Consider the following 57,503-nt stretch of genomic DNA (forward strand, 5'->3'; position numbering starts at 1 on the left):
AAGACCGTACGGCCCTCCACCGTCCCCCACCCGGTGATCACACCATCGGTGTACGGCTTCTTCGCCTCCAGACCGAAACCCTGCGCACGATGCCGACGCAACTGCTCGACCTCGTTGAAGGAACCAGGGTCGAGCAGCAACTCGATACGCTCACGAGCCGTCAGCTTGCCCTTGGCATGCTGCGCCTCCGTCGCCTGCTGGCTTGGGCCGGCCAGCGCCTGTTCACGCAGAAACCGGAGTTCCGTCATCCGCGCACGCGTGTCAGTCAGTTTCCTTCACCCTTTCCGGCTTTCCGTTTCTCCGCGCTTCTCTGTCCGACGCCGGAAAAGCGCTTCGGGTCACTGTGCGGCTTTCGCCTGACATCACGCTGAGACCACCGTTTCAGCGGTCGCCGCGACTCGCGGAGCCCTCCACGCACCAGCTGAAACCGCTGCTGAGAGGCCCGTCTCAGTGGTTTGCAAGTGGACTGCCAGAGCACTCTGCCACCGTGGATCTTGCCCCGGTACGCACGCCTGGAGAGCCATGGCTCGGAGCCGCGAACAAGGGAGCCGAAGAGAGTTCCCGCGCACCGTGCGGAATGCCGGAGCGCAGCGGAGGAAGTGCGGCCCGTACGCGTTGATTTCATCCGAGTGAAGGGAATGCCCGCCGATGGCGGAAACGACCGACCGGCTCGGGCCGGTCGTGGTGAGCCTGCCGCACGGCCGGGGCCACGGCCGGGACGAGGCGCCTCTGGCTCAGCGCTGGGAGCTGCTGCTGCCTCACCGGGAGCGGCTGTACCGACTGGCCCGCGTACGTCTGACCGGCCATCAGGACGCCGAGGACTGCGTCCAGGAGGCGCTGCTGCGGGCCGCGGGCTACCGCGATCTCGACGCGGACCGCGTCGGCCCCTTCCTCACCTCGATCACGCTGCGGCTGTGCGTGGACGTCTACCGTCACAGGGAGCGCACCCGCAGGTTCCTGCACCAGCACTCCTTCGCCCCGGAGACCGCGTCAGGGCCGGAGGAGGCGGCATGTGCCGCCGCCGAGGGTGCCTGGATGCTCCAGCAGGTGCAGCGGTTGGGGGGCAGGGAGCGCGATGTCGTCCTGGCCCGCATCGAGGGCACCAGCACCCGTGAGGCCGCCGACCACCTGGGTATCTCCATCAAGGCCGCGGAGGGCGCCTTCACCCGCGCCCGCGCGCGCCTCCGCCGCTGGCACGGGGCGAGCCTGGCCGGCGGCTGAGTGGGACGACGCACGAGGAACCGCCCCGTTCCCGGCCGAGCGCCGGGAGTGGGGCGGTTCCTCGTGTCCGTACGCGGGAGGGAAGGGTCACGCGCCGATCGCGTGGACACCGCCGTCGACGTGGACGATCTCGCCTGTGGTCTTGGGGAACCAGTCCGACAGGAGCGCCACCACGCCACGGCCGGCGGGCTCCGGGTCCGCCACGTCCCACTCCAGCGGGGAGCGGTGCTTCCACATCCCCTCGATGTCCGCGAAGCCGGGGATGGACTTGGCCGCCATCGAGCGCAGCGGGCCGGCGGACACCAGGTTGCAGCGGATGTTCCGCCTGCCCAGGTCCCGCGCCAGGTACCGCGAGGTCGCTTCGAGGGCCGCCTTCGCCGGGCCCATCCAGTCGTACTGCGGCCAGGCGAACTGCGCGTCGAAGGTCAGACCGACCACCGCACCGCCCTCTTCGGGCATCAGCGGCAGGCAGGCCGTGGTCAGCGACTTCAGCGAGTACGCCGACACGTGCATCGCCGTCGCCACCGACTCGAACGGCGTGTTCAGGAAGTTCCCGCCCAGTGCGTCCTGCGGCGCGAAGCCGATCGAGTGGACCACACCGTCGAGCCCGCCCAGCTCGGCGCGCACCACGTCCTCCAGCGCCGCCAGTTGTTCCTCGTTCGCGACGTCGAGCTCGGCCACCTTCACCGGCCTGGGGAGCTGTCGGGCCACGCGCTCGGTCAGGCTGGGGCGGGGGTACGCGGTCAACATGACCTCCGCGCCCTGCTCCTGGGCCAGGCGCGCCGCGTGGAAGGCGATGGAGGACTCCAGGAGGACCCCGGTGACCAGGATGCGCTTGCCGTCGAGGATTCCGCTCATTCAGTGCCCCATGCCCATTCCGCCGTCGACCGGGATGACGGCTCCCGTGATGTACGAGGCCGCGTCGGAGGCGAGGAACGTCACCGCCGCCGCCACTTCCTCGGGGTCCGCGTACCGGCCCAGCGGCACCCGCTCCACGATCCGCGCCCGCTGCTCGTCGCTCAGCACCTGCGTCATCTCGGTGTCGACATAGCCGGGCGCCACGACGTTGAAGGTGATGCCGCGCGAACCCAGCTCGCGGGCGAGCGAGCGCGCGAGGCCCACCAGGCCCGCCTTGGAGGCCGCGTAGTTCGCCTGCCCCGGGGAGCCGAGCAGCCCCACCACCGACGAGATCAGCACCACGCGGCCCTTCTTGGCCCGCAGCATCCCGAAGGTGGCGCGCCGCACCACCCGGAAGGCGCCGGTGAGGTTGGTGTCGAGTACGGAGGTGAAGTCCTCGTCCGACATCCTGAGCATCAACTGGTCCCGTGTCACACCGGCGTTGGCGACCAGTACCTCGACCGCGCCGTGGCTCTCCTCGATCTCCTTGTAGGCCCGCTCGACCTGCTCGGAGTCGGTGATGTCGCACGGAACGGGGAGGAAGCCCTCGGCCCTCAGTTCCTCGGGGTCGGCCGTGCGGTACGTGATCGCGACCTTGTCGCCGGCCGCGGCGAAGGCACGGGCGATGGACAGCCCGATGCCGCGGTTCCCTCCGGTGACGAGGATCGAACGGCCGCCCATCAGTGCGTCACGCCCTGCGGCGCCGGGGCGGTGGACGTGGGGTGGTCGTGCCACCGCGCGGGAAGGCCCGCTCCGAAGTACGTCATCAGATCTGGTCCAGAGGTCGGGGGCGGGTCACGCCCGGGAGAAGGCGAGCACGGCGTTCTGTCCGCCGAAGCCGAAGGAGTTGCTGACGGCGACCTCCACGGCGGCCGTACGCGCCGTCTTGGCGACGACGTCCAGCTCGATCTCGGGGTCCTGGCTGTCGAGGTTGGCGGTGGGCGGGATGACTCCGTGGCTGATGGTGAGCGCGGTGACGGCCGCCTCGATGGCGCCGGCCGCTCCGAGCGAGTGGCCCACGACGCCCTTGATGGAGGTGACGGCCGGCCCGCCGCCCAGGACCCTGCCGATCAGCTGCGCCTCGGCCTTGTCGTTGAGCGGCGTCGACGTGCCGTGCGCGTTGACGTGGTCCACGGCGTCCGGGGCGAGTCCGGCGTCGGCGAGGGCCGCGCGCAGGGCGAGTTCGGCTCCCGCGCCCGTGGGCTCGGGGGCGGTGGCGTGGTGGGCGTCGGCGGAGGCGCCGTAACCGGAGACGTTCGCGTACACGCGGGCGCCCCGGGCCTTCGCGTCGGCCGCGCGCTCCAGGACGAGGACGGCCGCGCCCTCGGCGGGGACGAAGCCGTCGCGGTCGACGTCGAAGGGGCGCGAGGCGGTGCGCGGGGCGTCCTGACGGCCGCTGACCGCGCCCATCTGGCTGAAGCCGCTGATGATCGAGGGGATCAGGCACGCCTCCGTACCTCCGGTGATCACCACGTCGCACACGCCCTGGCGCAGCAGTTCGCGGGCCATGCCGATGGCCGTCGTGCCGGAGGCGCAGGCCGTCGCGGTGACGAAGTTGGGGCCGCGGGCGCCGTGCTCCATCGCCACGTATCCGGCCGACATGTTGACCGCCAGCATGGGGATCAGCAGCGGGGAGACCTTCAGCGGCCCCTCGTCCAGGAGGACGTGGTGCTGCTTCTCCCAGCTGGCGGCGCCACCGATGCCGCTGCCGAGGACGACGGCGACGCGGGTGCCGTCCCAGTCCCCCGGGTCGAGCCCGCTGTCGGCGACCGCCTCGGCGGCGGCGGTGAGGGCGAACTGGCTGCTGCGGTCGTAGCGCCACGCCTTGCGTCGCCCGATGGCCTTGTTGGCGTCGTAGTCGGGGATCCAGCATCCGATGTGGGCGGGGGTGCCCTGGAGGGCCGGGACCCCCGAGGCGGCGGTGCCCTCGGGGGCCCGGATGACGTCCCAGGACGCCTGGGTCCCGATCCCCGCCGCGGTCACCATGCCGATCCCGGTGACCGCGGCGTCGAACGAGCGGGCGGAGTCGGGCATCAGGCCGCCACCAGCTTGCGCTCGATGACCTCCACGGCCTGGCCGAGGGTGTCCTCCGAGCCGAGGTCGTCGTCGGAGAGCTTGACGCCGAACTCCTGCTGGACGGTCAGCGTCAGCTCCACCAGGGCCAGCGAGTCGAGTTCGAGCTTGCTGAAGGTGTCCTCGGGGGTGACCTCGTCGGTCTCGAAGCCGAAGTTCTTGACCAGCAGCTGGACCAGACGCGGGTAGGTGTCGCTCATGACGGTTCTCCTTACGAGGTGGTGGTCTGCAGAAGCTCGAGGGCGTCAGACAGGGGTGATGTCGGGCCAGGTCAGGGTGGCCGCGCCCCAGGTCAGCCCGCCCCCGAAGGCGGCGAGTGCGGTGCGGTGCCCCGGTCGCAGGGTGCCGGCGGTGACGGCGTCGGCGAGGGCCAGGGGGATGGACGCGGCGGCCGTGTTGCCCACCCGGTCCAGATGGACCGGGAAGCGGGAGCGAGGCAGCCGCATCTGGTCGGCGACCGCGTTCATGATGCGGACGTTGGCCTGGTGGGAGACGAACACGTCGATGTCCTCGGGTGCCCATCCGGCCCGTGCCACGGCCTCCAGGGAGGCGTCGGCCATCCGCTCCACCGCGTTGCGGAAGACGCGGGCGCCCGCCATGCGGAAGTACGGGTCGGCCCGATCGGCGTGCTCGGCGCGGATCGGGTCGCGCGAGCCGCCCGAGGGGATCCGGATCAGCTCGCTGCCGGTGCCGTCGCTGCCGAGGATCAGCGGCCCGAGCGCGCCGGGTTCGTCCGGTTCGCCCGCGCGCAGGACGACGGCGCCGGCGCCGTCCCCGAAGATCGCCCGGGTGGACCGGTCCTCGGGATCGAGAATGCTGGAGTACGTCTCGGCTCCGATGACCAGGACGCTGTCCGCCGTGCCGGCGGCGATGAAGCCGGCGGCCACCGCCAGGCCGTACACGAAGCCGGTGCACATCGCCGCCACGTCGAAGGCGGGCACGGTGCCGAGCCCCAGCCGGGCCGCCACCGCCGGCGCGGTCGCCGGGCAGATGTGGTCGGGGGTGCTGGTCGCCACGACGACGGCGTCCACCGCGTCCGCCGAGGCGGACTTGAGCGCCCGCCGGCCCGCCTCGACGGCGAGGTCGGAGGTGGCCGTGCCGTCCTCGGCGATGTGCCGCTGCCCGATACCGGTGCGGCTGCGGATCCACTCGTCGGAGGTGTCGAGCTCCTGCGCCAGGTCCGCGTTGGTGACCACCCCGGACGGCAGATGGGTGCCCAGGCCGCACACCACCGCCGCGCGCGTCCCCGCCATCACGCGCCTCCGGACCGGGATCGCGCGGTCCGCTTCGGCGCGTTGATCACGCCTCCGCGGGTGCGGAGGTTTCGCCGGGCCGCCGGGCCCCCGGTGCCGCGCGCGGCATCGGGCCCGCTGGCCGACGTCATATCGCCTCCTCGAGCCCCATGTAGGCGAGCCGGGTGTGCTGCATCTTGTCGGCCCACGCCTTGCCGGTCTCCATCCGCTCCTCGGGGGTGGTGTCGACCAGACGCCGCCCCGGCCAGGCCTCGTAGTCGCCGAGCAGGTGGCCGTGGTCGGCGATGCCCTTCTGGAACAGCGTCTCCCGGCGCATCAGCTGGTCGGTGGTGGGCAGCCGACCCCACAGCTCGTACCCCTCCGCCATCAGCTCCAGGAGCCGCGGCTTGTCCTCGGGGTGCCGCAGCAGGTGCTCGCGCAGGATGTGGCTGCCGACGGTCAGGTGGCGGATCTCGTCGATGCCCGCGCCGCGCTCGATGTCGGCGGCCGCCGGGTCGAAGACCCGCCACTTGCGCTCGCTGAGCTCGGCGGCGGGGGCGAGAACGCCCTCGACCAGGACGGTCAGGACGAGGACGCCGCCGATGAAGTCCTGCTCGTCGCGGAGCACCCTGAGGCCGAAGTTCTCCAGGGGCACGAGGATGGAGTCGCGGTCCTCGGCGGCGAGCCGGTCCACCTCGGCGGTCAGCTCGTGCGGCGCGGTGCCCAGCTGGAGCAGGTGGCTGCGGAACACCATGGAGTGCCGCGCCTCGTCGATGAGCTGCGTGGAGTAGAACTCCATGGTGTCCTGGTCGGGCGCGAGCGCGACCATGTGGCCGATGGCCCGGGTCGCCTTCTCCTCGGCGATGGAGCGGAAGGCGAGCTCCTGCTTGATCGCCGCGTTGAGCGGTCCTTCCTGCCGTACGACGTCCAGCGGCCGCACGTCGTCGGCGTGTCCGAGGATCTGGCCGCGCAGGGTGCCCTGCGGGACGGACGTCAGCCAGTACGCCAGGTTGCAGGTCGCCGCCGAAAGCTCCAGGTTCAGTGCCCCGTCCATGAGCGAGGGGGCCTGATCCCAGTCCGCCTCGGAGGGGATGTTCGGGGAGGTCATCACTGCTTCCTTTCGGGATGCGTCGAAGGGAGGGGGGTCGCGGTGTGCGGGGCGGACGACGGGCCCGCGTGCAGCGCGCCGGCGAAGTTGACCAGGGGGGCGGCGGCGGTGACGGCGCCGCTCAGCACGCGCGCCATCACCAGTTCGTGATCGCCCGCGGTCACCGTCCGTTCCAGCCGGCATTCGAGCCAGGACACGGCGCCTCGCAGCCGTGGCGCGCCGTGCGGCGACGGCTCCGCCCACGCGCGGGGCGGCAGCTGGGCGAGCCCCCTGGGCCGACGGCGGCTGGCGAAGTGCTGGGCGAGCCACTCGTGGTCGGCGGCCAGGCCGTTGGCCACGAACGCCTCGGCGGCGAGGAGGGCGGCCAGCCCCCTGCTGTCCTGGCGCAGCGCGACGCAGACCATCGGCGGGTCTCCGGGGATGGTGGTCAGGGTGGAGACCGTGACCCCTTCGGCCTCGGCGGGGCCGCCGCAGGTGAGGACCGTCACGCCGGTGACGAAGTGCCGCATCGTGGTGGTCAGGGCGTCCCGGGCGGCGGCCGGGACCGTGCCGGAGCTCGTCATACGACCGTGCGCAGCGCGTCGTCGCCGCTCGCCGAGGCGGCGGCGGTGAACTCGCCGCGGAATCTGCGGTACGCCGGGTGGGCCTCGGGTTCGAAGCGCAGCGCGAACGGCTTCAGGAAGTTGCCGAACAGCGCACGGTCGCCGAAGAGGTGGATGGGCAGGGCGAGCAGCGCCCACTCGGCGCCCCACAGCCAGATCCATGCCAGTGCCACGAGGCCCTGGGTGACCAGACTGTGCATGACGTTGTAGGCGAGGTAGTACCCCTTGGGGATGTCGCCGTGCCCGTGGCGCCGGAAGGCGATGGCTCCGGGGATGTAGCCGATGAGGTCGATGTAGAGGAACAACCCGATGGCGGCCCACCAGCGGATCTCGTCGAGGTGGGCGAAGAAGAGCACCACGCACACCACGAGTCCGAGGGCGTACTCGGCGCGCACGAGGCGGGCCGTGGTGGGCGTCATGAACAAGTTCTGGGTGTCCATGGCTCAGGCCACCTGTGTGCCGGCGAGGTCGATCCCGGCCGGCGGGAGGGCCACGGCCTGGGCCAGGGCCTCGTCGCCGACGACGGTTCCCTCGCCGCCGAAGAGCCCGATGACGACGCGGGCGATGGTCTCCTTGATGACCCGTTCGGCGACGGGGTCGAGGATGCCGGCCAGGCTGGGGATGCCGAAGTCGAAGTCGGCGCGGAAGTCGACCACACAGCCGTTCTCGGTGGCGGTGATCCGCCAGGTCCCTTCGAAGGAGTCGAAGTCGCCGTCGAGTTGGGTGAAGGTGATCGTCAGGTTGTCCGGGTCGAAGTGGTCGGACTCGGTCCAGCGCAGGATGCCGTTGCGGAAGTAGACCTCCCAGTCGCTGGTCTCCTCGTCGGCGCTGATCTCGTGGACGGTCACGGCGCGGACCACCGGGACGAGGTCGGGGTAGCGGGCGAACTGCTTCACCTGGTCGTACCCCCCGGCCGGGGTGGTCCCAGACAGCTCGACGGCCACGTGAACACTACGCATGGGCGGAGTCACCTTCGAAAGTCGGTACGTAACGGGACGCCTGCGCTCGGCAGGCACGGTCGAATGCCTCGTACAGGAAGCGCGCTTCCGCGGCGTCGAGGACGGCGGGCGGCGTGAGCCTGAGCACCAGGTGCGAGTTGAGCGAGTGGTTGGCCACCACCCCGTGCGAGATCAGCTCGATGAGCAGGTCGCCCGCGGGGCCGGGGATCGCGAACTCGATCCCGATGAGCAGGCCCCGGCCGCGCACCTCGCGCACCACGGGACCGAAGTGGCGGTGGGCGATGTCGCGGACGGTGGTGAGCATCTCGGCGCCGAGGTCACGGGCCCGGTCGACCAGGCCGTCCTCCTCGATGGCGGCGAGGGCGCCGCGTACGGCGGCCATGGCCAGCGGCGTTCCGGAGAACGTCGAGGTGTGCAGGTAGGGGTCCTTGTCGAAGGCCGCGAAGGCCTTCGGGGTCGCGACGACCGCGGAGACCGGCAGGATGCCGCCGCCGAGCGCCTTGCCCGCGAGCAGCACGTCGGGCGTGACGCCCTCGGCGTCCGCGCCCCACCAGGTGCCAAGGCGGCCGAGGCCGGTCTGGATCTCGTCGAGGACGAGGAACGCGTCGTAGGTGCGGCACAGCTCCTGCACGGCGCGCAGGTAGCCGGGCGGCGGCAGGACGACGCCGGCCTCTCCCTGGACGGGTTCGACGACGAAGCAGGCCCGCCCCGGCATGGTCCTGAGCAGTTCCTCCAGCGCGTCCGCGTCCCCGTAGGGCACGTGGTGGACGCCGGGGAGCAGCGGGCGGAACGGGTCCTGGAAGACGTCCTTGCCGGTCAGGCTGAGGGCGCCCATGGTCTTGCCGTGGTATCCGCCGTGGGTGGCGACCAGCTGGTCCTTGCCCCGGGTCCGGGCGATCTTGATGGCGGTCTCCACCGCCTCGGCGCCCGAGCAGGCGAAGTGCACCCGCTCCAGGCCCGCCGGGGCCTTGGCGACCAGGGCTTCGGCGGCCAGGGCGGCCTGGGGTTCGAGGAAGACCCGGCTGGCGACGGGATGGCGCCCCAGTTGCTCGGTGACGTGGCGTACGACGGTGGGGTGGCGGGCGCCGGTGATCAGCACGCCGTAGCTGCCGCAGTTGAGGAAGCGACGGCCGTCGGCGGTGACGATCCAGGACCCTTCCGAGCCGGTCTCGATGTGGCCGCCGAACAGCTCGCCGAGGGTGGCCCGGCCCTTGCTGAGGTTGGCGCGGTACAGCCGCCCGATGTGTTCGCGGTCGTACACCGGTGTGTCCGTGGTGGTCATCTGACGGCTCCTCAGGCCAGCCGCAGGGGCTTGCCGGCGATGTGCTCGACGAAGGGCTCGGCGAAGCTGGAGCGGGACGGCGGGTGGAAGGAGAGCCCGTTGGAGACGGCCGACAGGTAGCCGATGTCGCCGCTGCCGATGAAGGCCATTCCGCCAAGGAGTTCCACGGCCTTGCGCACGGTGTCGCCGATGGCGTCCTGGGCTCCGTAGCGGGCCACCAGGGACTTGCCGAGCGCGGTGTTGTCCGTGTCGCCGTCCTCGATCATCCGGGCCACTCCTTCGAGCAGCAGGGAGGCCGTCTCCAGGCGGGTGACCAGCTGCGCCCGCTCGGAGACCGAGCCGCGCCCGGCGAGGGTGACGCGCTCGGCGAGCGCGCTGGCGACGCCGAGGTACGAGGCGGAGATCAGCATCTCGAACCAGATGAAGCCGACGGTCTGGAGCTTGTCCAGTTCGCCGCTGTCGCCCAGTTCGGTCCGCATGACCTGCTGCTCGTCGACCAGTACGTCGGTGAGGCGGATCTCGTCGCTCTCCGCGCCGGCCAGCGCCCAGCTGGTCCAGAAGGGGTGGACGGTCATGCCCTCCGTCCCGCGGGGCACGAGCAGCACGGCCATCTCGCTGGTGCCGTCCGGGGAGGGCAGCGCGACGCTCGCCGTGAGCAGGTCCATGGAGGAGGACAGGCTGCACGGCTTCTTGGAGCCGTTGATGCGGTAGCCCTTGCCGCCCTCGTCCAGGCGGGCCTCCATGGTCGGTTCCAGGATGCCGCGTCCTGTCCTGCCCTCGGAGAAGCCGGAGGCGACCAGCAGGTTCTGCTCGACGATCCCCTCCAGCAGCGCCCACTCGACACCGCTGGACTGGAGGCTGTCGGCGAGCGAGAAGAGTGTGGCCACCGAGAAGTGGTGCATCGTGGTGGCGACGGCGAGCGAGGGGGACGCTGCGGCGAGCGCCCTGGTCACCTCGACCGCCTCCCGGGGGCCGGCGCCCAGGCCGGAGTACGTCTTGGGGATCACCAGGGCGGGTCCGCCGTGCGAGCGGAACAGCCCGATGGCGGGGCTGTCGGGCCGCTCCAGTTCGTCGAGCGGGTGTTTGGCGAGCGCGTCGAGCAGTCCGGGCAGATAGCGCTCGCAGGTCGCGCGGGCGGCATCCAGTGCACGCATGGGTACTCCTTCGCAGAGGCGGGATGCGGGGGTGGTTACGAGGTCTTCTTCTCGCGCAGAGTCCGCCAGGCTCCGAAGACCGCGTCGCGTGGACGGGAGCCGGTGGAGATGCTCACGCCCTGGACGTGGGAGGTGCGCAGGATCGGGTAGTTGGCCTCGCCGAACACCCCGCCGGTCAGCCCCGTGCCGCCGTGGGTGGGCAGGCAGGGCAGGAAGCCGATGTGGGAGTCGTTGACCTTGAGCAGACCGCCGTTGTTCACCCGGGCGAGGAAGCGGTCCACGACCTGGGAGTCCTCGGCCCAGAGGGAGTTGCGCAGTCCGTAGGCGTTGGAGTTGACGAAGTCGATGAACCGCTCCAGGAGTTCACCGTCGGGAGCGGGGTCGGCGACCACGATGGGCAGCAGCGGGAAGAACGTCTCGTGCACCACGGCTTCGATCTCGCGTGCGTGGTCCATGCCGCGGACGACGATGACGGTCGGCTCCAGGAAGATGCCGTTGGGGTCGCGGCTCTCGTCCATCTGCATGGCGTGCCCGCCGCAGGCCAGTTCGGCGCCCTTGGCCAGCGCGTCCTCCAGGCACGTGAAGAACTTCTCGTTGCGCAGTACGGGCGTGAGCAGGACGTCGGGCTCGTTGGGGTAGCCCGGCCGGATGTGGCCGACCTTGCGGACCAGGGCGGCGATCAGCTCGTCGGCGACGTCGGGGTGGACCAGGACCTGGTTGGGGATCATGCACAGCTGTCCGGAGCCGTAGAAGCTCTCGGTCAGCGCCTCGGCCGCCAGGTCGATGTCGGCGTCCGCCCAGACGGTGACGACGTCGTTGCCCGCGAGTTCGAGGATGGGCTTCTTGCCCTCGGCCACGCAGCGCGCCTCGAACTTGGTGCCGTTCTCGCTGGAGCCGAAGTAGATGATGTCGTCGACGTCGGGGCTGGCGAGCCAGGCCGACAGCATCGGGCCGGGGTCTCCGCAGACCACGTTGAGGGTGCCGGGCGGGGCGCCCACTTCGTCGAGTGCGGGGGCGACGATCTCCTGCATCACGTACATGACGCCGAGCGGGCCGCTGCGCGGGGCGCGGACGATCAGCGAGTTGCCGCCCATGATGGCGGTGACGCCGAGCAGCGCGCTCGAGAGCGGCGCGTTCTGCGGTGGGTTGAGGCACACCACGCCGTCGGGCTGCCGGCGCACCTGGAGCCGCCGCTCGCCGCGGTGGAACTCCTGGAGCATCTGGGAGCGGTAGAAGGCGTTGGATTCGGGGCTGAAGCATTCCAGCATCCCGGAGACCTGCCACTGGGCGAGCATCAGGGGATGCCCCTCCTGGACGAGGATCTCCGCGATCTCCTCGGCGCGTTCGGCGAGCCTGTCGTGCAGGAGCGTGCCGAAGCGTCCGATGCGTTCGTCGAGGGGGAACGCGCCCCAGGCGGGGGCGGCTTCCGCCGCGGCGTCGATCGCCCGCTGCACGGTGGCCCGGTCCGCCTTGGCGACCCGCCCGACGACGACGTCGCGCCGGTCCTCGGCCGAGATCCGCCCCTGTTCCAGTTTCCGCTTGAGCGTCAGACTGGTGAAAACGTCGTCGAGCAAGGTGCTGGAATCGAGCACATATACCCAGTCGGCGCTTTCCAGCGGCTCACCACCCACATAAGAGTGATAGGTGCGCAGAGAATCAGCCTTTGGGGGTGCGGCAGATTCATTCTGCGACACCGGTCGAGACAGCTGTGTACTGCCCACGGACACTCCTCATCATTCGAACGCCTACCAGCGCTAGCCTCGCCGACTATGTTTTCAGAGCCCCCTGAGAGCCCGCTTAGATCTCACTGATACAGGCATTTCAGCACTTCACCGCCGCGTGCTGCTACATTCGCGCACACCCCTAGGCGATTTGACGATGGAGTGGGCTGATGAGCCAGTCGATGGAGTCTTCTCAAGGCACACAGGGAAAACTGGAGTCAGTCCTGAAGTCGATCCGGGATTTCGGTGACAATCCCAGCGCCTTCCTCGCCGTCAACGAAGGGAACGAGTACTTCCAGGGGTCCGGGGAGGGGGTCATCACCTATCGCCGGGCCGGCCGGTACTTCATTCAGTTCGGCGGCGCGTTCGCCGAGGAGGAGCAGCAGCGCCGGCTGTTGGAGGAGTTCCAGGAGTACGCGCGCGCACAGCGGCGCAAGATCGTCGGAATCCAGCTCCAGCAGACGGACGTCGGGCTGTTCGCGGCCGCGGGCTTCACCGTGAACCAAGTGGGGTCCTCGTACTCGGTGCATCTGCCCGAATTCACGCTGCGCGGTTCGAAGTTCGTGAAGCTGCGCAACAAGATATCGAGGGCGAAACGCAGCGGTGTCGAGGTGCGCGAGCTGCCGTACGACGGGGAGATCAGGAATCAGGTCGATTCGATCGACCGGGACTGGTTGCGCTCGAAGGGCAGGCACGTCAAGGAGATCGAATTCCTGGTGGGGCAGGTGGGCGGGCCGGCGCAGGAGCACCGCCGGCTGTTCGTGGGGCTCGTCGAGGAAAGGCCGGTCGCCTACATCTCGTACTCCCCGGCCTATGGCAGCCGTCCGGGCTGGCTGCACGATCTGAGCCGGCGGCTTCCCGACGTGATGCCGGGCGTCATGGAGGCCATCAACGCCGCGGCGATCGAGCGGTTCGTCGAGGAGGGCGCCGAGTGGCTGCACTTCGGCTTCACTCCGTTCACCGGCCTCGACCCGGCGTGCGAGATCCCCGGCAACAGCCCGCTGACGGGGAAGTTCATGCGGCTGCTCGCCGACAAGGGCGGCTCGGTCTATCCGGCCGCGACGCAGCTGGCCTACAAGGAGAAGTGGGCACCGCACCTGGTGCTGCCCGAGTATCTGGCCTTCCAGGGCGGCGCCAGTTTCGGGGCGATCTGGCAGATCCTGCGCGTGACCAAGTCGATCTGACGGCCGGGCCGGCCGCACGGGTTCGGCCCGTGCGACCGGCCCGCCCCGCCCCTCAGCCGACCTTGTGCAGGAGGCTCGGCCCCTGGCGCAGGATCTCGGCCATGGTGTTCTGCAGGCCCGGCCCCGGCTCCAGGCCGAGCTCCGCCGAGAGCCGCTGGCGCACCCGGTGGAAGGTGCCGATCGCGTCAGCCTGGCGGCCGGACCGGTACAGGGCGATCATCAGCTGCTCGCACAGTCGCTCCCGGAGGGGGTGGCGCGCGAGCAGCTGCTCCAGCTCCGACACCACCTCGTAGTGGCCGCCAAGCGCCAGCTTGGCCTCGATGAGGAGTTCCCTGGCCATGAGCCGGGTGTCCTCCAGCCGGGCGGCGGCGGTGCGGCAAATCATGCCGTGCCCCGTGTCGAGGAGCGCCGGCCCGCGCCACGTGTCGAGGGCCCTGGTCAGGAGGGCGATGGCCTTCTCCGGGTCCCGGGCCTTCAGACGGCCCGCCAGTTCGACGTCCGCGATGAAGCGCGAGGCGTCGATGTTCTCCGGGGGAAGCGCGAGCATGTATCCCGACCCCGAGGTCCGGATCACCTTCCGCATCTCTTCCCTTCCGCTGTGCTGCACCAGCGACCGGCGCAGCCGGGCGATGTGGCCCTGAAGGGAGTTCGCCGCGCTGCGCGGCGGCTGCTCGCCCCAGAGCTCGTCAAGAAGGGCGAAAGACGAAACCGTCGTCCCGGCGGTCAGAGCCAGGGTCGCGATAATGGCTCTGAGCTTCTCTCCCGGAATGTCGATCGGAATGCATTGATCGGTTACGGTCAATGGTCCGAGCAGTCCAATATGCACCTTGATCCCCCGCGCTTCGGAACTGACATGAGAACGTGTTACATTGAACTCGCCCACACGCATGGAAACGTCAGAAAAAGACTCAACCAAACCTTTCCGGACTGAAAGGCGCGCGACACCACCCCCCGGCGAGCGACACATCGAACCTTCTGTCGATTCGAGAACATACACACGCGCCGGTTTTGAGCACAAGCCCCTTTCCCTTGGATCTGCGATGGGTTCTTTTTGGCCGACAAGACGAGAATCGGCCAAAATCCGGCCGATCGAACGTCGAATTCAAGCCTCCCCGGCTTGACGGAACTCGTCCACAAATCGACAGGAGGGTGTATGCCGAAACAGGAACGGGCGTCCAGGACCCGCCGGCTCATCCTGGAGGCCGGAGCGGAGGAGTTCGCCAGGCGCGGCTACATGGCCGCCACGGCCGTCGGCATCGCCGCGCGAGCGGGTGTCACCAGGGGGGCGTTCTACTTCCACTTCCCCTCCAAGCGCGACGTGGCACGCGCTGTCCTGGACGAGTGGATGACCCGCTCGGCCACCGTGGAACCCCTGCCGTTCAAGCTCGAGGAGCTCAAGGAACAGGCGCTGACCACGGCACGCCGGTGGGAGGACGACCCCATCGCGCGGGGCAGCTTTCGCCTCTGTCTGGAACAAGGGCTTGACACGGTGGAACGCCAGCGTCCGTATTTCGCCTGGACCGAGCGCTGCCGCCACCTCCTCGACGAGGCCGGCGGACAGGGGGCGCTGCGCCCCGACGCCGCCACCGCCGAGACCGCGGAACTCCTGGTCGGCGCCTTCGCCGGCGCCTGCCTCGCGTCTCAGATCCTGCCCGAACGGGCCGACCTGGGGCAGCGGGTGATCGCGGCCCTGCGCCACCTGCTGCCGTACGTGGCGACACCCGAGGCCCTCGACCGCGTCGAACTCGCCAGGGGGGCCGACACGGCCGCCGAGACCCGGACGGCCACGGCGCGGGAGTGGTGAAAAGGCGGCGGAGTCGTCGCCGGGAATCTCACAGGGGCCCGTCCGCCACTGCGGGCGTCGGCCCGTTGTAGATTCATGCTATCGGTACGTAACCTAGACCAACGCGGCAACGCCGGTCAGCTGCGACGTGACGGTACAAGCCAGTCGTAGGGAGGAGCCCAGGACCATGACTCAGCAGACGGTGGCGAGAAGAACCGGACGCCGCACTCAGCAGGAGCGCTCCTCCGCGACCACGCACCAGCTGCTCGTTTCCGCGCGGAATCTTTTCGCCCGGGACGGGTACAGCAACACGTCGCTCGACGCCATCTGCGAAGCCTCCGATGTCACCAAGGGCGCGTTCTACCACCACTTCAAGAACAAGGAACAGCTCTTCCGGGCGGTGTACGAACGGGAGCAGCACGACCTCTCCAGCGCGATCGCCCAGAAGTACTCGCACTACAACGACCCCTGGGAAGCGCTGTTCCAGGGAATTCGGGAATTCCTGGTGGGCTCCATGGAGCCCACCACGCAGCGCATCACCCTCATCGACGCTCCGGGTGCGCTGGGTTGGGAGGCGATGCGCGAAATTCGGGCCGACTGCCGGCGCATGATGTCCTACGGCCTTTCCCGGGCCCTGGGCAAGGAGCGATTTCAGCGGCACGAAATCGAGTCGCTGGCCTCGATGATCTACGGAGCCCAGTGCGAGGCCGCCATGGCCATGGCGCACGCGGACGATCCCGACGAGCTCCTCGAATCCACCCTGAGCCAGCTCCGGCTGCTCTTCGAGTCCGTCAAGCGCATGTCCCCGGCCCTGAAGGCGTAGACCGACCCGGCCGCCGCTGCGGGAGGCCTCCTGGGCGCGCCAAGAGGCCCGGGGCCTCAGTGCAGGGACGTGGGGCCGTGCACGCCGAGGTGGACGCCCAGACGGCGGATCGTCGCCGCGGCGGCGATGGCGTGGCCCCGCGCGTTGACGCGCCATCCGTCCGCGCCGAAGATGCCGGGGTCGGCGTCGGCGGGGTGGGCGCTCAGGTCGACGTGAATCGCGCCGTTGCGCAACGCCAGGTCGTAGGTGCGCTCCGCCAGCAGTCGCAGTCGCCGGCGCAGGACGTCCTTGGGCGTGGTCGTGCTGCCTCTGCCGAACGGCGCGAGGATGACCACGTCGACGCCCGCGTCCCTCAACGGTGCGATGATCCGCGCCAGTTCGGCCTCCGTCGCGTCGGCGTCGAAGGAGTCGCGCAGCACGTCGCTGCCGCCCGCCGCCACGGCCGCGAGGTCGGGCTGGAAGGTCAGTGCCTTGGCGAGCTGCCTGGCCCGCACCTCGGCGGCGATCGGGTCCCGCTGGGCCAGGTTGAGATAGGCCAGGTCCGGATGGGCCGAGCGCAGCGCGGCCGCCACGATGTGCGCCCAGGGAGCGTCGGCGTACCCCTCGCACGGCTCCCCCGGTCCTTCCGCGAAGGCGTCGCCCAGGACGACGAAGCGTCGCCAGGGCGCCGGCTTCAGCAGCTCTGTGGCCATGTCCGGGGCGATGCAGTAGGGGTCACGCTGCTCGTCGGCAGAGATGGCGTCCACGGTGTCCCACTTCCTTTCTGCGTCCTGCACATGGGTTCCTCCGGACATGCCGAAGGCCGAGCTCCTCCGGAGGAGGAGCTCGGCGGCCCCGGCGGGGCGGACCACTGCGGGGGACAGAGGGGCGCGCGCCCGCCGGGACCGGCTCTCGGGACGGCGGATCAGGCCCGCTCGGCGGCGAGGTGCGCGCCGAGCACCCGGATCACCTCGGTCGCGACGATCGCCTGCCCGCGCGCGTTGAGGTGGAGGCCGTCGGGGGCGAAGATCATCTCCTTGCCGGCCGGGTGGCTGGGAAGGTCGACGTGCAGACCGCCCAGCCGCTCCGTCACCGCCTGGGTGAGGTCGGAGAACTGCCGGATCCGCTGCTTCATGGCCGCCCGGTACTTGTCGGCGACGTACGGCGTCCAGGTGTTGTCGAACAGGCCCATCGTCACGACCGTGCAGCCGCGGCTGCGCAGTGCCGAGACCATGTGGTCCTGTTCCGTCTCCACGGCCGCCGTGTCGAAGTGCTTGCCCAGCATGTCGTTTCCGCCCGCCACCACGATGGCGAGGTCCGGCTTGAAGTCCAGCGCCGCGTCGAGCTGAGTGGCCCTGATCTTCGCGGCCGGGAGGTCCCGCACACCGAAGTTGCGGTATTCCAGCTGCGGGTTGATCCGTCGCAGCCCGTCCGCGACGCGGTCGGCGAAGCCGAGGTCGGCGTACCCCTCGACGGGTTCGCGGACGCCCTCGACGATGCTGTCACCGATGGCCGCGTACCGGATCCAGGGGGCGCCCTGGAGCTGGGCGGTGATCTCCTCCACGGTCAGTACGTGGGGGTCCTCCAGCTCCCTCGTGTGGTCCGCGGGCGACTCCGTGCTCGTCATGGCTGGCATCTCCTTGTGATGAGAAGGCGGTTGTGCCGTTCTAGTTCGCGGAGTCGGTGGCCGGGGTCTTCTGCTCGCCGGAGGCCTGCGCGGGAGGCGTGGCGGCGGGCGGGGTCGGCGGCAGCTTGATGGTGAGGCCGAGCCCGAGGAGGGCGACCACGACGGAGGCGCACGCGGCGATCAGGTAGATGCGCTCGAAGTCGGCGACGTCCTTGAGGGTGCCGGAGACCACGGTGGCGAGGACGGCGATGCCGAGGGCGCCACCGATCTGCCGGACCGTCTGGTTCAGGCCCGTCGCCCCGGCGAACCGCAGCGGCGAGACGGTGAGCGCGGCGGCCGTGGCCGTGCCGGTGGTGATGGCGCCCATGCCGACACCCGCGAGGATGCCGAGGGGGAGCCAGTAGGCGAGGAACATCGAGTGGTCGGGCAGGGTGAAGGCCAGCAGGAAGCCGGTGCCGGCCAGGACGACCGCGCCGCCGGTGGTGGCGAGCTTCGGACCGTACGTGGGCGGAAGCTTGCCGACCCGCATGGCGACGACCGTCGCCGCGAACGCGCCGGGCGTCATGGCGAGTCCGGCCTTCAGCTCGGAGTAGCCCCACACCTGGGTGACGTACAGGACGCCGACCAGGAGCCACGAGAAGAGCGCGATGCCGTAGAAGAAGGCAGCGGCGTTGGCCAGCGCGAAGGTGCGGTTGCTCCACAGGGAGATTTCGAGGGCGGGGGCCGGGTGCTTGGCGGAGCGCAGCAGGCACAGGGCGATCAGGACCGGGCCGGCGATGACGCAGACCAGGCTGGAGGCCTCGGTCCAGCCCCACTCGTTGCCCTTGCTGATGCCGAGGCAGAGCAGGCCGACACCGCCGCCGAGCAGGATGGTGCCCAGGGCGTCCGGGAGCTTGCGCTCGGTGCCGAGACCCGCCGTGCGCGGAAGCGCGGTGGCGCCGTAGAGGAAGTACAGCCCGAAGGGGATGTTGATCAGGAAGAGCGAGCGCCAGCCGAAGGTGTCGACCATGACGCCACCGAGGGCGGGACCGACGGCCGCCGCCAGGGCCGCCGACGCGCTCCACTGTCCGATGGCCGCACGGCGGCGCTCGGGCGGGGCGTCCATGAGCACGATGGCGAGGGAGGCGGGGATCATCGCCGCCGCGCCGAGGCCCTGGACCGCGCGGGCCGCGAGGAGGACGGTGAGGTTGGGCGACACGGCGCACGCGATCGACGCCACGGTGAAGATGCTGATGCCGGCCAGGAAGAGGGAGCGCCTGCCCAGTGCGTCGGCGAGGCGTCCCGCGGGGGCGAGGAGGGCCGCGAAGATGATCGCGTAGATGGTGATGACCCATGACAGGTCCTTGAACGCGGCGCTGGTGAAGTCCTCGCGCAGGTCGGGCATCGCGAGGTTCACGACGGTGACGTCGAGCACCGCCAGGAACGAGGCTCCGGACGCAAGGAGGAGTAACGACGCCGCTGACCGCCGCCTCGGAGCGCCGACATCGGTGGTAGCCACGGGACACACACCCTTTCTTAGATACCGTTGGTAGGAATGTATTGATCGCCGCAGACGGGTGTCAACGCAACCTCCACGCTGTGACCCACGTCACATACCAACAGTAGGTATTAATCCCCGGACCGCGACTCCTGGCGCTCCGGGGCGAGGACGTGAACGGCGGCGGGCAGCACGTCGACGGTGTGGCGCGAGGCGTCGCCCGCGCACAGTTCGCCGTCGTGCTCGAAGGTGAGTCCCTGGCCGTCCGTGCGCTCGATGACGAAGTGGGAGCCACGCTCGTACGCCACGCCCGGACGCCCGAGGTGGCTGCCGTCCTGGGTCAGCCCCGCCAGCTCGTACACGTCCATCTGCCCGCCCACCACACAGACGTCGAGCAGGCCGTCGTCGATGACCGACTGCGGCATGAGCTTGAACCGGCCCGCCCGGTAGCGGCCGCCGCCGATGTTGACCAGGACGACAGGGCCCTCGTGGACGACCCTTCCGTCCACGCTCACCCGGCCCTCGTACGGCGTGTACGCGCTCATGACCTGGGCGACGGCCCGCTGGTAGCGGTCACGGCCGGGGACGTCGAGCATCCCGGCGGCCGCCGCGGTCGTGTCGGCGACCAGGCCCGCCCCCGCGCCGAGCAGCGCCAGGACGTCGATCTCCCGGATGTGCGCCATGTCCACCCGGCGCAGGTGGGGGCGCTCGACGGACAGGGCCTGGTCGAGGGCCTGATCCCAGGGGACGTCGGCCCAGATCTCCCGGAAGAACGAATTCCCCGTGCCGAAGGGGACGTTGACCATCGCGGGCCGCTTTCCCCCGGGCTGTTCCAGGCCCGCGCGGGCCAGGCCCGACGCGACCTCCCGGGTGGTGCCGTCACCACCGATCACGATCACCACGTCGTTCCCCGCGGCGGCGGCCTTCGCGGCGCACTCCTCGGCGTGGCCGCGGTACTCGGTGTGCACGACGTCCAGGTGCGCCACGAGGCCCTCGCAGTGCGCGACGACCTCGTCGATGCGCCGGCGATCGCCGAGCCCGGCCACGGGGTTGGCGATCAACAGGGCGCGGGCCGCCCAGCCACGGTCACTCACCACGGCCGCCCGGCTCACGCTCCGTACGGCGCGCAGTGATCAGCCCCATGAAGTCGTCGTCGCTGCAGTACGGGTCGGAGCCTCCGTAGCGGCGGACCAGATCGGTCACGCGCAGCTGCTCCACGGGTTCGAAGCCCGCGGCACGGGCGGTCTCGGCGGCCGTCAGCGGAGTCAGACCGTTGATGTACGGCTCGCCCTGCTCGGCCACCTGACGCGCCATCTGCAGGGCCCCCTCATAGGGGCTCGTGCCGTTCACGACGGCCTCGTCCATGTAGTCGAACAGCACCAGGCTGCCGGGCGCGACGGTGTCCGCCAGATCGGCGAGGGTGGCACGGCACGCCTCGGGCGGCAGGAAGAACGTCACCCCCAGCCACCCCACGACGCACGGCTCGTCCACGTCGAAGCCGTGCGCGACGAGCTCCGCGCGGAGCGAGGAGCCCGCCGTGAAGTCGAGGGGCACCGAGACGACCGGCGACGCGAGGTCCGCCGCGGCCAGGGTCTCCAGCTTGGCCTTCTGCGTCGCGGGGTGGTCCACCTCGAAGAACCGAACCGGGGCGGAGCCGGTGTAGCGCAGCGCCGTGGTGTCGTATCCGGCGCCGAGCAGCACCACCTGGCGCACCCCCGCGTCCACCGCGAGCGCGACCAGGTCCTCGAAGTAGCGCTGGCGCAGCAGGATCTCGGCGATGAAACCGCCGTGGGCGTGGTCCAGGCGCTGCAGCCGCTCCAGGGCCTCCTGCGAGGTGGTGGGCGGGGGAACGGTGACGAACAGGTGCGCGTAGGTGTCGCCGAGCAGTCGCCTGTCCGGCTCGATGACGGCGTCGGCGGCGCGGGCGCGAGCGGTCAGATGGGCCGTCTCGCTCGAAGTCCCGGACTGCAGTCGGGTGGGCGGAAGTGCGGCTGTCACGGCAGTTGCCTCACTCAGATGTAGAAGCGGGTGGAGGGACAAGCACTCCAGTTACGCCGGCGAAGGGCGCACCCCTCAAAAACAGTTCACGGCCTCGCCGGAACCCGCCTCCAGAGGAATTGAGGGGTGGGGCCGTCTCGGGCGTAAGACACACGTAGGCAACGGAACACGGCGGCGAGAGCACCCGAGGCACCGAGGGAGACCCAGTGACGACACTCACGGAAGAGCTGGCGGGATGGGCGAGTGCGCTGCGCCTCGACGACGTACCGGACGACGTCGTCACCACCGCAAAACACCAGATCCTGTCCCAGCTGGCCGCCATACGCGCCGGCCTCGACCACCCGTTGGGCCGGCGGTTCGTCCAGGGCTTCGGCGCGCCCTTCCAGGAGGACCCGGCCCGGTCCGCGTTCGTCCTCGCCAGTCTCGGATCCTGGCTCCACTTCGACGACACGGCCTACGCCGGACATCTGTCCAACTCGACCGTGACCGTCCCCCTCGCCTACGCCACGAGCCAGGGGCTCACCGGAGAGCGGCTGCTCACCTCGATCATCGTCGCGAACGAGACGGCGGCCCGGATCACCGCCGCCACGACGCTGGGGCCCTTCCGGGGCCAGAGCGCCGCGTTCACGCACATCACCGGGGCCATAGCCGGGCGGCTGCGCGGCGAGAACGCCCCCGCGCAGCGCTGGGTGGACACGCTCGGCCTCGGCTTCGGGCTGCCGCCGCGCACCGTGCCGGTGGGCTTCCTCGACGGCGACGCGAAGCTCTTCGGCGCGTCGACCCCCGTGCGCGTGGGGCTCGACGCCTGCGACGCGTCGGCCGCGGGGCTCGCGGGCAGCCCGGTGATCTTCGAGCACCCGGAGGGGTTCCTCTCCCGGTTCGCCACGGTCCCGCTCCCCCAGGCCATCGTGGCCGGGCTCGGCACGCGCTGGCACACCCGCACGACGTCCTTCAAGGTGCACCCCGGCGGTCCGGGCATGGACTCCGCCATCGACGTGGGTCTGGAGCTGCACCGGGAACTGTCGTCACCGGACCGTCCGCTGCGCGCCGACGACATCGCCGAGATCAGCGTCGACACCTCCCTGTACACGGCGGTGGTGGAGCGCCGGGCCGCCGAGTACCTGCGGGGACCCGTCTCCCCGGTCAGCGCGCTGGTGTTCTCGCTGCGGTACACGCTGGCCACGGCCCTGCTCACGGGGCAGCTGAGCACCGACGACTTCACCGAGAAGGGGCTCGCGGACACCGAGCGGTGGTCGCTCGCCGACCGTATCGACGTGCGCCTGGACCAGGACATGACGCGGGAGCTGTTCCACTGCGAGGTGCCCTTCGGCGAGGCGCTGCGGCAGGCCGGCGCACCGGGCAAGGAGTGGCTGCGGCAGTTCGGTGCCGGCTGGGAGGGCGACGGGCAGTGGCTCGTCGACCTGGTGGGTGAACTGCCCGCCCCGAGCGTGGACTTCAGCGACGCCCGCAAGGTGACCGGTGCGCGCGTGAACGTCCGTCTGAAGGACGGCCGGGACATCAGCCGCGAGCTGCACGTGCCCATGGGGGCCATCGGCGGCGAGGGCCGGCCGCCGATCGCGGGCGTGGTGCGGGACAAGTGGCTCGGTACGGGAGGCGGCGAGGAGTTCGCCGACGGGGTCGACCGCCTGGAGGAGGCCTCGGCGGACGAGGTGGCCCGGCTGCTGACACTGGTCTTCGACCGCACGGCCTGAGCCCCACGGCCGGCCACGGCAAGCGACAAAAGGGAGGAGCCCGGTGGTCACACCGGGCTCCTCCCCCTTTCATGCGCGGGCTCGGGATCAGCCGGCTCCACCGGACGTGCTGAGCGCGCCTTCCGCGATGGCCTGGTGGACCTCGGCGCGCCTCGCCTCCATCTCACGGCGTTCCGCGTCCAGCGCCTCGGCCTGGAGTTCGTCGGACTCCATCAGCTTGACCAGGTCCGCTCCCGCGAGGTCGAGGACGCCCATGTCCTCGTACGCCTGCCGGATCTTGGGGCTCCACAGGCCGATGTCCTTGACGCACGGCACGATGCGGGTGAAGAGCAGGGAGCGGAAGGCCCGCATGCGCGGCCCGTTGTTCATGTACTCCATGCACTCCTTCATGTCGAAGCCGAGGTTCTCCCAGACCTCCTGCATCCGCAGGCGGTCACGCATCAGGTAGCAGCCCTCGACGATGAAGTCCTCGCGCTCCGCCAGCTCCTTGCTGCTCAGGTTCTTGTAGTAGTCCCGCAGCGCCAGCCTTCCGAAGGCGACGTGCCGGGCCTCGTCCTGCATGATGTAGGAGAGGATCTGCTTGGGCAGCGGCTTGTTCGTCTTGTCCCGCAGGATCCCGAAGGCGGCGAGAGCGAGCCCTTCGATGAGGACCTGCATGCCGAGGTACGGCATGTCCCAGCGGGAGTCCCCCAGTGCCTGGCCGAGCAGCTCCTTGAGGTGGGGGCTGATCGGGTAGGTCATCTCGATCTTCTCCTTCACGAACTTGGAGAAGAGCTCCATGTGCCGGGCCTCGTCCATGACCTGGGTGGAGGCGTAGAACTTCGAGTCGATGTCGGGGACTGATTCCACGATGCGCGCGGAGCAGATCATCGCTCCTTGCTCGCCGTGCAGGAACTGGCTGAATTCCCAGGCGGCCATGTGCTGCCGCAGTTCCTGCTTTTCCCGTACGCCGAGCTTGGAGTACTGCTTCGAGCCGTAGAGGCCGAGCGTGTGCTCAGGGGTTCCGAGGACGTCGTAGGGGTCGACTTCGAGGGACCAGTCGATGCGCTTCGCGCTGTCCCACTGCTTGTCCTTGCCCTTTTGATAGAGGTTCAGCAGGGTTTCGCGCTCGGAATCGTATTCCCATGTGAAATGGCTCGTGCCCTGCATGGGGATGTTCCAGGCGAGTTCCATAAGAATGTCTCCTGCGGTCGCGATGAGCGCTGCACGGCGACGTGTCCGGCGAGATGTTCACATCGCCGGACACGTCGCCGTCCACGTCTTGCAAACGCAGCGGAGAGAGCAGGATTCGAACCTGCGAGGGGCGATAGCCCCGGCCCGGACGAGTCCGGACCCCGTTAGGCCGCTACGGGGATCTCTCCCTTTCTTCACCGGTGGCCTCCGGCGACGAGAACAACAGTGCCAGAGGCCCCTGACATGCCGCTGAGACGGGAGTCTCAGCAGCTCGGAGAGGCTCCTACAGCTCCAGGAGCCGGATTCCCCGGTCCTGGCCGATGTCCAGTTCCGCGTAGACCTCCGGCGTCGCGATGTCGGACAGGACGTGGCGCAGCAGCCGCGCGATTCGCCGTTCCATTCCCGTGCCGGCGTCGTCGATGACGGTCTGGGACATGAGCTGAAGCCCCATGGAGGTGCTGACCAGGCACTCCGCCGTCTCCCGCACGGACACCCGGGCGGAGAGCTCACCTTCGTCACGCGCCGCCGTCAGCAACTCCTCGTCGAACAGGACGCGTTCGAGGTACCAGCTCCTACGGAATTCCTCGTCGAGCCCCTGCTCCAGACAGAGCCGGAAACATCCGCGCTCCCGAACGCCGTGGCGCAGCCTGCTGGTCAGGACGAGATGTCCGTCCACGAGTTCCTGGAGCCGGAACTTCTGCGGTGCCACCGGATCCAGGCGCGGGCTCTGTTCCCTGAACAGAGCCCGGGCGACATCCTCCTTGGAGGAGAAGTGGAAGTAGAACGCCCCCTTGGTCACTCCGGAGTGCGCGAGAAGGTCGACGACGGTCGCCGTCTCGTATCCCAGAGTGGCGAACAGTACGCCGGCCGCGTCCAGGATCTTCCCTCTCGTCCTCACCGCGCGCTCTTGCCGCACCATTGCGCTCCCTTCCCCTGAGAATGACAGCGGAGGGGTGGTTACGCTGCGGGGTCAGAGCCGATCGTGGCAAGGTCCGCGTCTTGAGCGGAGTGACGGAAGGAATCGGCGCGGGCTGTCTCGTGGGGCTCCCGGACGGCTGTGCCGATCTCCGCTTCGAGCAGTCCAACAACCCTTTGACTGCGGCGCTGTCGCAACATGCCCCCCATGTGCGCCCCGCACTCTACCTCAGGCTCACCCCCGAGGCGGATACCGAATTCCCCGCCCGCACAATTCGAAGCGCGACGGCGGTGTGACGGCCTTGGAGGCGGAGCGTGGCCTCGCCGCCCGGGTTTCCCCGGGCGGCGCGTGATTGCGGCCGGAGGCGCACCGGCCTCTCCTCACCTCACGGGTGGCTCACCAGGTTGGCCACGTTGGTGGACGAGTTGGAGGGGCCGCCCCGGTCGTTGATGACATGCCGGATCGTGCCGGTCCCACCGAGCGAAACGGTCACCATGCTCTGGAAGCGCACGTTCGGGTTGTTGGGGGCCTCGAAGGCACGCTCGGCGGTGACGCTCGGGTTGGCGTTGAAGAAGCAGTAGCTGCCGAGGCCGTACGCCTGATGGCTGGTCACCGAGTTCGCGACCTTGTACGCCGAGTAGCCCTGGGTGGAGCCGTTCATCCAGGCGGCCTGGTTCGGCGGGTCGTACGGCATCTCGTTCTGGTAGAAGTACGTCCGCCCGCCGTTGCCGTTCCAGACGGTCTGGTGCTTCTGGTAGTGCTCGACGAACAGGCCGTACATGGTCACGTCGTCGCCGTTGACGACGAGTCCCGTGTCCGCAGTGTTGGTGTTCCAGCCGATGCCGTTGCCGTGGTCGCCGCGCCAGATCCACATGTGGTCGCCGATGACGTGGTCGCTGTTGACGACCAGGCTCGTCGTCGCCTTGCCGACGGCGGCTCCGCCGACGCGGAAGTACACGTCGTGCAGGGAGGTGGGGTTCGCCGAGTGGTTCGCGGCGGCGCCGGCCGGACCGACCTCCATCAGCGTCTGCGAGTTGGTGGTCCCGGCGTCGAAGAGGACGCCTGCGACCTTCACACCGTCGACGTCGGCGACCGTCATGGCCGTGACACCGTTGTCGGGAATGAACGTGGCGAGACCGAGGCCGAGGACGACCGTGTCGGGCCGGGTCACCTTCAACGTCTGGTTCAGGTGGTAGACACCGGGTGTGACCAGGAGGTTCTTGCCCTCTGCGAGGGCCGCGTTGATCTGCGCGGCGTTCGCGCCGGGCTTGACGACGAAGAACTGGTCGATGCCGAGCGAGCTGCCCGCCGCGTTCCCGTCCGCCCAACTGGTGGCGGAGGAGTTGGCCCGCAGGGAGGGTACGAACACCTTGTAGGCGCCCGCACCGTCCACGTACAGGAAGGGCTTCTCGCGGACCGTCGGGGTCTGGTGCACCGTGGTGTACGGCGGGTTGGGGAAGGTGGTGCCCGGCACGCCCTGGCTGCCGACGAAGACCATGTTCCAGTTGGAACCGGTCCAGCTGCCGAGCTGGGAGTTGCGGGTCAGCCACTGCTGCTGGGTGCCGGACCGCACCTGACCGTCGATCTTGCTGTCGGCCATGAACCCGCCGCTGGACCAGCCGCCGTCGCTCAGCTCCAGGTTGCCGCGGACATGCATCCGCCGGTACCCGGACGCCTGCGACACCGCCCAGCGGTCGGTGCCGCCCGCCGGGTTCACCGACATGTTCTCGGCGCCGCGCCAGAAGTTGTGGGTGGCGTTCTGCGGCGGGAACCAGTCCGCCTCGACGTGCACGGCGCCGTTGATCGTGACCGAGTCGGGCGACTGGCCGAGGCCGAGGACCTGGGTGTAGAAGCCGACGTTGACGTCGTTGTTGTAGGTGCCCGGCTTGAACATCACCGCGTAGCGCTGGGAGCCGAACTGGTTGGTCTCCTGCTGCTGGAAGATGGTGTTCAGTCGGCTCTGGATGGTGGACGACGGCATCGACGGATCGAAGACGACCACGTTCGGGCCGAGGTCGACGTCTCCCGGCGCGGTGTTCACGGGAGCGACCTGGAAGCGCTGGGCCGCCGTGCCGTTGCAGGTGTACTGCACGAGCTGGACGCTGTCGGCCGTCGAGGCGGACGGCACGTCGAGGCACTTGCCGCTGTGGCGGTTGACGAAGTGGTACGCGCCTCCGCCCTCGTCGACGGCCCGCCACTGCTGGTTGTTGCCACCGCCGTACGTCCACAGGTGCACGGCGGCGTTGTCGGCCGTGGACACGTCGCTCACATCGACGACCTGCGTGCTCGCGTTGCGGTTGCCGATCCGCACGAAACCGTCGCTGGTCGCGGTGAAGCTCCACTGCTGTGCGGTGCTGTTGTTGCAGGCGTACTGCTGCACCGCCGTGCCGTTCGCGGTCGCGGCCGCCCGGGCGTCCAGGCACTTGCCGCTGCCGGAGTTCACGACCGTGGACCAGCCGGTGGGCAAGGCGGCGGCCGCCTGCGCGGAAGCCTTCGGGGCGACGGCCTGGCTGGGCTGGACGGCACTGAGCACCGAGGCGGCCGAGGCGGCGACCACGAAGGCAGCGACCCAGGGCCGGGTGACGCGGGCCGCGCCTGCGCTGTGGCGAACAGCTCGGGGCGTTCGTGGGTAGGTGAGCACGTTGTCTCCTGTGCCGGTTGTACGGCGTGGGTGGGGGGTGGGCAGGGAGGGTGTCTGGCCAGGGACGGGTCCGGGTCAACCGCCGTACCGGGCGACGACGCGGGCGAAGTCCCTCGGCCTCCTGGACGGTGAGCCGGCCCAAGTCCTGGCCGCCGCCGCCGAAGTCGAACGGCGGTCTTCAGCGCGGCGAGCGTGCGCTGCTGCACTGCCGGGCTGTCGTACGCCGCCGCCTCGATGTCGATCGCCCCGCGGCGTACCAGAAAGTCATCAACGCCTACTCCCTCAAGGTGGGCCTGCGCAGAAGTCCCCTGATCATCGGGTCACCGTCCACTTCTGGTTGGCGGCTCCGGTGCAGGTCCATATCTGCAAGCGGGTGCCGTTGGCCGAGCTGTTGCCCGTCGCGTCCAGGCACTTGTCGGCCTGCGGGTTGACGATGTCCCGAGCTGCCGGGGTGGCCCACCGCTGCGCGCCGGAGCCGTTGCAATCCCACAACTGGACCGACGTACCGTCAGCGACACCTCCCGATGCCACGTCCAGACACTTACCGAGCGCACGAATCGTCCCGTCGCCACCGACACTCCACTGCTGAGCGGCGGTCCCGTTGCAGTCGTAGAGCTGCACGGCGGTGCCGTTGGCGCTGTTGGCACCGGCAACGTCCACACACTTACCGCCCAGGCCGGTGAGGGGGCCGCCGCCCCCCGGTTCACCGTTGTCGGTGCTGACGCGGACGTAGTCGACCAGGAGCTGCTGCGGGAAGACGGTGCTGCCGTTGGGATCTCCGGGCCAGTAGCCGCCGACCGCGAGGTTGAGGATCAGGAAGAAGGGCTTGTTGAAGACCCACTGCTTTCCGCCGAGGTCGGCGGGGGTGCGGCGCTGGTAGACGGTGCCGTCGACGGACCACGTGATCGCGTTCGGGCTCCAGTCGACGGCGAAGGTGTGGAAGGCGTCGGCGAACGCCTGACCGCCGGGCAGGGTGTACCCGGCGCCGATGCCGCCCGAGCCGGAGTACCCGGGGCCGTGGAGCGTGCCGTGGACCGTGGAGGGTTCGAAGCCGACGTTCTCCATGACGTCGATCTCACCGGAGTTGGGCCAGCCCACCTGGCCGATGTCGTCGCCCAGCATCCAGAAGGCGGGCCACATGCCCTGTCCGCGCGGCACCTTCATCCGGGCCTCGACACGGCCGTACGTCGTGGTGAACTTGCCGGCCGTGTTGAGCCGCGCGGAGGTGTACTCACATCTTCCGTACCAGCACTGGTAGTTGCCCGGGTTCTCGCGGCGGGCGGTGATGGCCAGGTGGCCCTGGCCGTCGAGGGCGGCGTTGCGGTTGCCCGCCGTGTAGTACTGCCGCTCGTGGTTGTTGACGTTGTCGCCGGTCTCGATCTGCCACTTCCCGCCGTCGACGGCGGAGCCCGCGGGCCCGTCGAAGTCGTCGAAGAAGGTGATCGCGGCCGCCGCTGCGGCCGCTGGCGCGGGCGGCTGCGCGGCCGGCGCGGGAGCGCTCTGGGCGAGTCCGGTGGACAGCGACACGAGCGCGAGGACCGAGACGAAGGACAGGAGCAGGCGTCGGGACAAGCGTGGGGGGTGCATGGCTCTCCCTTCCAGGGAGGAACTGAGCCACCTGTCATGCACATGACAGGTGGAAGCATGCGCGACTCCGGATGGGCTGCCGCGCCGACAGAGGCGGTGGGGCGAGAAGACGAGCCGAAGGAGGCTTACTTCACTACGCGATTTAAGGAGTGAACGAAAACCCTGTCAAGGACTTGGTATGGACCACATTCACGAACCCAGCCATATCAACCCGGCGAGGGGACGACGCCCGGGCGGTGCTCGCGCACCGGGCATACCCTGAAATTGTCCTGGGCCGCCTGGAACGCGGGAGGCGTGATGACGTTCGTACAGGTCATCGACTGCAAGACCAGCAGAGCCGATGAGTTGAACAGTTTGATGGACGCTTGGGTGGAGGCCACGCAAGGTAAGCGGACGGCCACCCACTCAATCATGGGGCGTGACCGCGCCGACTCCACCCACGTCGTGGAGATCGTGGAGTTCCCCTCGTACGAGGAGGCGATGAAGAACTCGAACCTGCCCGAAACCGACCGGATCTTCCAGGAGATGGTCGCGCTGTGTGACGGGGAGCCGTCCTTCACGGACCTGGACGTGATGCGCGACGAGCAGCTCAACAAGATCGTCGTACGGAGCTTCTTCGAGGACGTGATCAACGGAAGGAACGTCGACGCGGCGGACGCGATCTGCACCTCCGACTACCGCGAACACGATCCGTCCCTGTCCTCGTACGACATAGGACTCGAGGAGGCCAAGGCCGAGAACCAGGAGATCATGACGGCCTTCGAGCCGGAGGCGACGGTCGAGAGCATGGTCGCCGAGGGCGACATGGTCTGCGTACGGGCGTCGTTCAAGGGACGCCATGTGGGCACGTACCAGGGCATGCAGGCCACGGGCCGGGATGTCTCCGGGACGGCGCACGCGAGCTTCCGCTGCGTCGGCGGCAAGATCGCGGAAAGCTGGTGGAACTTCGACGACCTCGGGCTGCTGAAGCAACTGGGGATGATGGAGGGCTGACCCTGCGGCTACGCCGCTCCAGTCCCACCTGACGCCGGCCGGTATGCGCTTCCTCATGAGGGGCCCTACACGGACCGGACACCTCACACGGCGTTCACGGAACGTCACTACCGAGAAGCGGATGGGGCTGGGGCAGCCAACAGCCGGCGCCCCAGCCACTCCATCCGAAGAAACCGCAGGTCAGGCGTCCGCGCCCGCAGGGCGGGCCCATCCCACAGACTCTCGCAGCATCGCCGGCGCCTCGGCCGAAGTGTCCGGGCTCGAGGCTCGTTACGAGAACGCGCGCCGGCTGATGTTCAGTCGGACCGGGCGGGGGCCCGTAGTTCGATCTTGTATCCGCCGTCTCGGGTGGGTTCGGTGGTGAGGGTGCCGTCGAGCAGTTCGGCGCGTTCTTTCAGGCCGATGAGGCCGTGGCGGGCGCTGGGCAGGGCGACGGTCGGGCGGGTGGAGGCGGTGTTGGTGACGGTGACGCCGAAGTGGTGTGCGTCGTGCCACAGGTGGACGTCGGCGTGGGCTCCGGGGGCGTGTTTGCGCACGTTGGTGAGGGCTTCCTGGACCGTGCGGTAGATGGTGCGCTGGGCGGTGGTGCTGATGCCGGGAGGAAGATCTCCGGTCAGGGTGGTCTCGATGCCGCTGTTGGCGATGAGCTGCTGGAGGTCGGCGAGGGTGGGCTGGGGGGTGAGTTCGGTTGCCTTGCCGCCGGAGGCGCGGAGCAGGGTGACCATGTGGCGGAGTTCGTCGAGGGTGTTCGCGCTCAGGGTGCGGATGGTGCGGGCGGCCTCGCGGGAGTCGCGGTCCTCCGCGGCGACCTGCAGGGCTCCGGCCTGGACGGCGATCAGACTGACCTGGTGGGAGACGACGTCGTGCATCTCCCGGGCCAGCTGGGCCCGTTCGCGGGCGAGGACGGTCTGGGCGTACAGGGCGCGTTCGTGCTCCCGGGCCTCCTTGACCTCGACGAGCCGGCGGGCGACGTCGTGCCTGGCCTGCACGAGCTGGCCGAACAGGACGGGGGCGAAGGCCGTGGCCAGCGTGTAGACGAACTGGACAAGCGTCCAGGTCCGGTCGCCGTCGAACGCGTCGGACAACGGCCACAAGAGGGTGGCCGCAGTGGCGTTCAGCAGGGCGCAGCCGGCGAGCAGCGGGCGGTTGCGGGTGGACGCGGCGAGTGTGTACAGGGCGGCGATCGGCGCGAGCGCGACGTCCATGAACAGGGTCATGGGCAGGGTGAGCAGGAAGACGGGCAGCGGGAAGCGCCTACGCAGGAGAAGGCCGGCGGAGCCTGCGGCGGCGCAGGCCCACATCACGGGGGTGCCCTCGCCCAGGAGGTTGATCCAGGCGTCGAGTGCGGCCAGCGTGACGAGCCCCGTGTCCACGGCCCAGGGCGGTAGGCGCCGCCACCATGCCCAGCCCGTGCTCATCGTCCGTTGTCCCGTGCCGTGTCGTCGTTGTGGGTGAGCAGTCCGGCGCGCTCGGCGAGGAGTGCGGCCTGGACGCGGCTGGTGACCCGCAGTTTGGTCAGGATCGAGCTGACGTGGTCCTTGACGGTGCCCTGGCTCAGGTGGATGCGGGTGCCGATGTCGGCGTTGGAGAGTCCTTCGGCGATCAGGACGAGGACGTCGCGTTCCCGGTCGCTGAGCAGGCCGACGCGCGAGACGTCCGCGTCCTGGGGTGCTGCCGCCCCCGGGTGGCTGCGGAGCAGGGCGCGTGATGCCTTGGGCGACATGACGACGCCGCCCGCGGCCAGGGTGCGGACCAGCTGGGCGAGCTGTTCGGGCTCGGTGTCCTTGAGGAGGAAGCCGCAGGCTCCCGAGCGCAGCGCGGTCAGGATGTACTCGTCGGTGTCGAAGGTGGTCAGCATGGCGACGTGCGGTGGTGCGGGCAGTTCCTGGATCTGCCGCAGCACGGTCAGGCCGTCCACGTCCGGCATGCGGATGTCGAGGAGGACGACGTCCGGCACCTCGCGCCGGATCACGTCGGTCGCCTGGGCCCCCTCGGCGGTCGCCACGACCTCGATGCCGTCGGACGCGTTGAGGATCATCTGGAAACCGGACCGCACCAGGGCCTCGTCGTCCACCACCACTACCCGGATCACCGGCGTCCCGCCTCACACTCTCGTCTGCGCTGTCCCGCTGCTCGGCGACCCGTGCATTCGGGGGTCCCGCGTGCTCGTACGGGTTCGCCTGGCGTCGACCGTACGCCGGGCAGGGTACGCGGTGACGTGATCGCCCACCGACTGTGGACACCCGGCGGGTCGGCTCCAGCCGTTCGGGGGGTGCGGTCCGGCCGGTCGGCAGGCCGGCGGCCGAGGGTCGGCGGATGGCGCCCGCCGTGCTCGACCTCCTGCCCGCCATCGACCGCCACCTCTGAGCCGTCCGCCCCGGCCCACCGGTCGGCGGGGTGGTCCCGGCCGGACGGCGGGGGTGCCACCGAAACCTGCCGGATGGTCCGCCTCCCCACCTCACCGGGAGATTCCTCGTATGACACGGATACAGCCGCCGCAGGCGACGCCGGTCCCGCGGGAGAACGTCTCTCCCGCGCCCGCAGCCTCCCCCGACTCCGCCGGGAAACCAGCTCGTGGTCCCTCGATGGGACGCCTGGTCGGCGTGGACCTCGCCCGCGCGCTCGCGGTGTTCGGTATGTACATCGTCCACATCGGCCCGGTCCTGTCGTCCACGCACGGCATCGGCGCCTGGGTCCGGTATCTGGCCGACGGGCACTCGTCGGTGCTGTTCGCCACGCTCGCCGGGTTCTCGCTGATGCTGATCGCCGGGCGCCGTGAGCCGAAGACCGGCCTGGCGGGCCGGCAGGCCGGGCGCCGTGAGCCGAAGACCGGCCTGGCGGGCCGGCAGGCGAAGGTCCGGATCGCGATCCGCGCCGTGGTCCTGCTGGCCCTGGGCACGGTGCTGGCAATCGAGTACGGGGGCGTGATCATCCTCGGCTTCTACGGCGTGTACTTCCTCCTCGCCCTGCCCCTGCTACGGCTGTCGGCCAAGGCACTGGCGATCACCGCGGCCGGGCTCGCGCTCGTCACACCCCAGCTGGCGTTCTTCCTGAACTCGCGGTTGAGCGAGTCCGTCCAGCAGACCGTCGACGCCTACGACCCGCTCAAGAAGATCAGCGAGGTCGGCGTCCTCGACCTGCTGCTCACCGGCTTCTACCCGGCGATCAGCTGGATGTCGTTCGTCGTCGCCGGCATGGCGCTGGCCCGCCTGGACCTCTCGGCCGTCTCCGTCCAGCGGCGCCTGGCCGCGCTCGGCGCCACCCTGGCCGCCGGCGCGTACGGCCTCTCCCTGCTCCTGGCGGGCGAGGACGCTCTGCGGAGCACGGCGGAGGGCGGGAAGTCGTCGTCCGCCGGGTTCGAGAAGGCGTCGTCGCTCGGCAGCGGATCCTTCGAGGCCTCCCAGCGGGCGGCCTCGGAACTGCTGTCCGCCGGGCCGCACAGCGGCACCACGTTCGACATCATCGGCAGCGTCGGCGTGGCCATCCTCGTGATCGTCGGTGCGACGGTGCTCATGGACCGCCTGCCGCGCCTGCGCGGTCTGGCGAAGCCGGTCGTCGCCGTGGGCACCATGTCCCTGACGGCTTACGTCGGCCACTTCCTCGCCCAGTCCATGCTCGGTGTATCGGCCGGCGAGAGCACCCAGACGTCCTGGATCCCCGTGCTGACGTTCATCCTCGGGGCGATCGTGTTCGCCGCGGTCTGGTCCCGCTTCTTCCGCCGCGGACCGCTGGAGGCGCTGCTCAACGCCGCCACCACGCCGGCGAAGTACGTGCGATGACACCCCGGCCGGGGCGGGCAGTCCCTCATGGCCCGCCCCGGCCCGGATGGCCCTCACGTACGTGTTGTAGAGCTGCCCCCGCCGTGCGGCGGGGGCAGCTCTCGGGCACTCCTCTCACCCGGCGGGGCGCCCCGCCGGGGTCAGGAGCTGGGTCCTGGCCAGCTGTGCGTACAGCTCGTCCTCGGCCACCAGCTCCTCGTGGGTGCCGATCGCGCGGACCGACCCGGCGTCCATGACGACGATGCGGTCGGCGTCCGTGACCGTGGACAGACGGTGCGCCACCACCAGGACGGTGGTCTCGCGTGCCGTCTCGGCGATGACGTCCCTCAGCGCCAGCTCGTTGACCGCGTCGAGCTGCGAAGTCGCCTCGTCCAGGAGCAGCAACCGGGGCTTGCGCAGCAGGGCGCGGGCGATGGCGACCCGCTGGCGCTCGCCGCCGGACAGCTTCGAGCCGCGGTGCCCCACCAGGGTGTCCAGGCGGTGCGGGAGACGCTCGACGAGGGTGTCGAGCCTGGTCCGGGCGAGGACGGCACGGATCTCGTCGTCCGTCGCGCCGGACGCGCTGAAGACCAGGTTCTCCCGCAGCGTGCCGGCCAGAACCGGCGCGTCCTGCTCGACGTACCCGATGACGGACCGCAGTTCGGACAGCGGCCACTGCCGGATGTCCTGGCCGTCGACCAGGATGCGCCCGCCGGTCGTGTCGTAGAACCGCTCGATGAGCGAGAAGACCGTCGACTTGCCGGCGCCCGAAGGCCCGACGAAGGCCGTCATCCCGGCCCCCGGCACCTCGAAGTCCACCCGCTGGTGGATGTAGGGCAGCCCGGGCCCGTAGCGGAAGGACACGTCCTCGAAGCGGACCGACGCCGGACGCACCTCGATCCGCACCGGCCTGTACGTGGCGGGCGGCTCCGCGTCCAGACGGTCCACCTCCTTGATACGGGCGATCGCGGCCGCGCCCTCCTGGTACGCGGAGGCCGCCTCGACCAGCTTGTACACCGGCTCCATCAGGTAGAACAGGTACAGCAGGAAGGCGATGAGCGTGGAGACGGGGATGTCCCCGGACGCCACCCTCGCCCCGCCGACCGCGAGCACCGCGAGGAACGCCAGCTCGACGGCGAGGTTGTCCGCTGTTCCCAGCAGGGCCTCCCACTTCGCGCCGCGCACGCCGTGGCGCCACGCACGCCGGGCCGACGCCTCGACGCGGGCGGTCTCCCGCTCCTCGGCGCCGGACGCCTTCACCGTACGGAACGCGCCGAAGACCCGCTCCAGGCCGGTGGACATCGCGCCGACCGCGGCCTGGGAGCGCTCGGCGGCCTGTCCGATCTTCGGCATCACCAGGGCGGCACCCGCCCCGACGACCGCGACCACGGCGAGGGTGACACCGAGCAGCACGGCGTCCAGGAAGGCCATCACCACGACCGCCGCGACCAGCGTGAGCGCCCCGGTCGCTGCGTTGACCACCGCCTGGGTGCTCACGGCCCGCAGCAGCGTGGTGTCGGAGGTGACCCGCGACATCAGATCGCCCGGCTGCATCCGGTCCACCGCCGAGAGCCGCAGCCGCAGCAGCCGGCCGATCAGGCTGCGGCGCGCGGCCAGGACCACCGACTCCGCCGTCCGCTCCAGCACATAGGCGCCGAACGCCTCGGCCACCGTGCTCAGCAGCACCAGCACGGTCAGGGCCAGCAGGATGGTGGTGAGCGTGCCGCCGGACGAGAGCCGGTCCACGAGCGCCTTCGTGGCCAGCGGCTGCAGCAGCCCGCCGGCGGCCCCTGCCAGCGCCAACAGCAGACCGAGTGCGACGGTCCACCGGTGCGGGCGGACGTACTCGTACAGCGCCTTGAGCGTCTCGCGGACGCGCAGGGACTCGGCACCCGTCGCCTCCAGGGCGGATGCGGTGTTCACAAGATGCCTTTCCTAGGTGAATTGCCGCGCACCTCGTAGCGGCGTGCGACATCGGCCCTCACAGGGCCCGGGCCTGCGCGCCGTATCGGGCACCCGCTCGTACGCACGCCGTGTCATGCCACCAGCCTGGGAGCCCGGGCGCACCGTCGGCCATCCGGCGATCGTCGGGTGCACCCCCGCCATGTGGCTGGAGCCGCCCGCACACGGTGTGACCGGAGCAACGACAGCCGGCGAAGGATCTGGCGGGGGCAGCGGAGCCGGAGCCAGGCTCCGCTGCTCACCGAACCGAGGGCATGAGGGTCAGGACGAGTCGCCGTACTGGAGACCACGCCCGTTCGTGCCGACGTACACGCGACCGAAGGTGTCGGGGTCGCCCGTGATGACGCCGACGCCGGCGATGCTGCCCCACTGGTGGGCGTCGTCGTTGACGCGGAGCCAGGTGGCGCCCTTGTCGGTGGAACGGAAGACGCCAGTGACGTCCTTGACGGTGCCGATCATGTACAGGGCCTGGTAGGAGGCGCCCGGTGCCGCCTTGCCGAAGCCGAGGGCGGAGGCGGACTTCACCGTGGTGAGCGGGGTGAAGGTGCGTCCGCCGTCGGTGGAGTGCAGCAGCCCCTGACCACCGCCGGCGATCCACAGGTCCCCCGCGACGCCGGGCACGGCCGTGAGCCGGCCATCGGCGGGAAGGCCGGTGGCACGGGCGGTGAAGGTCGCTCCGCCGTCGGTGCTGGCGTGGAGCGTGCCGCCGGACAGGGAGTAGAACGTCCTGGCCGCGGCGCGGTCGGCGACGACCGTGGCGTTCGTGCCCAGGCCCCCGACCCTCGACCAGCTCGTCCCCTTGTCGGTCGAACGGTGCGGGGCCTGGCCGGCCTGGGTCCAGACGATGGTCGAGCCGTCCGCCGAGAGCGCGACGCGCCCGTCCTGGGCGCCGGCCACCGGCTCCGCCTTGAAGCCGTTCCAGCTGATGCCGCCGTCGGTGGAGTAGGCACCGTCCTGCGCGCCGCCACGGCCGACACGGACCATGACCGAGGGGTTGGACTGGGCGAAGTCGATGTCGGTGCTGTTGGTCATCATCGGGTTGCCCAGCCTCCCGGCGGGCACCTTGGTCAGGTCGTCGTGGCGGAAACCGCCTTGGTCGCCCATGGCGGTGATGACGGTGGCACCGCCGGGCGGGGCGATCGCGTCCATCAGCGCGGTCTCCTCCAGGCCACGCGCCCCCACGGCCCAGTGGCTGGTGCCGCCGTTGTCGGTGGCGTCGGCGTCCTTGCTGCGCCAGATGCCGTTGCCGGTGCCGTACAGCACGTGCCGGGAGTCGAAGGGGTCGATGGCCAGGGCGGTCATCCAGTGCCCGGTGTGGGTGCCGATGTACGGAGCGGCCGAGGCGTTCCGCACCGACTTGTCCGCCAGCGCCTTCCAGGTCGTGCCGCCGTCGGTGGTGCGGTAGATCTCGTCCTCGGGCCACCAGCGGTCGAGAGTGGTGACCATCACGGTGGACGGCTTGTTCGGATCGACGGCCAGGCCGGAGAACCCGTAGGCGCCCTGCGAGGGGGAGATGTTCTTCCACGTCCCGCCGTGCGGCGTGTACTTCCACACCGAGCCCGCCGTCACGCCGTTGGGTCCGAGGGCGTTGGTGTACGTCAGGTACAGCGAGCCGTCACCGGAGACCACCCCGTGCTGCGGCATCTGGCCGGTGGGTTGGCCGGGGACGGCCTGCCAGGTGCTGCCGCCGTCGGTGGAGCGGTACAGGGAGGTGGACCTGTCGGCGACGCCGACGTAGATCGTCTTGCTGCCCGCCGGGCCGTACGTCACGAAGGAGATGCCCGCGCCGCTGCTCGCCCCGTCCTTGACGGGAAACGTGGAGACCTGCCGCCACGTCATACCGCTGTCCGTGCTGCGCCACAGGCCGTTCTTACGGGTGCCGAGCAGCAGGGTGCGGTGGTCCGAGGGGTCGATCACGAGCCGCTCGCCCGCCCCGCGGCCGTCCTCGTTGCCGCCCAGCTTGAACGGCAGATCAGTGCGCTGGAAGGTGCGGCCCCGGTCGGTGGAGCGCAGGATCGCGCCGTTGCCGGCCCATTCGTTGGTGTAGGTGCCCGCAGCGAGGTAGAGGCGGTTCGGGTCCACGGGATCGGTGGCCACCGCGTCGATGCCGAGCAGGTTCCAGTCCTTCTCGCCGAGCCAGTCGGTCAGCGGGATCCACTGCTCGGCACCGGTGTCCCACCGGTAGGCGCCACCCATGTCGGTACGCGCGTACAGCAGCCCCTTCTCGCGCGGGTTGAACACCAGCCCCGTGACGTAACCGCCGCCGACCACCTGGGCGTTCCGCCATGTGTACGGGCCGGCCGCCGCCGACGGGGCAGCGGCCGCCTTCACCAGCTTCCACTGCTGGTTGGTGCTGCCATGGCCGCGATACTGGATGACTGCCGCGCCGTCGGCCGTGGATCCTCCGGAGACGTCCAGGACCTGGCCACTCCTGCGGGAGGTGAAGGTGACTGCGTCGGAACCGCTCACGTCGTCGATCCGCCACTCCTGGGATGCGGAGGAGCTGTCGGTCTGCTGCTCGGCGGCAGCCGCCTGTGCGGTCGAATCGCCCGCTATGCCGAGCACCTTGCCGCTGTTGCGGTTCACCAGCTCGTAGTAGCCGTCGCCGGTGGACCTCAGCCTCCACTGCTGGTTGGCGGTGTTCTGGTCGGTCCATTGCTGGATGCGGGTACCGTCGGCGGTGGAGAACGCGTTGACGTCCAGCGCCTTGCCGCTGCGTACGGAGACCAGCCGGTAGTAGGCATCGCCGTCGACCGTCGCGGCCTGCGAGTCGTCCTGCACGAACAGGAGGTACGGCACGACGGTGGCGGGCACTGCGAGCAGCAGGGCGGTGGCGGTGCTGCGACGACGGTGACGTCCGCGACTCCGGCCGTTCGTTGGGTTGTTCATGGGGGGTGTTTCTCCTTGTGCAACCGTGGGTCGGGCGGGTCAGCGCTGCAGGGTCAGGACGCCCGGCCGGTACGGCAGCTGGTCGTAGGGGCCGCCCGCCTGCGGGGACTTGCCCTGGTAGAGGAACTGCAGGTTGCAGGGGTCGATGGTCATGGTCTGGTCGGGGTTGGTGCGGATCAGATCACCGTGGCTGATGTCGTTGGTCCAGGTGGCACCGCTGTTGGCCTTGCCCGCGAAGGGGTTGCTTTCGTCGGCGGCCTGCGGGGTCCAGGAGCCGCTCAGGCTGGTGGCCGTGAAGGAGCGGAAGTAGCGCTGCTCGTGCGCACCCCGGGCTTCGACGATCATGAGGTACTGGTTCCGGCCCTGGACCTTGTAGACCTGCGGCGCCTCGAACAGGTTCTTCGCGGTGTCGCTCATGACCGTCGTGTACGACGAGCCGAAGTTGCCCGGGAAGTTCCCGATCGGCATGCTCGCCCGGTAGACCTTGCCGTTGTCGCCGGCGAAGAAGAGGTACATGTTCCGGTCGTCGGCGATCAGCGTCTGGTCGATCGGGCCGGTGCCGGATTCGGTGCGGGGGATGCTGCCGGTGAACAGCGGCTGCGGCGCGGACCAGCCATGGGGGTTGGTGGGGTCGCTCGACGTGCGGTAGCTGAAGGGCGACGCGCCCCACTGGTATGCCAGCACCCAGATCTTCCTGGGCGCGAAGTAGAACAGGGTGGGCGCCACCGCGTTCTGGCTCATCCTGGTCTGGCCGGCCGCCGCCAAGTCGGGCCAGTTCGTGAAGGGGCTGAAGGCCATCGAGCCGTAAGACGTTCCCGTCGCGCTCGACGCGTAGACGAGGTGCTTGCCGCCCAGCGTCACATGCGTGAAGTCCTTGAGCGCGGCCCACCCGTTCGACGGCTGCGCGAGGGGACCGGTCGAACTCCACCTGTACGTCGATGGAAGAGCACACGTACCGCTGCCCGTCCCGGACGGGGCCGTCCACTTCTGGTTGTCGACGGACGCGCAGGTGTACAGCTGGATCCTGGTGCCGTTCGCGGTGGCCGCGCCGATGGCGTCGAGGCACAGGCCGGACTGGACGCCGGTGATCGTGCCGTCGGTGTTGACGTTCCACTGCTGGTTGGCGCCGCCGTTGCAGTCCCAGACGACCACCGGTGTGCCGTTGGCGGTGCCCTTGCCCTTGGCGTCCAGGCACTTGTTCCCGTGGACCTTCAGCTGTTTGGCGGCGGTGTGGGTCCAGCGCTGATTGGGCTGTCCGCCGCAGTCCCGCAGTTGCGCCTGGGTACCGTTGGCCGTGGCGGAGCCGGGGATGTCGATACAGCGGCCGGAGGCCACGCCCTTGATCTCCCCCGCACGGTCGGCCGGCTTGCCCGGGGAGGTACCTGAGCCGGAGTTGAACGCACGCATGACGGCGGTGTACGCGGGCTTGGGCTTGCCGTTGTCGTCGAACAGCAGGGGATTCTCGCCGCTGCGCCACGAGTCGCTGTCACGGACGCCCCACACCGTGATGCCGGTGCACCGTGCCACGGACAGGCAGGCGCTGACCGTGTTCGCGTAGTGGGTGGGTGACGCCTGGGCGATGTCCAACTCGGTGATCTGGACGTCGACGCCGAGGGCGGCGAAATTGGCCAGGGTGGTCCTGAAGCTCGCCGGCGGGCCGCCCGCCCCGAAGTGACTCTGGAAACCGACGCAGTCGATGGGCACGCCGCGGGACTTGAAGTCCTTGACCATGCGGTAGACGCCCTGGGTCTTGGCGTCCGACCAGTTCTCGATGTTGTAGTCGTTGTAGCAGAGCTTGGAGGAGGAGTCGGCCGCCCGGGCGGTGCGGAACGCCCCCTCGATGAAACCGTCGCCGAGCACCTTCTGGAAGACCGAGTCGCGGAGTTGACCGCTGCCACCGTCGGCGAACGCCTCGTTGACGACGTCCCAGGCGTAGATCTTGCCCTTGTAGTGGGTCATCTGCTTCGTGATGTGATGGTTCATCACGCTGCGCAGCGTGCCCGCGTCGCGGATGGCGCTGACCCAGGTGGGGAGCTGCGAGTGCCAGACCGTGGTGTGGCCGCGCAGGCGCTGGCCGCGCGCCAGTGCGCGGTTGACGATCCGGTCCGCGGGGCCGAACTGAAAGTTGCCGCGGGACGGTTCGATGGCGTCCCACTTCATCTCGTTCTCCGGGGTGACCATGTTGAACTCCCGGTCCGCTATCGCGGTGTACGTCGGGTCGCCGAGCCTGCCGGCGGCTACAGCGGTGCCGAAGTACCTGCCCGACGAGGCAGCCTGGGTACCCAGGCCCGCGGCTCCGGCGGAGCTGGGGAGGAACGTCACGACACCGGCCACCAGCGCCGTGGCCGACAGCCCGATCGTCAGTGTCCGGCGACGCCGGCTGATGCGGTGCAGGCCGTTCATGATTCTCCTCGGGGGCTACGGGTCGTCCCGGGTGCCGCGATCGTGCGCGAGTCGGCCAGGACGGCCTGATCTGCCGCGGAGTGTCGTGTCATGGGAGTGGCTTTCTTCAGGGGACAGGTCAACGGGGGAAGCCGGTAAACCCGCCACGCCGGCACGTCAGGGCGAGCGGCGGGAAGGCACCCCTGAAGTGGAGGCTTGAGGACCCGCGGTCTCGTAACGGAAAACTCGCGCCACCCGGGACGATCGCCCGGTGATGCATCTCGCACGAGGAAAGCGTTATGCCAGGCCGCGCGATCTGGTCGTCCCTGGGGTGAGGCGCTCACCGCACCCGCTCATCAGGGCCGGAATCCGCCCACGGCGAGGCAGCCGTCGACGCCATGGCCTGGAGCCGGTTCGGTTGCGGAACCCGGCTCACCGCCGGGTGGAGAAAGTACGGTGCGGGACCGTACCGCGGGATCACCCGCCGTCACCGAGACGGCCAGGTCCCTGCTGATCGAGGAGCGGTCCTCAGGCCGAGGGCCCGCGCACGATGAAGGAAGCCTGGCCGGAGAAGGCCCGAGTGCCGTCGGAGCCGTCGAGCCAGATGCCGCCGTCGCGGTGGCGGATGACAGAACCGGGATAGTTGTGCGCGTGCAGGGTCACCGACCCGGCGACCGCCCCGGGGCGCGGGCAGAAGGTGGCGTCTTCCCGGAACAGCTCACTGCCGTCGTCGGTGCTCAGCCGTAGCCGCAGGTAATGGTGGCGCAGATACCGGCCGTCCGCGGCGCGGAAGGTGACACACCCTGTGTCGGCCAGTCCCCTGACGACCGTGAAGGTGGCCCGTTGCCGTGCCCGCTCGCCGCTTGAGGCGGAAACCTGGCCGAGCGCCGTGAAGTCGCCGCCGTACGTGACGAACAGGCCGGGCCGGTCCACGGACTCCAGCGACCGCGCGCCCAGCGGAACAGTGCCGGTGACGGCGGTCGGACCCACCGGGGACGGTGTGGCCGGCGGGGTGGTGGGCGACGGGATCGGCGTGGGGGTACCGACGGTGGGAGTACCGCTCGCGGAAGCGGCGACCGTGGGAGCGGCGATGACGCCGGGCACCCGCGGCGCCGGTTCGGGCCAGGCCGCGTAGGTGGCGGTCCCGGCGACGAGTATCGCGCCGGTGGCGAGGCTCGCCACCGGATGGGCGGTCACCGCGTGGAGTTTGCCGAGCAGCGAGCCGTGCAGACCGCCTCCCCCCGTCGCCGCGCCGGCGGCGACGTGTGCCGTGGCCAGCCCGGCGGCGCTCGCGGCCGTACCCGACAACAGACCCTTGGCGGTCAGCGCGGCGACGAGCGCGGCCGGGACGGCCAGCGGCGCGAGGCTGAGGAGCAGCAGCTCTGCCGGGACCCGTTCTGTCGTCGTCACCGTGCAGATTGGGCAGTCGCGGGTGTGCCGCGCGATCCGCTTGCGCCACACGGATGTACGCAGACCGTCCCAGCCGACGACGGTCTCGTTCAGGCCCGGACAGCGCGGGTCCGCCTCCAGCGCGGTGACGATCGTCCGGCTCAGTTCCAGCTGCTCGCGCATGCGCTGCAGGCGTACTCCGGTGTGGGCGACACTGAGCCCCATCGCGTCGGCGATGTCCTGACGGCTCAGCAAGCCGGCGCATTCCTGCCACCACAGCGACAGCAGCACCCGATGATCCGGGTCGAGCCACCGGCCGGCTTCGACCGCGTGACGGCGTTCGTCCGACAGGTGCAGACGCAGGACCGTCACATCCTCGAGCGCGCCGCCGGCGTTGGGTACCTGGAGTGCCTCGTCGATGACCGTGGTTCGATCGGCGAGAGTGCGTTGACGGTGCCAGTGGGTATTGATCTGGCGGAGCGTGATGGACACCAGCCAGGACCGGAAGCTTTCCGGGGCACGCAGGGCGGGCAGGTCGCGCACCACACGCAGCAGGGTCTCCTGTACGACGTCGTCGACGTCGGCATGTCCGCTCAGCGCTCGCCCGACGATGTTGTAGAGCAACGGCAGGTACGCGGCGATCAGCTTCTCGCGCGCCCGATCGTCACCGGCCTGCGCCGCGACGACCAGCTCCGCGTGATCCGCGTCCATGAGCCCCATTGCCACCTCTTCAGTGGAAAGATCCGCCGAGTACGGCGCCACACCTTAGCGTCGGCGAAGGAACGGAACGTCACTGCTGCAAGGCGAACCAGGAGGTCGGCCGCCGACTCACCAACCGGCCTCCTCACCCCTCCGGAGGGCCCACCGCGCCGACCGTGGGCTCCTCCGTCTACAGCAGAACCACGCATGACGATCCATCAGAAACCGTGCCGTTCGTGCGTCACACGTGCGTCACGTGCGTCAGACACGCGTCTGCACATCGCACCTGACGCACGTGACGCCCATCATGCACACTCGGAGAAACGCCAGGTCAGGCGTCCTTCTTCACCGGCTCGAGGATCGCGACGCACTCCACATGATGCGTCACAAGAAACAGGTCTACACAAAACAGGTCAAAGAAACCCGCAGGTCAGCGGCAGGCGAGACGCAAAACGGACGTAAGATCAATGTGCATTACGTGCACGATGGGCGTTACGTGCGATCACTGACGCACGGTCGGACAACATCCGAGGCCATGCGCTGCCGAGGTTCCCGAGGTAGCAGACCTGGTCGAGCGTGCCGACGGCTGTGCCTGGGCCGAATACGCCGCCGCCGACCACCTGAACCGCGCCCGGACCGTCCTCGACGAGCCCTCCACTCGACACCGCTGGCCGCGACGGCTTGCGTCGACCGCGCTCTGGGCCACGGCCGTGCTCCCCGAGCCGGCCGAGAAGCATGACGCCAACGCCCCTGGCTGCCCACCATCGCGTACAACGGACCGGTTACAGGCCGAGGGCCTCGGCGGCGAGTCATGTGCCGCGCACGCGGGCCTCGATCTTGGCGAAGGCGATCTCGCAGGAGGTCGAGGTGTCGTCGGACCAGGGGGAGAAGCCGGCGTCGTCGCAGGTGCCGAGCTGGTCGACGGGGATGTGTTTGGCGGTCTCCAGGACTCGCTCCTTCACCTCCTCGGCAGTCTCGACCCGGGGGGTCGATGGGGTCGATGACGCCGACGAACACACGCATGCCGGGGGACAGGTATGCGGCGATGAGCTTGAGTACGCGGTCGGGCTCCGGCTCACTCGCGAGCTGGAGGTAGAAGTTGCCGGCCCTGAGCCGGAACAGCTTCGGCAGCAGGTCTGCGTAGTCGACGTCGAGGCTGTGCGTGGAGTCCTGGTCCCCTCCCGGGCAGGTGTGTACGCCGAGCCGGGCCCGCTCCTGCTCGCTGAAGCGTCCGAGGACCTCGTTGTTGAGGGCGATGAAGTCGTCGAGGATCTCGCCGGACGGGGACAGCGACAGGCGGGCCTCGGTGAAGTCCAGCCGGACGCAGGCCGGGCCCGCGTCGAGACAGGCGCGGATCTCGGCCTCCGACTCGCCGGCGACATCGCTCAGGAACGCCTCGCGGGAGTATCCGGCGATGCCGTCGGCCGGGTACAACAGGCTGAGGGGGCGGAGGGGGCGACGACGGCCTGCTTGACCGGGCGATCGGCGTGCTCGATGGCGGCGCGGAGGTAGGTGTCGGCGCGGACCTGGTAACGGAAGGGCCCTTCGGTGAGGCGGGGCAGCTGCCGGGTGTGGCCGTCGGCGTAGGGGATGACGACGCCGTCGGGGGCGAGGGTCGTCATGCCCGGGAGGGGGTACGTGATCGAGCTGGACTTGGCCTGGTCGCCGTCGACGACGACCGGGCTGCCCGCCTGCTCCAGCCTGGCCAGGGTTTCGGCAACGGCCTGGTCCTGGACCTTCTTCAGGTCCGCGGCGCTCAGCCGCCCTGCGGCATGCACCCGGCGATCGCGTCCACAAGGGCGCGGGGCCCGGGGATGCTGCCGATCGGCTCGGTGGGGATGCTCATGAGCCGGACCCCAGGAAGGGCCTCGGTCCCGGGCAAGGAACCGAGCCCGGCCCCGCCGTGCGCTCGCCGGTAGGTCACCGGATCGGTCTGCGGTAGGGCCGTCGGGTTGACCGGGGCGGCATACCCCCACCCCTGTCGACCAGCACACGCTTCGCCCGGGACTGTTCTGCCCCCAGCGCGTGGTCGATGACGTTGCCGTTCCTGCAGTTGTCGGCGTGGTTGCCGCCCCAGTCACCGAGGACGGGCACGACGGCCCTTCCTGCAGGCAGACCGCGGCCGCGGTGAAGTTGCAGACAGCCGCGCAGGACACTCGGCTGGGATACCCGGGAGAGCGCTTGTCCCTACTGCTCGATGGCCCCCGCGGGTGCCTCCCGGGCGCAAAGAATAGGAAGCCCCAGAAATCGGAATGCGAAGGAAGCGGTCGAGTCCGATCGTTTTTTCGGCAGTTCGGATGGTTTCCGAAGCCAGCCTGCCGCCCGCGCCGTGGGAGGTGCCATGGTCGGATTGAAAGGGATCTCCGTACGGACGACAGGGGGATCGCGTGTCCTCGCAAGTTTCGGCGGCGCTGCCCAGGCCGCGTCATCTGGCGCTTCTCCCGGACGGGAACCGGCGCTGGGCCAGACAGCACAGACTGGCGCCGTCGCAGGCGCACCGGCACGGGTTCGGACGGATCCCCGACGTTCTGAGGTGGTGTCAGGAGAGCGGGATCCGCGTGGTCTCGTTCTTCATGATCTCGGACGAGAACGTGCGCAAGCGGTCGGAGGAGGAGCGGTTGCACGGCTTCTCGGCGGTCCGGGACCTGCTGGCGGTGCTGCTCGCGGAGCCCGGCTGGCGGATCGGTCACGTCGGTGATCCGGCGCTGTTGCCCGCCTACCTCGTCGAGGCGTTGGCGCGGGCGCAGGAGGCGAGCGCCGACCGGGAGGGTCTGCGGGTGAACCTGGGCGTGGGCTACGGCGGGCGGGCGGAGATCCTGGCGGCGGTCCAGCGTGCCGCCGCCGTCCTTGCCGCCGGGGGCGGCGAGGTGACGGAGGAGTTCTTCTCCCGGCAGCTGTCGACAGCCGGTCAGCCCGATCCGGATCTGGTGGTGCGTACCTCCGGGGAGATGCGCACCTCCGGGTTCATGCCCTGGCAGGCGGCACAGGCGGAGTGGTTCTTCAGCGAGAAGCTGTGGCCGGACTTCGGCCGCGCGGACCTGGAATCGGCGCTGGCCGCCTACGGGTCGCGGCAGCGCCGTCTGGGTGCTTGAACAGCCGGCCCGCACGGTGCGGTGTACGGGTAAGTCGTCGTGTGAAGGGGCGGGGATGAGCGGTTCGGTCGGTGTGTCGGTCAAGGCGCTTTCTTCGCCCGGCAGCGGCGGTACGGCAGGAGTGTGGGCCGGGGCGGTGGACGCCCTGGCGAGGGCAGCGGAGTTCGCCGTCGCCACCCAGGCCGCGGACGGGGGCTGGCATGTGCCGGCCGAGCCACGGATCCTCGAGACCGCCGTGGTCGCCTCCTCCCTGGCCGGCGTCCAGGGCGCGAAGGAGGCGCATACCCGGGCTGTGGAATGGCTGGTGCGAGCCGAGCCGCAGCAGCACGACGCGTTCGTGACGGCCGCCGACCGGTGGCTCGTCACCGTCACCACCGGCGGCCCGGCGGCGCTCGCGCACCCGCCGACGCCGCAGGGGCCGCACGCGAGGCGGGCCATGTACCTGCACGCCGTCGCCTGCGCCGTCCAAGCCCCGGGAGCCGACCCGCACCGGTTGCTGACAGATGCCCGCCGGGCCCTGCAGGCGGGGGCCGCCGCCCGGGTCAAGCCCTGGCAGCGGGCGATGCTGCTGGCCTTCGAGGCCATCGCCCGCCACACGCTCGGACAGCCGGCCAACCCGGCCACGGCGGAGGAGTACGGGCGGGCGCAATCCGCCGACGGCACCTTCTACGCCATGCCGTTCGTCACCGGCATGGTCCACCTGGCACTGAACCTCACCGCCCCAGGCCATCCGGTGACCCGGCACTGCCTTCAGGGCCTGCTGGCCAGCCAGCATCCGGACGGCACCTGGCGGTTCCTGGTCGCCGACATCTGGGACACCGGCCTGATGGTCCGCGCCCTGCGCGGCCAGCCACACTTCGACCGCGCCGCCCTTCCCGGTGCCCTGGCCTACCTGCACGCGGCGCAGAACCAGGACGGCGGCTGGGCGTGCAACGCCGAGATGGAGTCCGACAACGACACCACCGGAAACACCCTCCTCGCCCTCGCCGACAGCCCCTGGACCGACCACGGCCGCGCCGCCGCCGCCGACTATGCCCACCGCCTCCAGACGCCGGAAGGGCTGTGGACGACGTGGCACTCCAGCGACGACACCCCTACGCCAGACGTCACCGCCCACATGGCCGCCGGCACCGCCGCCACCGCCCTGCCCGGCGTCGACCTCGCCCCCGCCCGCCGCTGGCTCACCGCCCAGGCCAAGGGCGGGCACTGGCCCAGCGACTGGTACGTCCCGCCGGCCTACGGCGCCGCCGAGATCGCCGCCCACTTCGCCACCCCACCCCAGCAGCACGAGACCGTCCACGCGCTGCTGCATGCTCAGCGCGAGGACGGCGGATGGCCCCGCCTGCCGGACGAGACCTACTCCAGCCCCACCGCAACCGGTCTCGCCCTCACCGCCCTCACCGCCTTCACCGACGGCGGCCACGACACGAACCTGGCCGCGGTGGAGCGGGCCGTGCACTTTCTCACCAGGACCCAGACCGGCGAGGGAACCTGGCACGACCGGCCGATCATGACCGGCCCCCGCCCCTTCCTCTCCGTCACCCCCGCCCAAGTCCACGCCCTGGCCGCCCGCGGACTGCGCGACGCCCTCACCCACCACACCAGCGAGAGCAGCCGCCGGTGAACCCCGCCACCACCCCGCAACCGCAACTGCGCCACGAGGACTGCGAACTCCTCGCCGCCCTCAACCCGGCAGCAGTGATCTTCGACTTCGACGGCACCCTCGTCGACACCGACGCCCTCAACACCGACGCCATCCGCGCCAGCTTCACCGACCTCCACATCACCGTCCCCGACACCTGGCTCCACACCACCACCCTGGCGGACCTGACGGTACTGCGCACCCGGCTGCGCGACGACCTCGGCATCGACCTGCCGGGCACCGACGCCCAGTTCGTCGACCGGACCCGCGCCCACTGGCTCACCCGCGCCCACCGCATCCGTCCGATGCCGCGCGTCGCGGCCGCCGCCCGGCACCTGGCCGCCGGCCTGCCCGTCGCGATCGCCACCGCCAACGATGGCCGGCTCGTCCGCGCCGCACTCAAGCTCACCGGCCTCGACGACCTGTTCGAGACCCTCGTCGCCCGCGAGCACGTCACCCGCCTCAAGCCCGCCCCCGACGCCTACCACCTCGCCGCCCACGCCCTGGCCCAAGCCCCCGGCCAGTGCCTAGCCTTCGAGAACACCGACGACGGCATCACCTCCGCCCTCACCGCCGGCATCCCCGTCATCGACGTCCGCCACACCACCTGGAACCCGCAGCACCCCTGAGCGGCACAACGACAGCCGCGCGCTCGCACCCATCGGCGCAGCACGCCGGCACCCACGCCACCGGCACGTCCCACCCAGGTCACCAACTGCCACTCCGTCAGGAGCCGCCGAAGGGCCAGCCGTGCCGGCCGGTTACCAGGTACGCACATCCCGCATTGTCCGGTACGAGCCCAGGGGGAGGGGAGGCGGACATGGCGGAGTTGTGCCGCGCCGCGCACGACGTCACAGCCCTGCCTCGGCCGCGCTCTGCCCGCGCGCTTTTCGACTACGCGCGGCCTGGGAGCGTTTGCCTGCCGCGCGGGGTACGGCCACTGAAGCGGTGGAAGCACTCACGGCGTACCTCCGCAGTTGCTTCCTGATCACACCAAGCAGTTCCCCGCTCATGCGGATCACCGTCCGCGACCATGGCTTGCCAGCTAAGCTGCGCCACCCCCAACTACTGAGCGCAATAGTCTCCTGATCACCCGGAATCTGCTCCGACTGTTGCCAACAAGCCTGCGCCACACATTCAGGCGGCGGGAGGACACCCGTGGCGCTCTTCGGAGCAATGGCCGTGACTGATGACCGGACCAGGCATTCTCCGTCTGATCGCTCGGGAATCTTGCCCTTCTCGTGGTAGCGGCGGCGGGCGCGTCCAGCGTCGGCGTCGTGGTCCTGAGAGCGGCCGGCTTACCCAGTCGCAGTGGAGAAAGGGAGACCAGTCGGATGACTGAACGTGACATGGCCAGTTCCGTGCGGGATCGCCGCGGGTTCTTGAGGGGAGTAGCGGCCGCAGCCGCTGCCGTCGGCACCGGAGTGCTGTTCTCGGGCAACGCCCACGCCGTTCGGCCGCACGCGCAGGCCGGGAAGTCGACCCCCGGAGCCCCCACGCCGCCGACCCCGATGACGCCCATTCCCATGCCTCCGGTCGGGGAGGACATCCCGTGCAGCGTGCACGCCGCCAACGCGGCCCTGACGCTGAACATCCGGGGAGCCCTCAGAATCGACTTCAAGGTGCTGATCCGCTTGCCGGTCGTGTGCGGCATGAGTTCCTGCTCCGGCTGCCCCCGGGCGGCAGGATCGCGTTTTACCTTCGACCTCGGTCGAAGGGCTACCGACGGTGGTATGACGGCCCGCCGGTGCGCGGCCAGACTCATGCAAGCCGCGTTACCGCAGCATGCACGAGCCCGGTTTTCCTCAGTCGAAGAGCCCGATCGGCCGGGGGTTATGCGAGTCGGAGGATGCTGGTGAGTGGTCCGAACATGCCGGTGAGGAAGATGTCTTCGCCGTCGGCCTTGTCGGTCTTGGCCGGCTCCTCGTAGGGGGCGATGGTCCACTTCTGGCCGGGGCCGCCCTTGGCCTTGCCGACCAGGAGGCCGTCGTTGTCGGTCCAGTAGGTCCGCTCCGATGGCACGGTCTTGCTGTCCGAGGCGGTGATGTAGGTGCCGTCGTAGTCCCACCGGTAGGTGCTGCCCCCGTACCGCTTGGCGCCGCAGCCGTACATCCCCGTCGGCGAGTCCACACTGCTCACCGGCTTGGCGATCCCCTGTTTGGCTGCCGCGGTGAGGTATCCGCGCATCGCCTCGACGAACTTCTTGTCGAAGGCATTGAGCTTGTCCTCCCCGTGAAACGCCAGGCGCGCGCAGCGGTCGTTCCACCTCGCCACGCCCTTGACAGGGGCCCGTCGCTGCCACGCCCGCACCGGCGCCTCCGCCTTGAGCGCCTCCACCAGGGCCCGCTCGGTGCGCCGCGCCTCCTCCAGCGCCTCCCCGAACAGTGACGGCAACCCGAGACCGGCCAACCGCCTACTCATCAGTTCTGCCCCGGAGCCGCTCATCACGCCGACCTGCATCTCCAGCAGCTCCTGCAGCTCCTGCGGCTCAGCGCGCTCCATCTGCATCTCGATTTCCTGCACCATTTTGGCTCCGCCCTCCAGGGAGCGCTCCCAATGCTGCTGAGTCTCCTTCCTGTTAAATGGTGTTCCATCCGCGTGCTTGATGCTGCTCCTCGTTGAGCTCTGGTACGCCTGCATGATCGCGTCCATGTGCCCGGAAACCGCCTCCACCAGCTTGGCGTGCTGCGGCCGAAGCCGCTCCAGCAGCACCGCCTGCCTGCCGTTGAGCCGCTCCACCACCCCTTCGAAGTGCCAGCCCTCTCGCTTCCAGTCCTCCAGCTCGTCTTCGTAGTCCTGCGCGGCCTGTGCGGTCCACTCCTCGGGGATCAGCGCACGGAGCTGCTTCGCGGCATCCCCGGTCGCGTCGTTGAGCCTGTTGGTGAACCGCTCCTGCAGGAAGACCTTTTCGCGTTCCACAGCGAGCGGGTCGCTGTACATCCACACGCAGTGGTCGCCGATGTTCTGCAAGTCGGTGACCGCAGTGCTGGCGATCTGGTTAAACGGCCGACGCTCCAGCGCATCGTCGTGTGACCGGTAGTACCAGGCGGTGGCCTTGGTGCCGTCGGCCGGCCCCAGCTCAAGGAGCGGAGGGTAGGTCCGGCTCAGCAGGTACTTGGTGCCCTCCTTGTAGTCGCTGAGGTCCACCGTTCTGCCGAGCCGCACCCGCAGGCAGCGACCGGTCTCCTGGTTGACGATGGTGAAGGGTCCACTCGGGAATTTCGACATGATCAAAGTCTGTGGCCGCGCCCCCGCCCAGGCCGACGGCCTTACCCGGGCTACACCCGAAAGGGCGCACTTTCGTGATCATCAACACCAGCGCCCCTGCCCGCGGTAGCACCCACGGGTGCGCGCGGCTGACGAATCCGGCAGACCGTCGCCGGTTCCCTGACAGGGGCGGCGGCCCTGCCACGGGGCCATCAGATCGTGACGAGCCGGGCAGAAATGGCTGACTGGAGTGGAGGCAGACCGGGCAAGCGAACCGCGCACGGACGTCCCTCACGGCGCCGGCGCCCCGATCGAAGCAGACCTCTCTCCTCGGCTATCGCGTGAAGATGTGGCTGAGCGCGGTAATTGGCCCGTACCGCCAACTACGGCGCTCAGTCTGCGGCACCTCGGAGTGGCGCTCGCCTGGCGAAGTTCACCAGCCAGTGCGCTCAGGTTTCATCTGCTTGGGTCAGAGCCCGCCCGTGCCCTGGTCAGCGGCGAGGTTTCCTGCATGCTCGGGCCAGTCGCAGACCTTCAGGACCGGGTTGAAGTGGAGGATGCTCGGGCACTGTTTCAGGTACGCCACGCCGTGCGAGCAGTGAAAGAAGGAACGGGCGTCGTCTGGGTTGGCCAAGAGGTCGCCTTCCTGCTCGCACTGCTCCGCAGCCACAGACGCGCTGAGTGTCTGCGCTGAGGCGCTGTACGCGGGCAAGCACAGAACGCCGAAAGCCAGGAGGGCGGACGCCGCCGTCCGGGAAGCCTTGATCATTATCGGTCCTTCGTCGGAAACAGGCACAGATGCACCTGTGGGTGGCCGGGGCGTATCGCCACCGGCGTCAGGTGCCCTCCTCGTGAACGGCTCCGACGCCTGCTGGTGACGGCCGCCATGGGAAGGGCACACCACCGACTTCTCTGAGCACGCTCTTGGCCCGCCGGTGTCGCTCGTCCTGGCCAACTCGCAATCGAGTGAAGATCACGCCACGCATTGCCCTGTTCACTGTGAGTGAGGGACGATGGACTCATGTCAAAGATTCCCGCTGGCAACTTCACCATCGTCAACAACGAGACCGGCCGCTGCGTCCGGGTACGTCTGGGCCGGACCAAGGACGTCAGCGACTACAAGGAGGGCACCAAGTACCTCCAGTACGTGACCGACAAGCCCACCCTCGAACTGGGCACCCCCGACAACAGCCCCTCGACAGCCTGGTGGTTCAACACCACCCAAGACGGGGTGGAGCGTCAGCCGTTCAACCAGATCGTCAACTTCGCCGTCGACGAGTATCAGAACATCGGCCGCTACGGCGTGTGGATGTACACCGACTACAGCGACGACTTCGACGACCGCAACTACTCGGAGGGGCTGTATGAGAGCAGGCTGAACGACCTGCCTGTCGAGCTCAGGACGAAGCTCGGCGCGCTGATCCCGAAAGAATGGCACGCCTGGCACACGAAGTCCTACAGCGCCAGGCTTGAGGACTGGAAGGAGGCGCACTATGAGACGGAGGAAATGCGCGTGCGGCTGATCGCCGAACTCGAGGCATGGGCGGCGGACGAGGAACCACTGAGCGCCGACAAGTTTGCGCAGCTCAAGGCGATCCGGGAGCGGAAGATCGCGGAAGCAGAGGCGCGGGCGCGGCGCGAGTGGGAGCGGGCCTGGCGCGGGGAGGACGAGGAGACGGATCCGTATGAGCCGTCCGACGAGGCGCGGCCGCAGAAGCCGTCCAAGGAGGAGCTGGCGCTGCTGAAGGAAGTCGAAACGGAACCCCGGGCCGCACGGATCGAATCTCGGACCGAGGAGCTGTTGCCCGCAGCCCAGGAGCGCAGGAATAAGGCGTTGGAGTTGGAGTGGCAGCGCCGGGCCCCGGTGGCGTCGCTGGAGGAATGGCATATGAATTGCGCACTCCTTGCGTTTCATAAGAACGGCGTCATCCGACTCACCAACCACAACTACGAGAGTCCCGAGGACAGGAAGGTCGCCGCAGCGGTCCGCGCCTACACGGACGCGGCAGCCAAGGAAGGCATCAAGCCGTTGGTGATCTCCCAGTCCGCAGCACGGACGGAGCTGTACGGCTGCGGCGCCAGCCGCCACGAGGGCAGCACCTACCGGTGGGTGTACGACGGCACCCACATCTACGGCGCGGACAGCAAGACCGTTCCCGCCGAGCAGACCTACTGGACCGACGAGGACGGCCGCCTGGTCGGCAAGAACAAGGGCGGCCCTGGCCAGACCTGGACTCTCGCCCCCTGGAAGCCCAGCCCCCAGGCCACCGACCCGGTACGTGCCGTTGTCCTCACCGGCTTGTTCGGCCCCCTCGGCGTCATCTTCGGCATGTAGCACAGGACCGCCTATCCCCGGCCGGCCACGATCGGCTCTCAGCGATCGAACCGGACGAAGCTCAGGTGGACGAGGACGACTACCGCTGACCCCAGTTCCCGATTCCGAAGAAGCCTCCCGCTTCAGGCAGGGGTGGGAGGCCTCTTAACAGTTGGCCAACCCGCGCCGGGCCGGCAGGCAGGAACCTGAGGTGATCAACATCGGTTGAGACGAGCTGTGATTCGGGACCAACGCTCCGAAGGCCGCGTCAACGGGCGTGGCATCGGTTGAGGCGGCCCGGTAGCGCTGCTGCCCCCAGAGCGCGTCCGGACACCGGGCCTTACCGGTGCACGTCATATCGTCGCGGACGCGGCAGGTTCTGGCCCCTTACACGGCCAGGCAGGCGCAGCGAAAGGCTGCCGCGGGGTTACGGCTCCAAGTCCTCAGGGATGCCGACCTTGTGACCGCCCGCCTTCGTCTGAGGTGTGGTCTTCTCGTCCTTCGGCTCAGTGTCTTCGGGCTTCGGCTCCTCGGGCTTGTTCTCTTCCGCCACAGCACCGTTCCTTACGCTCACGGACATCACTGACCAGTCCACGTTACCCGTTACCCGTTACCCGTTACCCGTTACCCATTACGACGGGATTGTCTCTGCGCTGGCCGCCGGTGCAGTGGCCACCGGCAGCAGGACAGAGCTGACCAGCGCCGCAGTGAAGGCGAACTCCCGAACCCGGCACGTGGCAGTACGAACCATAGGAATGTTTCTGCCAATCAGCGGCGGCGCACGGTTTGCGGGCCGCCACGGAAGCCGTGCCCCGGCACCGTGACCGTCCGCCCTCGGTGTCGTTGGCCCGTCGACACAACTGCTCGAAAGGGAAGACGGAGCGATGACTGAACGGACGGTGGCGAAGTTCGGCCCGGAGACCCTTCGCAGCCTCATGGAGGAGTTGTTCGGGTTCCCGGCCGACTCCCTCGCCCTCACGACGACTCTCGACGAACTGGGCTTGGACTCCCTTGCCCTGATGGAATTGGGGACGGTCCTCGAGGAACGCACCGGTGTCGAAGTGGGCAGTCGGCTGGTAGACGTCTCCGGGTCCGAGTCGCTGGACCAGCTGGCCCGGACGATCGCGGGGTTCATGGCGCGATGACCGCAGATGGTGATCGGCCGCCGCTCGTCGCCGACCGGGGCCGCAGCTCGTCCGTTCAGGGTCCCCGGCTCCCCAGGGTGACCGATGGGTGAATCGGTGGCCGTCACCGGTCTCGGTCTGCTTACTCCGGCGGGCTGTGACGTCGATATGAACTGGACGAATCTGTGCGCGGGACGCTCACTAGCCGCGAGGAACCGACAGTTCGCGGGCCTCGCGGTCGACATCTCGTGCGACGTACCGGGCTTTGATCCTGTCGTCGAACTCGGTGGACGACTCACGCGCCGCCTGGACCGGTTCGCCCACCTGGGGATCGCGGCCGCCCGCCGTGCCGTGGTGGACGCGGACCTGCAGGTCGCGGCCTGTCCGCCAGAGCGGGTCGGTGTGGTGCTCGGGGTGGGTTCGAACAGCCTGCGGACGTACGGCGCCGAATTCACGCGGCTTGCCCAGGACCGGCCCGTCGCGGTCTCGCCGCTCGCTCTGCCCCGCAGCGTCCCGAGCATGGTTGCCGGGGAGATCGCCCTCGACATCGGAGCTCGGGGTCCGAACTTCACGGTCTCCAGCGCGTGTGCCTCGGGCACCAACGCGCTGGGGGTTGCTCGCAGCCTGCTGCTCGGCGGCATGTGCGACGTGGTCCTCGCCGGCGGCAGTGAGTCGTGGTCGCGGATGACCGCCGTCTGCTTTTCCCAGATGCGGGCGTTGTCTTTGCGCATGGACCGGCCCGAACTCGCCTCGCGCCCCTTTGACCGGGACCGCGACGGCTTCGTGCTGGGCGAGGGGGCCGCCGTACTCGTCCTCGAACGCCTCGGGCACGCGCGGGCCCGTGGGGCCCGCAGCCGCGCGCTGCTGTGCGGGTACGGGTCCTCCGCCGATGCGCACCACGTGACCGCCCCGCACCCTGAGGGCGCGGGTGCGGAGCAGGCCGTACGGCAGGCTCTGACCGACGCCGGATGCACGCCGGGCGACATCGGCCACGTCAATGCGCACGGCACCTCGACCCGGTTGGGCGACACTGCGGAGGCCCTCATGCTCCGGCGGGTCTTCCGCGACCGCGTGCCGCCGGTGACCGCGACCAAGAGCGTCATCGGCCATGCGCTGGGCGCGGCAGGAGCCATCGAGGCCGCGGTCACCGTGCTCGCCCTGGAGCGGCAGCAGGTGCCGCCGACGGCCAACGTCAGCCGCCAGGACCCCGGTTGTGAGCTGGACATCGTCACCGGCAGCCCGCGCAGTGTGAACTTCGGCCGAGCACTGTCGACGTCTTTCGCCTTCGGGGGACAGAACGCCGCGCTGGTGTTCGGCGCCGCCTGAATCCGCCCGGCCCGGCGCGACGGGGCCGGCCGCCGCGCGCGGTCGACGTGCGGCCGTAAGAAGTCATTTCGCCCCTGGTTCCGTGCCCTCGGCGATCGGTGGTCGTTTCCCTTGGAGGCCCGATTTCACGTCGCCCGGGACTGCCCGGGCTGTCGCATGGCAAGGGGAGAGGCCGCGTGCCGAACACCACGCAACGAATCCCGGACAGCACGGAGCACGAGCGGTGGCCGCCCTCGACTCGGTTCGCTCCCGGGCCTGTGCCGGCCGTCGGCTGCGCAGATCGCGGGCGGCGGACCGGGAGCGAGGTACTGGTGTTCAGCCGGTACACCGACGTGATGGTGATCGCCCGCGATCCCGCGTTCGTGGCCAAGGACGCCGCCTGGTTCGACGCACACATCCCCGGCTGGCGGCGGAGTCCGGGGATGCGACTGTTCGGCACCAGCATGGTGTTCCATAACGGGGCGAGCCACCAGCGGCTGCGGAAGGCCGCGTCGCCCGCCTTCAGCCGGGCGCGCCTGCGCTCCTTGCGCGAGACCGTGTCCACCGCCACCGAGCAATGTCTGGATCTGCTCGACGCGCGGCAGCGCGGTGACGTCGTCGATCTGCACGCATGGCTCACCCTCCCGGTTACCTGCCGCACCCAGTGCGCCCTCATCGGCCTCCCCGTGGAGGACGCCCCCTTCCTCCACAAGCTGGTGCAGCCGCTGCTGGCTCTGCTCGACCCCGAGGTCGGCCCGCTCGCACTACGGGAGGCGGACCGCGCTGCCGGCACCCTGCGGCCCTACTTGGACAGGCTGGTGGCTGAACGACGGGCGCGGCCGGGAGAGGACCTGGCGTCGTCGGTCGCCTGTTCCCTCGGCGACGACGAGGCGGCTTCCGCTCTCGCCCTCGCGCTGACCGCCGGCTTCGACACCACGGTGACGCTGCTCGACCACGCGATCACCGCGCTGATGACGTCACCGGCGCGAGCCGCGGTAGCCTCTGGCGATCCGGCCCGTGTCGATGCCGCGATTAGCGAGTCCTTGCGTCTCGCCCCGCCTGTCCGGCTGATCACCCGTGTCGCCCGGCACGAGGTGACTGTCGGCGGTGTTCGGGTCCCGGCCGGCCGGGAAGTCATGGCGCTCATCGCCGAAGCTCACCGAGACCCCGAGCACTTCACCGATCCGGACGCGTTCGATCCCGACCGCCCGGCGAGCCGGCTGCTCTCCTTCGGCGGTGGCGCCCACTACTGCCTGGGAGCCCAGCTGGCACGGCTGGAAGCCTCACTCGTCCTTCCCGCTGTACTACGGCACTTTCCCCGCATGGCGCCCGCCGGCCTGCCGTGTCCCGACCACCGCGTCACCGTGCGCGGGTGGACAGACCTTCCCGTCGTGCTCGACCCCTGACCCTGCCTCGCACCCGGCACGACAGCGCAGGACCTCCAGACCGTGCCGTCTCCATCCGGACCCGGCAATTCCCGCCGGACAGCCCGGAACGCTCCCCCACGAAAGGGCACAGCCATGCATCCCTTCTCCCGCACAGCCCAGTACCCCCGGCGCCTGCGGACTCTTACCGTCCTCGCAGCGGCCCTGTGCTCG

At 69.8% G+C, this 57,503-nt stretch carries 50 protein-coding genes and 1 tRNA gene (1 of these 51 running past the window's edge); 16 read left to right on the forward strand and 35 right to left on the reverse strand.

Annotated elements, in window-relative coordinates; all coding sequences use genetic code 11:
* Positions 1-248: carboxyl transferase domain-containing protein (locus ACWF79_RS23755; RefSeq protein WP_453730147.1), on the reverse strand; the 248-nt coding region annotated here is incomplete at its 3' end.
* Positions 249-648: 400 nt separating this feature from the next.
* Here ACWF79_RS23755 and ACWF79_RS23760 point away from each other — a divergent pair.
* The gene (locus tag ACWF79_RS23760; RefSeq protein ID WP_453730148.1) at positions 649-1,221 is read left to right on the forward strand and encodes an RNA polymerase sigma factor; all 573 of its coding nucleotides are present in this window, start codon (positions 649-651) and stop codon (positions 1,219-1,221) included.
* A gap of 87 nt (positions 1,222-1,308) precedes the next feature.
* Here the strand turns inward: ACWF79_RS23760 and fabI are convergent, their stop codons facing one another.
* The 12 genes from fabI to ACWF79_RS23820 form a co-directional block, all read right to left on the reverse strand.
* Complete coding sequence (fabI, locus tag ACWF79_RS23765; protein ID WP_453730149.1) at positions 1,309-2,079, reverse strand: enoyl-ACP reductase FabI; 771 nt, start codon at positions 2,077-2,079, stop codon at positions 1,309-1,311.
* A complete protein-coding gene (fabG, locus tag ACWF79_RS23770; RefSeq protein ID WP_453730150.1) occupies positions 2,080-2,799 on the reverse strand; it encodes a 3-oxoacyl-[acyl-carrier-protein] reductase in 720 nt (239 codons plus the stop codon).
* Positions 2,800-2,913: 114 nt separating this feature from the next.
* Complete coding sequence (locus ACWF79_RS23775) at positions 2,914-4,152, reverse strand: beta-ketoacyl-[acyl-carrier-protein] synthase family protein (RefSeq protein ID WP_453730151.1); 1,239 nt, start codon at positions 4,150-4,152, stop codon at positions 2,914-2,916.
* Entirely contained in the window at positions 4,152-4,391 is a 240-nt protein-coding gene (locus ACWF79_RS23780) for an acyl carrier protein (protein WP_453730152.1), read from the reverse strand. Before ACWF79_RS23780 ends, ACWF79_RS23775 begins: the two co-directional genes overlap by 1 nt.
* A 45-nt stretch (positions 4,392-4,436) precedes the next feature.
* Complete coding sequence (locus ACWF79_RS23785) at positions 4,437-5,444, reverse strand: beta-ketoacyl-ACP synthase III (RefSeq protein ID WP_453730153.1); 1,008 nt, start codon at positions 5,442-5,444, stop codon at positions 4,437-4,439.
* Between the two features lie 127 nt (positions 5,445-5,571).
* A complete protein-coding gene (locus ACWF79_RS23790) occupies positions 5,572-6,531 on the reverse strand; it encodes a VlmB-like protein (RefSeq protein WP_453730154.1) in 960 nt (319 codons plus the stop codon).
* Entirely contained in the window at positions 6,531-7,094 is a 564-nt protein-coding gene (locus tag ACWF79_RS23795) for a flavin reductase family protein (RefSeq protein WP_453730155.1), read from the reverse strand. Before ACWF79_RS23795 ends, ACWF79_RS23790 begins: the two co-directional genes overlap by 1 nt.
* Positions 7,091-7,573, reverse strand: a complete 483-nt coding sequence (locus ACWF79_RS23800; RefSeq protein ID WP_453730156.1) for a hypothetical protein — start codon at positions 7,571-7,573, stop codon at positions 7,091-7,093. The genes ACWF79_RS23795 and ACWF79_RS23800 overlap by 4 nt, the downstream gene beginning before the upstream one ends.
* A gap of 3 nt (positions 7,574-7,576) precedes the next feature.
* Positions 7,577-8,092, reverse strand: a complete 516-nt coding sequence (locus ACWF79_RS23805) for a type II toxin-antitoxin system RatA family toxin (RefSeq protein WP_453730157.1) — start codon at positions 8,090-8,092, stop codon at positions 7,577-7,579.
* Positions 8,085-9,374, reverse strand: a complete 1,290-nt coding sequence (locus ACWF79_RS23810; protein ID WP_453730158.1) for an aspartate aminotransferase family protein — start codon at positions 9,372-9,374, stop codon at positions 8,085-8,087. Before ACWF79_RS23810 ends, ACWF79_RS23805 begins: the two co-directional genes overlap by 8 nt.
* A gap of 11 nt (positions 9,375-9,385) precedes the next feature.
* Entirely contained in the window at positions 9,386-10,528 is a 1,143-nt protein-coding gene (locus ACWF79_RS23815) for an acyl-CoA dehydrogenase family protein (protein ID WP_453730159.1), read from the reverse strand.
* 35 nt (positions 10,529-10,563) lie between these two features.
* Complete coding sequence (locus ACWF79_RS23820; RefSeq protein ID WP_453730208.1) at positions 10,564-12,234, reverse strand: aldehyde dehydrogenase family protein; 1,671 nt, start codon at positions 12,232-12,234, stop codon at positions 10,564-10,566.
* Between the two features lie 185 nt (positions 12,235-12,419).
* Between ACWF79_RS23820 and ACWF79_RS23825 the strand changes: the two genes are divergently transcribed.
* Entirely contained in the window at positions 12,420-13,433 is a 1,014-nt protein-coding gene (locus ACWF79_RS23825; RefSeq protein ID WP_453730160.1) for a bifunctional lysylphosphatidylglycerol flippase/synthetase MprF, read from the forward strand.
* 52 nt (positions 13,434-13,485) lie between these two features.
* Here ACWF79_RS23825 and ACWF79_RS23830 read toward each other — a convergent pair whose 3' ends face one another.
* A complete protein-coding gene (locus tag ACWF79_RS23830) occupies positions 13,486-14,316 on the reverse strand; it encodes an AfsR/SARP family transcriptional regulator (protein WP_453730161.1) in 831 nt (276 codons plus the stop codon).
* A 270-nt stretch (positions 14,317-14,586) separates the two neighbouring features.
* On the opposite strand from ACWF79_RS23830, the gene ACWF79_RS23835 reads away from it, so the two are divergent.
* Complete coding sequence (locus ACWF79_RS23835; RefSeq protein WP_453730162.1) at positions 14,587-15,237, forward strand: ScbR family autoregulator-binding transcription factor; 651 nt, start codon at positions 14,587-14,589, stop codon at positions 15,235-15,237.
* A gap of 166 nt (positions 15,238-15,403) precedes the next feature.
* Complete coding sequence (locus ACWF79_RS23840) at positions 15,404-16,039, forward strand: TetR/AcrR family transcriptional regulator (protein WP_453730163.1); 636 nt, start codon at positions 15,404-15,406, stop codon at positions 16,037-16,039.
* A 56-nt stretch (positions 16,040-16,095) separates the two neighbouring features.
* Here the strand turns inward: ACWF79_RS23840 and ACWF79_RS23845 are convergent, their stop codons facing one another.
* The 5 genes from ACWF79_RS23845 to ACWF79_RS23865 form a co-directional block, all read right to left on the reverse strand.
* Positions 16,096-16,785: an SGNH/GDSL hydrolase family protein gene (locus tag ACWF79_RS23845; RefSeq protein WP_453730164.1), complete on the reverse strand. Its 690-nt coding sequence runs from the start codon at positions 16,783-16,785 to the stop codon at positions 16,096-16,098.
* Positions 16,786-16,943: 158 nt separating this feature from the next.
* Positions 16,944-17,645 (reverse strand): SGNH/GDSL hydrolase family protein, encoded by a 702-nt coding sequence (locus ACWF79_RS23850; RefSeq protein WP_453730165.1) that lies wholly within the window; start codon positions 17,643-17,645, stop codon positions 16,944-16,946.
* 40 nt (positions 17,646-17,685) lie between these two features.
* Positions 17,686-19,143, reverse strand: a complete 1,458-nt coding sequence (locus ACWF79_RS23855) for an MFS transporter (RefSeq protein WP_453730166.1) — start codon at positions 19,141-19,143, stop codon at positions 17,686-17,688.
* 110 nt (positions 19,144-19,253) lie between these two features.
* Positions 19,254-20,219 (reverse strand): diacylglycerol/lipid kinase family protein, encoded by a 966-nt coding sequence (locus ACWF79_RS23860; protein ID WP_453730167.1) that lies wholly within the window; start codon positions 20,217-20,219, stop codon positions 19,254-19,256.
* On the reverse strand, positions 20,209-21,120 hold the full coding sequence (locus tag ACWF79_RS23865) for a class I SAM-dependent methyltransferase (RefSeq protein ID WP_453730168.1): 912 nt from the start codon (positions 21,118-21,120) through the stop codon (positions 20,209-20,211). Before ACWF79_RS23865 ends, ACWF79_RS23860 begins: the two co-directional genes overlap by 11 nt.
* A gap of 206 nt (positions 21,121-21,326) precedes the next feature.
* On the opposite strand from ACWF79_RS23865, the gene ACWF79_RS23870 reads away from it, so the two are divergent.
* Complete coding sequence (locus tag ACWF79_RS23870; RefSeq protein ID WP_453730169.1) at positions 21,327-22,832, forward strand: MmgE/PrpD family protein; 1,506 nt, start codon at positions 21,327-21,329, stop codon at positions 22,830-22,832.
* Positions 22,833-22,919: 87 nt separating this feature from the next.
* On the opposite strand, the gene ACWF79_RS23875 is transcribed toward ACWF79_RS23870, so the two are convergent.
* The 5 genes from ACWF79_RS23875 to ACWF79_RS23895 all read right to left on the reverse strand — a co-directional run bounded on the left by ACWF79_RS23875 (position 22,920) and on the right by ACWF79_RS23895 (position 29,149).
* Complete coding sequence (locus tag ACWF79_RS23875) at positions 22,920-24,005, reverse strand: ferritin-like domain-containing protein (RefSeq protein WP_453730170.1); 1,086 nt, start codon at positions 24,003-24,005, stop codon at positions 22,920-22,922.
* 100 nt (positions 24,006-24,105) lie between these two features.
* Positions 24,106-24,193 (reverse strand) — tRNA-OTHER (locus tag ACWF79_RS23880).
* 95 nt (positions 24,194-24,288) lie between these two features.
* Entirely contained in the window at positions 24,289-24,903 is a 615-nt protein-coding gene (locus tag ACWF79_RS23885; RefSeq protein WP_453730171.1) for a ScbR family autoregulator-binding transcription factor, read from the reverse strand.
* Positions 24,904-25,306: 403 nt separating this feature from the next.
* Positions 25,307-27,478, reverse strand: a complete 2,172-nt coding sequence (locus ACWF79_RS23890) for an RICIN domain-containing protein (RefSeq protein ID WP_453730209.1) — start codon at positions 27,476-27,478, stop codon at positions 25,307-25,309.
* A 396-nt stretch (positions 27,479-27,874) separates the two neighbouring features.
* The gene (locus ACWF79_RS23895; RefSeq protein WP_453730172.1) at positions 27,875-29,149 is read right to left on the reverse strand and encodes a ricin-type beta-trefoil lectin domain protein; all 1,275 of its coding nucleotides are present in this window, start codon (positions 29,147-29,149) and stop codon (positions 27,875-27,877) included.
* Between the two features lie 297 nt (positions 29,150-29,446).
* On the opposite strand from ACWF79_RS23895, the gene ACWF79_RS23900 reads away from it, so the two are divergent.
* Complete coding sequence (locus tag ACWF79_RS23900; protein ID WP_453730173.1) at positions 29,447-30,142, forward strand: ester cyclase; 696 nt, start codon at positions 29,447-29,449, stop codon at positions 30,140-30,142.
* Between the two features lie 296 nt (positions 30,143-30,438).
* Here ACWF79_RS23900 and ACWF79_RS23905 read toward each other — a convergent pair whose 3' ends face one another.
* Entirely contained in the window at positions 30,439-31,560 is a 1,122-nt protein-coding gene (locus ACWF79_RS23905) for a sensor histidine kinase (RefSeq protein ID WP_453730174.1), read from the reverse strand.
* Positions 31,557-32,234 carry a response regulator gene (locus ACWF79_RS23910; RefSeq protein WP_453730175.1) on the reverse strand — a complete coding sequence of 226 codons (678 nt, stop codon included), beginning with the start codon at positions 32,232-32,234 and terminating at the stop codon, positions 31,557-31,559. The genes ACWF79_RS23905 and ACWF79_RS23910 overlap by 4 nt, the downstream gene beginning before the upstream one ends.
* 385 nt (positions 32,235-32,619) lie before the next feature.
* Between ACWF79_RS23910 and ACWF79_RS23915 the strand changes: the two genes are divergently transcribed.
* A complete protein-coding gene (locus ACWF79_RS23915) occupies positions 32,620-33,921 on the forward strand; it encodes a DUF418 domain-containing protein (RefSeq protein ID WP_453730176.1) in 1,302 nt (433 codons plus the stop codon).
* A gap of 114 nt (positions 33,922-34,035) precedes the next feature.
* On the opposite strand, the gene ACWF79_RS23920 is transcribed toward ACWF79_RS23915, so the two are convergent.
* From ACWF79_RS23920 to ACWF79_RS23945, 6 genes are all read right to left on the reverse strand, one after another.
* Positions 34,036-35,823: an ABC transporter ATP-binding protein gene (locus ACWF79_RS23920; protein WP_453730177.1), complete on the reverse strand. Its 1,788-nt coding sequence runs from the start codon at positions 35,821-35,823 to the stop codon at positions 34,036-34,038.
* 300 nt (positions 35,824-36,123) lie between these two features.
* On the reverse strand, positions 36,124-38,751 hold the full coding sequence (locus ACWF79_RS23925; protein WP_453730178.1) for an RICIN domain-containing protein: 2,628 nt from the start codon (positions 38,749-38,751) through the stop codon (positions 36,124-36,126).
* Positions 38,752-38,790: 39 nt separating this feature from the next.
* Positions 38,791-41,154 carry a non-reducing end alpha-L-arabinofuranosidase family hydrolase gene (locus ACWF79_RS23930; RefSeq protein WP_453730179.1) on the reverse strand — a complete coding sequence of 788 codons (2,364 nt, stop codon included), beginning with the start codon at positions 41,152-41,154 and terminating at the stop codon, positions 38,791-38,793.
* A 507-nt stretch (positions 41,155-41,661) separates the two neighbouring features.
* Entirely contained in the window at positions 41,662-43,233 is a 1,572-nt protein-coding gene (locus ACWF79_RS23935; RefSeq protein WP_453730180.1) for a sigma-70 family RNA polymerase sigma factor, read from the reverse strand.
* Positions 43,234-44,030: 797 nt separating this feature from the next.
* Positions 44,031-44,183: a hypothetical protein gene (locus tag ACWF79_RS23940; protein ID WP_453730181.1), complete on the reverse strand. Its 153-nt coding sequence runs from the start codon at positions 44,181-44,183 to the stop codon at positions 44,031-44,033.
* Between the two features lie 423 nt (positions 44,184-44,606).
* Positions 44,607-44,999, reverse strand: a complete 393-nt coding sequence (locus tag ACWF79_RS23945) for a hypothetical protein (RefSeq protein ID WP_453730182.1) — start codon at positions 44,997-44,999, stop codon at positions 44,607-44,609.
* A 609-nt stretch (positions 45,000-45,608) separates the two neighbouring features.
* Between ACWF79_RS23945 and uppS the strand changes: the two genes are divergently transcribed.
* From uppS to ACWF79_RS23965, 4 genes are all read left to right on the forward strand, one after another.
* The gene (uppS, locus tag ACWF79_RS23950; RefSeq protein ID WP_453730183.1) at positions 45,609-46,313 is read left to right on the forward strand and encodes a polyprenyl diphosphate synthase; all 705 of its coding nucleotides are present in this window, start codon (positions 45,609-45,611) and stop codon (positions 46,311-46,313) included.
* A gap of 55 nt (positions 46,314-46,368) precedes the next feature.
* Positions 46,369-47,937: a hypothetical protein gene (locus ACWF79_RS23955; protein ID WP_453730184.1), complete on the forward strand. Its 1,569-nt coding sequence runs from the start codon at positions 46,369-46,371 to the stop codon at positions 47,935-47,937.
* A complete protein-coding gene (locus ACWF79_RS23960) occupies positions 47,934-48,584 on the forward strand; it encodes an HAD family hydrolase (protein WP_453730185.1) in 651 nt (216 codons plus the stop codon). The genes ACWF79_RS23955 and ACWF79_RS23960 overlap by 4 nt, the downstream gene beginning before the upstream one ends.
* 720 nt (positions 48,585-49,304) lie before the next feature.
* Complete coding sequence (locus ACWF79_RS23965; protein WP_453730210.1) at positions 49,305-49,814, forward strand: twin-arginine translocation signal domain-containing protein; 510 nt, start codon at positions 49,305-49,307, stop codon at positions 49,812-49,814.
* On the opposite strand, the gene ACWF79_RS23970 is transcribed toward ACWF79_RS23965, so the two are convergent.
* A complete protein-coding gene (locus ACWF79_RS23970; RefSeq protein WP_453730186.1) occupies positions 49,789-51,183 on the reverse strand; it encodes a hypothetical protein in 1,395 nt (464 codons plus the stop codon). The two genes, ACWF79_RS23965 and ACWF79_RS23970, sit on opposite strands and share 26 nt — an antisense overlap.
* Before the next feature lie 448 nt (positions 51,184-51,631).
* A complete protein-coding gene (locus ACWF79_RS23975; RefSeq protein WP_453730187.1) occupies positions 51,632-51,931 on the reverse strand; it encodes a carbohydrate-binding module family 14 protein in 300 nt (99 codons plus the stop codon).
* A 252-nt stretch (positions 51,932-52,183) separates the two neighbouring features.
* On the opposite strand from ACWF79_RS23975, the gene ACWF79_RS23980 reads away from it, so the two are divergent.
* The gene (locus ACWF79_RS23980) at positions 52,184-53,497 is read left to right on the forward strand and encodes a hypothetical protein (RefSeq protein ID WP_453730188.1); all 1,314 of its coding nucleotides are present in this window, start codon (positions 52,184-52,186) and stop codon (positions 53,495-53,497) included.
* A gap of 406 nt (positions 53,498-53,903) precedes the next feature.
* Here the strand turns inward: ACWF79_RS23980 and ACWF79_RS23985 are convergent, their stop codons facing one another.
* On the reverse strand, positions 53,904-54,029 hold the full coding sequence (locus ACWF79_RS23985) for a hypothetical protein (protein WP_453730189.1): 126 nt from the start codon (positions 54,027-54,029) through the stop codon (positions 53,904-53,906).
* Between the two features lie 331 nt (positions 54,030-54,360).
* On the opposite strand from ACWF79_RS23985, the gene ACWF79_RS23990 reads away from it, so the two are divergent.
* The 4 genes from ACWF79_RS23990 to ACWF79_RS24005 form a co-directional block, all read left to right on the forward strand.
* Positions 54,361-54,621, forward strand: a complete 261-nt coding sequence (locus ACWF79_RS23990; RefSeq protein WP_453730190.1) for an acyl carrier protein — start codon at positions 54,361-54,363, stop codon at positions 54,619-54,621.
* An 84-nt stretch (positions 54,622-54,705) separates the two neighbouring features.
* On the forward strand, positions 54,706-55,926 hold the full coding sequence (locus ACWF79_RS23995; RefSeq protein WP_453730191.1) for a beta-ketoacyl-[acyl-carrier-protein] synthase family protein: 1,221 nt from the start codon (positions 54,706-54,708) through the stop codon (positions 55,924-55,926).
* 335 nt (positions 55,927-56,261) lie between these two features.
* Positions 56,262-57,311, forward strand: coding sequence for a cytochrome P450 (locus ACWF79_RS24000; protein ID WP_453730192.1), 1,050 nt, complete (start codon positions 56,262-56,264; stop codon positions 57,309-57,311).
* Between the two features lie 114 nt (positions 57,312-57,425).
* A protein-coding gene (locus ACWF79_RS24005; RefSeq protein ID WP_453730193.1) for a hypothetical protein crosses the window boundary here: on the forward strand, positions 57,426-57,503 show its start. Its footprint extends 477 nt past the window's final position; the window shows 78 of its 555 coding nt (coding positions 1-78); its start codon is at positions 57,426-57,428; the stop codon falls past the right edge of the window.

This window comes from Streptomyces sp. NPDC054975 (genome assembly GCF_053609105.1).

Coding starts and splice junctions, on each gene's coding strand:
- ACWF79_RS23980 (WP_453730188.1), top strand. CDS start 52,184: ATGTCAAAGATTCCCGCTGGCAACTTCACCATCGTCAACAACGAGACC.
- ACWF79_RS23795 (WP_453730155.1), bottom strand. CDS start 7,094: ATGACGAGCTCCGGCACGGTCCCGGCCGCCGCCCGGGACGCCCTGACC.
- ACWF79_RS23990 (WP_453730190.1), top strand. CDS start 54,361: ATGACTGAACGGACGGTGGCGAAGTTCGGCCCGGAGACCCTTCGCAGC.
- ACWF79_RS23900 (WP_453730173.1), top strand. CDS start 29,447: ATGACGTTCGTACAGGTCATCGACTGCAAGACCAGCAGAGCCGATGAG.
- ACWF79_RS23970 (WP_453730186.1), bottom strand. CDS start 51,183: ATGTCGAAATTCCCGAGTGGACCCTTCACCATCGTCAACCAGGAGACC.
- ACWF79_RS23825 (WP_453730160.1), top strand. CDS start 12,420: ATGAGCCAGTCGATGGAGTCTTCTCAAGGCACACAGGGAAAACTGGAG.
- ACWF79_RS23935 (WP_453730180.1), bottom strand. CDS start 43,233: ATGGACGCGGATCACGCGGAGCTGGTCGTCGCGGCGCAGGCCGGTGAC.
- ACWF79_RS23760 (WP_453730148.1), top strand. CDS start 649: ATGGCGGAAACGACCGACCGGCTCGGGCCGGTCGTGGTGAGCCTGCCG.
- fabI (WP_453730149.1), bottom strand. CDS start 2,079: ATGAGCGGAATCCTCGACGGCAAGCGCATCCTGGTCACCGGGGTCCTC.
- ACWF79_RS23905 (WP_453730174.1), bottom strand. CDS start 31,560: ATGAGCACGGGCTGGGCATGGTGGCGGCGCCTACCGCCCTGGGCCGTG.
- ACWF79_RS23975 (WP_453730187.1), bottom strand. CDS start 51,931: ATGATCAAGGCTTCCCGGACGGCGGCGTCCGCCCTCCTGGCTTTCGGC.
- ACWF79_RS23965 (WP_453730210.1), top strand. CDS start 49,305: ATGGCCAGTTCCGTGCGGGATCGCCGCGGGTTCTTGAGGGGAGTAGCG.
- ACWF79_RS23815 (WP_453730159.1), bottom strand. CDS start 10,528: ATGCGTGCACTGGATGCCGCCCGCGCGACCTGCGAGCGCTATCTGCCC.
- ACWF79_RS23930 (WP_453730179.1), bottom strand. CDS start 41,154: ATGAACGGCCTGCACCGCATCAGCCGGCGTCGCCGGACACTGACGATC.
- fabG (WP_453730150.1), bottom strand. CDS start 2,799: ATGGGCGGCCGTTCGATCCTCGTCACCGGAGGGAACCGCGGCATCGGG.
- ACWF79_RS23780 (WP_453730152.1), bottom strand. CDS start 4,391: ATGAGCGACACCTACCCGCGTCTGGTCCAGCTGCTGGTCAAGAACTTC.
- ACWF79_RS23850 (WP_453730165.1), bottom strand. CDS start 17,645: ATGACGAGCACGGAGTCGCCCGCGGACCACACGAGGGAGCTGGAGGAC.
- ACWF79_RS23775 (WP_453730151.1), bottom strand. CDS start 4,152: ATGCCCGACTCCGCCCGCTCGTTCGACGCCGCGGTCACCGGGATCGGC.
- ACWF79_RS23805 (WP_453730157.1), bottom strand. CDS start 8,092: ATGCGTAGTGTTCACGTGGCCGTCGAGCTGTCTGGGACCACCCCGGCC.
- ACWF79_RS23835 (WP_453730162.1), top strand. CDS start 14,587: ATGCCGAAACAGGAACGGGCGTCCAGGACCCGCCGGCTCATCCTGGAG.
- ACWF79_RS23925 (WP_453730178.1), bottom strand. CDS start 38,751: ATGAACAACCCAACGAACGGCCGGAGTCGCGGACGTCACCGTCGTCGC.
- ACWF79_RS23840 (WP_453730163.1), top strand. CDS start 15,404: ATGACTCAGCAGACGGTGGCGAGAAGAACCGGACGCCGCACTCAGCAG.
- ACWF79_RS24000 (WP_453730192.1), top strand. CDS start 56,262: ATGGTGATCGCCCGCGATCCCGCGTTCGTGGCCAAGGACGCCGCCTGG.
- ACWF79_RS23915 (WP_453730176.1), top strand. CDS start 32,620: ATGACACGGATACAGCCGCCGCAGGCGACGCCGGTCCCGCGGGAGAAC.
- ACWF79_RS23895 (WP_453730172.1), bottom strand. CDS start 29,149: ATGCACCCCCCACGCTTGTCCCGACGCCTGCTCCTGTCCTTCGTCTCG.
- ACWF79_RS23955 (WP_453730184.1), top strand. CDS start 46,369: ATGAGCGGTTCGGTCGGTGTGTCGGTCAAGGCGCTTTCTTCGCCCGGC.
- ACWF79_RS23785 (WP_453730153.1), bottom strand. CDS start 5,444: ATGGCGGGGACGCGCGCGGCGGTGGTGTGCGGCCTGGGCACCCATCTG.
- ACWF79_RS23790 (WP_453730154.1), bottom strand. CDS start 6,531: ATGACCTCCCCGAACATCCCCTCCGAGGCGGACTGGGATCAGGCCCCC.
- ACWF79_RS23875 (WP_453730170.1), bottom strand. CDS start 24,005: ATGGAACTCGCCTGGAACATCCCCATGCAGGGCACGAGCCATTTCACA.
- ACWF79_RS23995 (WP_453730191.1), top strand. CDS start 54,706: ATGGGTGAATCGGTGGCCGTCACCGGTCTCGGTCTGCTTACTCCGGCG.
- ACWF79_RS23800 (WP_453730156.1), bottom strand. CDS start 7,573: ATGGACACCCAGAACTTGTTCATGACGCCCACCACGGCCCGCCTCGTG.
- ACWF79_RS23810 (WP_453730158.1), bottom strand. CDS start 9,374: ATGACCACCACGGACACACCGGTGTACGACCGCGAACACATCGGGCGG.